Below are 55,684 nucleotides of genomic sequence, written 5' to 3'. Positions count from 1 at the left end.
AGGAAGCCGACGATGAAGACCGCTGGAAGATGGGCGCCGACCTCACGCACGGTCGGGCCGAGGGCGCCGGTCAGGGTGTAGACCGGGGCAATGGTGGAGATGCCCAGCACCACGCTGGCCAGCAGGCCCAGGCGACCTTTGGCCAGGCCTTTGCTGGCGCGCTGGGTGTTGCTGCCCGCGTCGGCCGCCACATCGGGAGGGCGGCCGGCTTCTGTGTATTCGCTCATGAGTTATTTGCCGTTGCTATTGGTATTGTTTTCACAGGCCTTGCGAACAAGGCCCGCTTTCACTCATTGAAAGCTTGCTGCAGGGGATGGGTCATCCGAGACCTTCGGGTAACGTCAGAATGCCTTCTGGCGCGAGCCCTCCCGAGCAGCATGGGCAATGCAGGCCTCACGAAACGCCTGAAACAGACGTAGGGAGACCGGGTTTTCGGCGAAACGCCACTCCGGGTGCCATTGCACGCCAAGCACGAAGCCCGACGCATCACTCATCGACACCGCTTCAATCAGGCCATCCGGGGCCCGTGCCTCGACACGCAGGCCCGGGGCCAGACGGTCGATGCCCTGGCTGTGCAGCGAGTTGACCTCGAACTGCTCCGCCAGGCCCAAGCGCTCGAACAGCCCGCCCGGCGCAATGCCGACCGTGTGTCGAGGCCCGTATTGCACCTCCAGGGGTGCGTCCTCAGGTTCGCGGTGGTCCAGGTAGCCGGGCAGTTCCTGCACCCGCTGGTGCAGCGTTCCGCCCAAGGCCACGTTGAGTTCCTGGAATCCACGGCAGATGCACAACACCGGCACGCCGGCGGCTATGGCGGCCTGCAGCAACGGCAGGGTCAGGCGGTCACGCGCAACGTCGTGCCGGGTACCGTCCACGCTGGGGGCGCCATTGTAATGATGCGGCTCGACATTTGAAGGCGAGCCGGTAAAAAGAATGCCATTCAGACGCGCCAGCAGCGCTTGCGGGTCGCTGGCCGTGTCGCGCGCCGGCAGGATCACAGGCAGCCCGGCAAAACCTGCCGCCTCGACATACTTGTCGCCCACCGTGTGCGACGAGTTCTTCCCAACCTGCTGGCGGCAGGCGCTGACACCGATCAAGGGAACCGCGATTGCGCTCATGGGCTTACACCGTGTGCAGGTACCAGTTGTATTCGAGGTCGGAGATCGACACTTCGAACTCCGCCAGCTCGCTTTCCTTGCAGGCCACGAAGATGTCGATGTATTCCGGGCTGATGTATTGGTTGAGGACCTCGCTGTCATCCAGCGCTCGCAAGGCATCACGCAGGTTGTTCGGCAGGCTCTGCTCAAGCTGCTCGTACGAATTGCCCTCGATCGGCGCGCCGGGTTCGACCTTGTTGGTCAGGCCGTGGTGGATACCAGCGAGAATCGCGGCAAGCATCAGGTAAGGGTTGGCATCGGCACCTGCGACGCGGTGCTCGATACGCAAGTTATCGCTGCTGTCGGTGGGCACGCGCAGGGCGACGGTGCGGTTGTCCAGGCCCCAACTCGGGGCGTTCGGCACATAGAACTGAGCACCAAAGCGGCGGTAAGAGTTGATGTTCGGACACAGGAAGGCCATCGACGCCGGCATGGTTTCCAGCACACCGCCAATGGCGTGACGCAGGGTTTCGCTCTGCAGCGCATCGTCGTTGGCGAAGATGTTCTTGCCGGTTTTCTTGTCCAGCAGCGAGATGTGCACGTGCAGGCCGTTGCCCGCCTGGCCCGGGTAGGGCTTGGCCATGAAGGTCGAGTCCATCTCGTGGTCGTAGGCGATGTTCTTGATCAGGCGCTTGAGCAGGATCGCGTAGTCGCAAGCCTTGAGCGGATCGGCGACGTGATGCAGGTTGACCTCGAACTGCGCCGGGGCACTTTCCTTGACGATCGCATCCGCCGGCAGACCCTGCTCCTTGGCGGCCTCGAGCATGTCCTGCAGGCAGTCGGCGTACTCGTCCAGGTCGTCGATCAGGTAGACCTGGGTGGACTGCGGGCGCTTGCCCGAGATCGGCGAGCGTGGCGGCTGCGGCCGACCGTTCAGATTGTCCTGGTCGATCAGGTAGAACTCCAGCTCGAACGCTGCGCAAATATCCAGGCCAAGCGCATCGAACTTGCTCACCACCTGGCGCAGCACTTCACGCGGGTCGGCGAAGAACGGCTCGCCTTCGATTTCGTGCATGGTCATCAGCAACTGCGCCGTCGGCCGCTTCTGCCAGGGCTCGTTGGAGAGCGAGCCTGGGATCGGATAGCAGATGCGGTCGGCATCGCCGATATCCAGGCCGAGGCCCGTGCTTTCGACGGTCGAGCCGTTGATATCCAGGGCGAACAGTGAAGCCGGCAGGTTGATGCCCTTCTCGTACACCTTGTGCAGGCTGGCCCGCTCGATGCGCTTGCCACGCACCACGCCGTTCATGTCGGAGATCAACAGGTCGACGTACTGTGTGTCCGGGTGGGCTTCCAGGAATTCATTCATCTCGCGGGAAGAACGGGCGCACGGGGAGACCGACGTCATGGCTGTACATCCTTTGATTCGGAGCGGCGATGTGGGGATATGGCTGGCGCCTCGAGGGCGACGATGGTTGCTGCTGTTGTTCTTTTCACTGCCCCATCGTGGGGAAATTCTGTGGCTCGCCCGGTGCATTGATTCCCGGGGGCCGTTCCACTATAAAGTGGGCTCCAGTGCAACAGACATTGGCAAATCGGCAAGCAGAGCGTGCACAAATGCAATATCAGATCAATCACGCGGACCTCGCCTTGGTCCTGGCGCTGGAACGTGGTCGCTCACTGGCCAAGGCCGCCGAGCTGCTCAAGGTCGATGTTTCGACGGTGTTTCGCTCGATCCGGCGACTGGAGTCGGCGCTGGGCACCGCCCTGTTCGTCAAGAGCCGCAAGGGCTACCTGCCAACCGACACCGCACAGGCCCTGGCCGAACAGGCTGAACGGGCCGAGCAGGCGCTGGACGCCGCGCGCATCGCTCTGACCAGCGGCGAGCAGGTGGTCAGCGGTACGGTACGCCTGACCTGCACCGAAGCCGTGCTGCACAGCCTGTTGCTGCCCGCACTGGCCGAATTCATGCCCAACTACCCCGCGCTGTCGCTGGAAATGGGCACCTCCAACACCTTCGCCAACCTGAGCCGACGCGACGCCGACATCGCCCTGCGCCTGACCAACACACCCCCGGAGCATCTGGTCGGACGCTGCCTGGGCTCGACCTCCTACGTAATCTGCGGACGCCCGGAGTTTCGCGAGCGCCTGGCCGAGTCGCCAAACAGCGTGCCGTGGATCGCCCCTGACGACGCCATGCAGGACCACCCCACGGTAGTCTGGCGCAACCAGCAGCACCCCGACCTGATCCCGCGGTACCAGTGCAGTGGCATGTCGACCATTGCTCAGTTGGTCAGCACCGGCATGGGGGTGGCGGCGCTGGCCGACTACATGGTCGACACCCTGCCCGGCGTCGAGGCCTTGAGCGGCGCGCTGCCAGGTTGTGACACCCAACTGTGGCTGCTGACCCGCCCCGATTGTCGAGCGCTGCGTTCGGTACAGACCTTGTTCGAGGAGCTGACCCCACGCTTGCGCGACGCGATGCGCTGAAGCTGTTGTGTTCGCGGGACGGGAAGCGTTATCGTCAGGTTCAAGCGAGAGGCTGTCTGTTACGGCCCTTTCGCGGGCAAGCCCGCCCCCACGAGCAGGTGACACGGATCACCAGACAAAACAGCCCTTCCCTATTGGCTGGTGATTTTTTAAACTATCGAGTCCGCCTGCCCATTCTGGGCTGCACGCTAATCGCATCTGCTACTGAGGAAGACCATGGCCCGCGTAACTGTTGAAGACTGCCTGGAACACGTGGATAACCGCTTCGAGCTGGTCATGCTCTCGACCAAGCGCGCCCGCCAACTGGCCACCGGCGGCAAGGAGCCACGCGTGGCGTGGGAAAACGACAAGCCAACCGTCGTCGCCCTGCGCGAAATTGCCGAAGGCATCGTGACCAATGAATTCATCGCCGCCGAAGAGATCGTCACCGAGGATCCGGTGTTCGCTGCGTTCGAGGACGAGAACAACGAGGCCGTCTGATTCATGCCCGGTCGACGTCGCGCGGCACACGATCCTCTTCCTCTGCAAGAGGTGAAACCATGCCGGGTATAGAAGCCCTCGCCGAGCGGCTGTCGACCTATCTGGGCCCCGAACAGGTCAATCTTGTTCGCCGGGCCTATTTCTATGCCGAACAGGCACACGACGGGCAACGCCGCCGCAGTGGCGAGCCCTACGTGACCCATCCGCTGGCAGTCGCCAGCATTCTCGCCGACATGCACATGGACCATCAGAGCCTGATGGCCGCCATGCTGCACGACGTGATCGAAGATACCGGCATCGCCAAGGAAGCCCTCAGCCAGCAGTTCGGCGAAACCGTCGCCGAGCTGGTCGACGGGGTCAGTAAGCTGACCCAGATGAATTTCGAGACCAAGGCCGAGGCGCAAGCCGAGAACTTCCAGAAAATGGCCATGGCCATGGCCCGCGATATCCGCGTGATCCTGGTCAAGCTGGCCGATCGCCTGCACAACATGCGCACCCTGGAAGTGCTGTCCGGTGAAAAGCGCCGGCGCATCGCCAAGGAAACCCTCGAGATCTACGCCCCCATCGCCAATCGGCTGGGCATGCACACCGTGCGCGTGGAGTTCGAGGATCTTGGTTTCAAGGCCATGCACCCCATGCGCTCCTCGCTCATTCACCGGGCGGTGAAGAGCGCGCGCGGCAACCGCAAGGAAATCGTCGCCAAGATCGAGACCTCGCTGGCCAACTGCCTGGCGGCGGACGGCATCGAGGGCGAGGTCAGCGGCCGGCAGAAACACCTCTATGGCATCTACAAGAAGATGCGCGGCAAGCGCCGCGCCTTCAACGAGATCATGGACGTGTACGCCTTCCGCATCATCGTCGACAAGGTCGACACCTGCTACCGCGTGCTGGGTGCCGTGCACAACCTGTACAAGCCGCTGCCGGGGCGCTTCAAGGACTACATCGCGATTCCCAAGGCCAACGGCTACCAGTCGCTGCACACCACGCTGTTCGGCATGCACGGTGTGCCCATCGAAATCCAGATCCGCACCCGCGAAATGGAAGAGATGGCCAACAACGGCATCGCCGCGCACTGGCTGTACAAGTCGAACGAGGAAGAACAGCCCAAGGGCAGCCACGCCCGCGCCCGTCAATGGGTCAAGGGCATCCTCGAGCTGCAGCAGCGGGCCGGCAACTCGCTGGAGTTCATCGAGAGTGTGAAGATCGACCTGTTCCCGGACGAGGTCTATGTCTTCACGCCCAAAGGCCGGATCATGGAGCTGCCCAAAGGCTCCACTGCCGTCGACTTCGCCTACGCGGTGCACACCGACGTCGGCAACAGCTGCATCGCCTGCCGCATCAACCGTCGCCTGGCACCGCTCTCCGAGCCGTTGCAAAGTGGCTCGACGGTCGAGATCGTCAGTGCACCGGGCGCACGCCCAAACCCGGCCTGGCTCAATTTCGTGGTTACCGGCAAGGCACGCACGCACATTCGCCATGCGCTCAAACAGCAGCGCCGCTCCGAATCCATCAGCCTCGGCGAACGCCTGCTGAACAAAGTGCTGACGGGCTTCGACAGCAGCCTGGACAAGATCGCCGCCGAGCGCGTCCAGGCCATCCTCACCGAATACCGCCTGGAGCTCGTCGAAGACCTGCTCGAAGACATCGGCCTGGGCAACCGCATGGCCTACGTGGTCGCCCGCCGCCTGCTGTCCGCCGAAGGCGAGCAGTTGCCATCGCCAGAGGGCCCGCTGGCGATCCGCGGCACAGAAGGCCTGGTGCTCAGCTACGCCAAGTGCTGTACGCCGATCCCGGGGGACCCCATCGTCGGCCACCTGTCGGCGGGCAAGGGCATGGTCGTGCACCTGGAAGACTGCCGCAACATCAGTGAAATCCGACACAACCCGGAGAAGTGCCTGCAGCTCTCCTGGGCCAAGGACGTCACCGGCGAGTTCAATGTCGAACTGCGCGTCGAACTGGAACACCAGCGCGGCCTGATCGCCCTGCTGGCCAGCAGCGTCAACGCCGCCGACGGCAACATCGAGAAGATCAGCATGGATGAGCGCGACGGTCGCGTCAGCGTGGTCCAACTGGTGGTCAGCGTGCGCGACCGCGTGCACCTGGCTCGCGTGATCAAGAAGCTGCGCACCCTGACCGGCGTGGTCCGCATCACCCGAACGCGTGCGTAGTCCGTCAACCGCAAGGAGTCAACATGACCAAGACCGTCATCAACAGCGACAAGGCCCCTGCCGCCATCGGCACCTACTCCCAGGCGATCAAGGCTGGCAACACCGTCTACATGTCGGGCCAGATTCCTCTGGATCCCAAGACCATGGAGCTGGTTGAAGGCTTCGAGGCACAGACCGTGCAGGTCTTCGAAAACCTCAAGGCTGTTGCCGAGGCCGCTGGCGGTTCGTTCAAGGATATCGTCAAGCTGAACATCTTCCTCACCGACCTGAGCCACTTCGCCAAGGTCAACGAGGTCATGGGTCGCTACTTCGAGCAGCCCTACCCAGCCCGTGCCGCGATTGGCGTGGCTGCCCTGCCAAAGGGCTCGCAAGTCGAGATGGACGCCATCCTCGTCATCGAGTGATGCCCCAGGCGGCGGGCGCCCGGCCTGCCGCCTTTCCTTCCTGAAGGTTCCCACCATGCGTCATGCCCTGCCTCTCGCGCTGGCAGCCCTGCTTCTGGGCGGCTGCGCCAGCCACAAACCTGAAGATTTCAACGGTACCTGGATCAACCAGGATGCCATCGACGCCGCCGTCAAGGGCGACAGCTTGCGCAAGGCGCTGTCCAGCCATGGTCCGGTGTTCGAATGGAAGATTGACGTCGCCAGCCAGCAAGCCCGGTACAGCAATGGCTTCGAAGCCGCTGAGGGCAGCCTCGTTGCGGCGGACAAGCAATGGCAAGCCAATTTCGAAGGCGGCCAGAGCGAGCAATTGAGCCTTGATGGCGACGAATTGCAAACGACCGACACCTCCGGCGCTAAGCAGACTTTCGTGCGCAGCAAGCCCCCGGCACCCGCCGACGCACCGCTGGGTGGCAGCTTCGAGAAGGCGCTGTACAAGGCGTACCTGGGTGGCGAATGGAAAATCGTCGAAGGCCCAGGCCAGGGCGCCAAGGTCCGCTTCGCCGACGACGGCGGCGTGACCGGCTTGCCCGATCTGGACCGTTACGCCCTTTGCCTGGCCGGCGATTGCGCGACCATGGGCGGCGACAACGACAGCCTCTGGCTGGAGCGCGACCAACGCGGCGCCCCCTGGGTGTTCAAGCGTGATGACGACAAGCTGGAGATCTTCCGTGCAGTCAACCGTGCGCAGCCCGACGAAATGCCAGAACTCGCGGCTGGCGCGCGGCAGTGGGTGCTTGAGCGCGACTGATCCACTACTTGCAGGAGCAATTGTCTCGTCCAAAATTTAAAGACCAGCCCAATCCCTGTGGGAGCGGGCTTGTCCCGCGATCACCGGCGAAGCCGGTGCCATGCAGCGCGGTATCCGATTCGCGGGCAAGCCCGCTCCTACGGGTACCCGGCCAGCCTCGACACCGGTGGTCGAGGCTTGGCTTCAGCCTTTCAGGATCGCCGCGTACCCTTCCTTGTAGCTCGCATACTGCGGCACCCAGCCCAGCGCCCGTGCCCGCGCGTTGCTGCAGCGCTTGCTGCCGGTGCGGCGCACGCGCTGCTCGTCCGACCACTCGGTAACGCCCATGTACTGGCGCAGCCAGGCCACCACCTCGGCCAGCGGGGCCGGATCGTCGTCGACACCGATGTAGCAGTCCTCCAGCGCCACCCCGTCCGCGTCTGCCTGCAGCAGGAACGCCAGCAAACCGGCCGCGTCCTCGGCATGAATGCGATTTCCGTACAGCGGCGGCTTCTCGGCCACCCGATATCCCTGGCGCACCTGGCTAAGCAGCCACTCGCGGCCGGGGCCATAGATCCCCGTCAGGCGCACCAGGCTGGCGGGAATCCCGCTCTCGAGCGCCAAGCGCTCGGCCTCCAGCATGATCCGCCCCGAATATCCCTCGGGCTCGGTGGCCGCACCTTCCTCGACCCACTCGCCGCCCTGCTGCGCATAGACGCTGCTGCTGGACACGAACAGCAAGCGGCGCGGGTGCTGCCCCTTGTCCGTCAACCAAGTCAGCACGTGGCGCAAACCCTCCACGTAGGCGGCTCGATAACCGGCTTCATCGTGCTGGCTGGCCGCCACGCAATACACCAGATAATCCGGGGAACGCTCGGGCCAACCTGCAGGAATGCTGGGGTCGGACAGATCGGCCGCCACCGGCAGAACGCCTGCAGGCAGTTGCCCCACCGTGCGACGCAGCCCATGTACCTGCCAGCCGCGGGCGAGCAGTTGCCGGGCCAGGCGGCTGCCTACATCACCACAACCTACGATCATCGCGGACAGATCCGACATCACTTCACTCCAGAACGAAAGGCCCAGGCTAGCCGTATTAGACGATCAGCGGCTATCCAAAGCGTAAAAAAAGTTACTCTATTACTTTTGTTAACAAGAATTACTTGCAATAATGGCGCCCTGATCAGTTCTCGGCCCGCCTCGAGGCCATGGAGAACACCACCTCATTTTTCTTCATCAGGTCCGGCCAGCATGACTCGTACTCAACCTTCCGCTTCGCCAACCACATCGCGCGCCTGGCGCGCCATCGCCGCGCTGCTGTTCAGCCTGGTGCTGGCCCCGGCCGCCATGGCTGAAGAGCCTGCCGCCAACGGCGCCACCCCTCCTGCTGCAGTCGCTCCGGCTGACCCGGCCGCCACTGGCCAAGCCCCCGCGAACGCCGCTGAGCCCGCCGAGGCCCAGGCACCAGCAAACGAGAACGTCGAAGCACTGGTCGAAGACACCTCGCTGGGCATGGCTCACGACCTGTCCCCATGGGGCATGTACAAGAACGCCGATATCGTCGTGAAGGCGGTAATGATCGGCCTGGCCATCGCCTCCATCATCACCTGGACCATCTGGATCGCCAAGGGCTTCGAGCTGATGGGCGCCAAGCGCCGCCTGCGCGGTGAAATCGCCCTGCTGAAGAAATCTGCCAGCCTGAAAGAAGCCAGCAGCGTCGCCGACAAGGAGGGCACCCTGGCTCATACCCTGATCCACGACGCCCTCGAGGAAATGCGCCTGTCGGCCAACACCCGCGAGAAGGAAGGCATCAAGGAACGCGTCAGCTTCCGCCTGGAGCGCCTGGTCGCCGCCAGCGGTCGCAACATGAGCAGCGGCACCGGCGTGCTGGCCACCATCGGCTCCACCGCGCCATTCGTCGGCCTGTTCGGCACCGTGTGGGGCATCATGAACAGCTTCATCGGCATCGCCAAGACCCAGACCACCAACCTCGCCGTCGTTGCCCCAGGCATCGCCGAAGCCCTGCTGGCCACCGCCCTGGGCCTGGTCGCCGCGATTCCGGCCGTGGTCATCTATAACGTCTTCGCCCGTTCCATCGCCGGCTACAAGGCGCAGGTCTCCGACGCCTCGGCGCAGGTCCTGCTGCTGGTCAGCCGTGACCTGGACCATCAGGCTGGCGAGCGCGCCGCCCCGCACATGGTGAAAGTGGGGTAAGCCATGGGCCTGCATCTCAACGAAGGTGGCGACGACCTCGCCGAAAACCACGAAATCAACGTCACGCCGTTCATCGACGTGATGCTGGTACTGCTGATCATCTTCATGGTTGCCGCACCACTGGCGACGGTCGACATCAAGGTCGACCTGCCAGCCTCGACCGCAAAACCTGCACCGAGGCCCGAGAAACCGGTGTTCGTCAGCGTCAAGGCCGACAAGAAGCTGTACGTCGGCGATGACGCGGTGGCCCTGCCCGAACAGCTTGGCGCGATGCTCGACGCCAAGACCAAGGGCGACAAGGAAACCACCATCTTCTTCCAGGCCGACAAGGGTGTTGACTACGGCGACCTGATGGAAGTGATGAACACCATGCGCGCGGCCGGCTACCTTAAGGTCGGTCTGGTCGGACTCGAGACGGCAGCCAAGAAATGACGAACAAGCGCTCCAACCTGGTGCGCTACGGTGCCAGCCTGGCAGCCGTGCTCGGTGTGCACGTGATCGCCGTGGTGCTGACGCTCAACTGGTCGGTGCCCCAGGCCATCGAGCTGCCGCCGGCAGCGATGATGGTCGAGCTGGCACCGGTCCCCGAGCCTGCGCCACCGCCGCCACCGAAAGCTGCTCCACAGCCGCCTGCGCCGGTCGAAGAGCCACCGCTGCCCAAGCTGGTGGAGGCTCCGAAACCGAAGATCGCGATCCCGAAGCCGCCCAAGCCGAAGGCCAAGCCCCAGCCGCCCAAGCCCGAGAAAAAGCCTGAGCCGCCGAAGGACGAACCACCGGCCAAGGAACAAGTGGCCGATACCGCGCCAAGCAACGCTCCGCCGCAGAAGTCGGCAGCGCCGCAGCCGAGTATCGCCTCCAACAGCAACGCCCTGCCGACATGGCAAAGCGACCTGCTGCGTCACCTGGCGAAGTACAAGAAGTACCCGGAAGACGCACGTCGCCGTGGCCTGCAAGGGATCAACCGGCTGCGCTTCGTGGTCGATGCCGAGGGCAAGGTGCTGTCGTATTCACTGGCAGGAGGCTCAGGCAGTGCTGCACTGGACCGCGCGACGATGGACATGATCCGCCGCGCCGGCACGGTACCCAAACCGCCTGCGGAGTTGTTGAACAATGGCACGATCGAGGTAGTGGCGCCCTTCGTCTACTCGTTGGACAAGCGCTGATACATTGCATCTGTCACAAAACCGCAAGTCTGATAACGTGCGTCTATCGATTGCACCCGCTATGCTGGGGCCGCAACTTCATGGACGCACGTTATGACCCTCACTGAACTCCGCTACATCGTCACACTCGCTCAGGAGCAGCACTTCGGCCATGCCGCCGAGCGTTGCCACGTCAGCCAGCCGACCCTGTCGGTCGGGGTGAAGAAGCTTGAGGACGAGCTGGGCGTGCTGATCTTCGAACGCAGCAAGAGCGCCGTACGCCTGACACCGGTCGGCGAAAGCATCGTCGCCCAGGCGCAGAAGGTGCTCGAGCAGGCCCAAGGCATCCGCGAACTGGCCCAGGCCGGCAAGAACCAGCTCACTGCTCCACTGAAAGTCGGCGCCATCTATACCGTCGGCCCCTACCTGTTCCCGCACCTGATTCCACAGCTGCACCGGGTTGCCCCGCAGATGCCGCTGTACATCGAAGAGAACTTCACCCACGTGCTGCGCGAGAAACTGCGCAACGGCGAACTGGACGCGGTGATCATCGCGCTGCCGTTCAACGAGGCCGACGTGCTGACGCTACCGCTGTACGATGAGCCATTCTGCGCGCTGATGCCGGCCGACCACCCCTGGACCGCCAAGAAGACCATCGACACCGCCCTGCTCAACGACAAGAGCCTGCTGCTGCTCGGCGAAGGTCACTGCTTCCGCGACCAGGTACTCGAAGCCTGCCCGACCCTGAACAAGGGTAACGATGCCTCGAAGCACACCACGGTCGAATCCAGCTCGCTGGAGACCATCCGTCATATGGTCGCCTCGGGCCTGGGTGTTTCGATCCTGCCGTTGTCGGCGGTGCACAGTCATCACTACGCCCCTGGCGTCATCGAAGTGCGTCCACTGACAGCGCCTGCGCCGTTCCGAACCGTTGCCATCGCCTGGCGCGCCAGCTTCCCGCGGCCAAAGGCAATCGAGATCCTCGCCGATTCGATCCGCCTCTGTTCGGTCGCCAAGGCGCCTGCGCCACAGCCGGCCTGATGCCATGACGGAGTTGTCGAAGGTCCCGGTCACCGAGCTCAAGGGCGTCGGCGAGGCCATGGCGGAAAAACTCGCCAAGGTCGGCCTGGAAAGCCTGCAGGACTTGCTGTTCCACCTGCCACTGCGCTATCAGGACCGCACCCGCGTCGTACCGATCGGCGCCCTGCGTCCGGGTCAGGACGCCGTGATCGAGGGCGTGGTCAGCGGTGCTGACGTGACCATGGGCAAACGCCGCAGCCTGGTGGTACGCCTGGGTGACGGCACGGGCGTACTGAGCCTGCGCTTCTATCACTTCAGCAATGCGCAGAAAGAAGGCCTCAAGCGTGGCACCCACCTGCGCTGCTACGGTGAGGCACGCCCCGGAGCCTCTGGCCTTGAGATCTATCATCCGGAATACCGCGCGCTCAACGGCGACGAACCGCCACCCCCCGTCGAGCAGACCCTGACCCCGATCTACCCGACCACCGAAGGCCTCACCCAGCAGCGTCTGCGCCTGCTCTGCCAGCTCAGCCTGAGCAAGCTCGGCCCGCGCAGCCTGCCCGACTGGCTGCCGGATGAGCTGGCCCGCGACTATCACCTGGCGCCACTGGACGACGCTATCCGCTACTTGCACAACCCACCCGCCGACGCCGACCTCGACGAGCTTGCCGAAGGCCAGCACTGGGCCCAGCACCGCCTCGCATTCGAGGAACTGCTCACGCACCAGCTCTCCCAGCAGCGTCTGCGTGAGAGCCTGCGGGCCCTGCGAGCCCCGGTGCTGCCCAAGGCCAGTCGCCTGCCCGGACAGTACCTGGCCAACCTCGGATTCACTCCCACCGGTGCCCAGCAGCGGGTAGGCAACGAGATCGCCTATGACCTCAGCCAGCCAGAGCCGATGATGCGCCTGGTGCAAGGTGACGTGGGTGCCGGCAAGACCGTGGTTGCTGCGCTGGCAGCGCTGCAGGCGCTGGAGGCCGGTTACCAGGTCGCGCTGATGGCGCCCACCGAGATCCTCGCCGAACAGCACTACATCACCTTCAAGCGCTGGCTCGAACCCTTGGGGATAGAAGTCGCCTGGCTGGCTGGCAAGCTCAAAGGCAAGGCCCGCGCCAGTGCGCTGGAGCAAATCGCCGGCGGCGCCCCCATGGTGGTCGGCACCCATGCGCTGTTCCAGGAAGAAGTGAAGTTTCGCCACCTGGCCCTGGCGATCATCGACGAGCAGCACCGTTTCGGCGTGCAGCAACGGCTGGCCCTGCGCAAGAAGGGCGTGAACGGCACGCTGTGTCCGCACCAGTTGATCATGACCGCCACCCCCATCCCGCGTACGCTCGCCATGAGCGCCTACGCCGACCTCGACACCTCCATTCTTGATGAGCTGCCGCCCGGCCGAACGCCAGTCAATACCGTGCTGGTGGCCGACAGTCGCCGCTTCGAGGTGGTAGAGCGGGTCCGCGCTGCCTGCGCCGAAGGGCGCCAGGCCTACTGGGTGTGCACCCTGATCGAGGAATCCGAGGAGCTGACCTGCCAGGCCGCCGAAAGTACGTTCGAAGAGCTGGGCAGCGCGCTCGGCGAGCTGCGTGTGGGCCTGATCCACGGGCGCATGAAGCCTGCGGAAAAAGCCGCGGTGATGGCCGAATTCAAGGCCGGCCACCTGCAATTGCTGGTGGCCACCACGGTGATCGAGGTGGGGGTGGACGTGCCCAACGCCAGCCTGATGATCATCGAAAACCCTGAACGCCTGGGCCTGGCCCAGCTTCACCAGCTGCGTGGCCGGGTCGGTCGGGGTAGCGCCGTCAGCCATTGCGTGCTGCTCTATCACCCGCCACTGTCACAGATCGGCCGCGAACGCTTAGGGATCATGCGCGAGACCAACGATGGCTTCGTCATCGCCGAGAAGGATCTTGAGCTGCGCGGCCCCGGCGAAATGCTCGGCACCCGACAGACCGGCCTGCTGCAATTCAAGGTCGCCGACCTGATGCGTGACGCCGACCTGCTGCCCGCAGTACGCGACGCCGCACAGGCATTGCTGGCACGCTGGCCCGATCATGTCAGCCCGCTACTGGATCGGTGGCTGCGTCACGGCCAACAATACGGCCAAGTGTGACACCGGTCCCATTCGTGCCCCAGCTCGGGGCTCAGGATGGTTATACTTCGCGTTTAAAAAGACACCTTTGGAAACAGCCCATGACTGAAGTGGCCTTGGACACCGCAACCCCGCACGCTCCGTCGGTCATCCGACTGCTGCTGGAAAAGCTCGGCGTAGCCTATCGCGAGGTGTCCGAACACCCGCGGCTGCCCGCGAAATCGCGCGTCCAGGCCGTTCTGCTGGACGATGAGGTCGGCGCGCTCATGGTGCTGTTCCCACAAAGCCATCTGCTGGACCTGCAGCGCCTGGAAGAGCTGACCGGTCGCAAACTCAAGGCCGTGCCGCTGGAGCGTCTGAAGAAGATGCTCGACAAGCACCAGCTCAAGGCCTTGCCGGCAATCCCGGCCCTGACCAGCTCACCGTGCCTGTACGACGAGCGGCTGCTCAACGCCGATAGCCTGTTGATCCAGTCCGGTGAGGCTGGGCTGCTATTGGAAGTGGCCCGCGACAACTTCAAGCGCATGCTGAGCAAGGCCAGCGCCGGCAGCTTTGGTCTTGAAGTCGAAAGCATCCAGCGCAACCTCGACCGCCCCCACGACGACACCAAGGAAATCTCCAACGCGGTCCAGGCCTTCACTGCCCGCCGCATCCAGCAGCGCCTGGAGCAGACCATCGAGATCCCGCCACTGGCCGACACAGCGCAGAAGATCATCAAACTGCGCGTCGACCCCAACGCCAGCGTTGACGACATCACCGGCGTGGTCGAAACCGACCCGGCACTGGCCGCACAGGTGGTGAGCTGGGCCGCATCGCCCTACTACGCGTCACCCGGCAAGATCCGCTCGGTGGAAGATGCCATCGTTCGCGTGCTGGGCTTCGACCTGGTGATCAATCTTGCGCTGGGCCTGGCCCTGGGCAAGACCCTGAGCCTGCCGAAAGACCATCCGCAGCAGGCCACGCCTTACTGGCAGCAGTCGATCTACACGGCCGCAGTGATCGAAGGCCTGACCCGCGCCATGCCGCGCGCCGAACGCCCCGAAGCCGGTCTCACCTACCTGGCGGGGCTGCTGCACAACTTCGGCTATCTGCTGCTGGCCCACGTGTTCCCGCCGCATTTCTCGTTGATCTGTCGTCATCTTGAGGTCAACCCGCACCTGTACCACAGCTATGTCGAGCAGCACCTGCTGGGCATCAGCCGCGAGCAGATCGGCGCCTGGCTGATGAAGCTGTGGGACATGCCGGATGAGCTGTCCGCGGCGCTGCGCTTCCAGCACGACCCAAGCTATGAAGGCGAGTATTCGGCCTACCCGAACCTCGTGTGTCTGGCCACGTCGCTGTTGCGTTCCCGGGGCATTGGCTCAGGGCCGCAGGAAGAAATTCCGGAGGCGCTGCTCGAACGCCTTGGACTGACCCGCGACAAGGCGGAGGACGTAGTGAGCAAGGTGCTGGAAGCCGAAGCGCTGCTGCGCGAGCTGGCCTCGCAGTTCCAGGCCCCACACTGACTGGCAAGAGCGGGTTTGCCCGCTCCTACACAGGCGGATTCAGGCCTTTTTCTTGCGCGGCTTGAGGTATTTCATCAGCCCCTGAAACCAGATCACCAATGCCGGGTTGCCCTTGATCTGGATGTTCTTGTCCTGAATCCCCTGCATGAACGCCAACTGCTTGTTGCCAGCCTGCAAGGTGGCAAAGCCGAACGCGGCATCCTTGAAGGCGATGGCAAAGGCCGGTTGAGGGTGCAGGCCACCCTTGCTGCTGATGCGCTCACCACTCACCGTGAAATGCCGGGCCACTTTGCCATCCAAGGTCTGCATCTGGAACACCAGGTCCTTGTCGCGCAGTTGCTGCTGGAACGCCGGGTTGTTACGGCTGGCCCTGGCCATCAGCAGCCCCATGGCCCAGAGAAGAAAGCGAAACTTCATCAGCGCGCCTCGATTGAAATATGACTGAAGCGCGCAGTTTATCCCTTTCTTAAACTTTTTACGCCAGCTCGCCTCATTGTTTCTGCATGCCAGAAAGCACAACGGGCGCCCTGGGGCGCCCGTTCGGATGACACTGGAGTGTCAGGAATCGATCACTTGCCTTTCTTGGCTGGCTTGGCGGGAACGTTGACGCTGTCACGCAGGTTCTTGCCAGGTTTGAAGGCAACAGTGTTGCTGGCCTTGATCTTCACCGGTTGACCAGTCTGTGGGTTCTTGCCGGTGCGCGCGCCGCGGTGACGCTTCTCGAAGGTGCCGAAACCGACCAGGGTGACGGTATCCTTGTCGAGCGCGCCAGTGATGCTGTCGAGAATCGCGTTCAGCACCTGATTGGCCTTTTCCTTGGTCAGATCGGCCTTTTCGGCGATGACGGCGGCGAGTTCTGGTTTACGCATAGTGAAGCCTCTTTGACGGGATTTTTGTTGTTATGCCGTGCTACCTGCGAAAGCAGCGCCCAAGGCGCCGCAGGCTCTAATCTGCGGCAGACGGAAGTGAGAATGGCACGCTCACCGTGGCCGCGCCAGTGTCTGAGCGGCCATTGTCGCGCCAAGAACAGGCCAAATACGACAGTTCGAACGGCATTCAGGCCATTAGAGGCGGAAGCTGCCGATTCAGCGCCAGCTTTTCCAACACCGCCGACCCCGTGAGGGCATAGCCCAGCAACTGGCCATCGGCGCTGTAGCACAGCGCTTTCAGGTCGCTGCCCTGCCCTTCGACCTGCCAGGTTCCCTCTCGGCCCATCGGTGCTGGCGAAACAACCAGCGGGCACGCGGGCGTCTTTACCGTGACAGGCATCGGGCCATAGTTCACACCCGTGGGGTTGCCGGCGAGCGTCTGCGCCAGCGCGCGGGCGCAAGCCATCAGCGGCATGACGTAGAGCAGGTTGATGCCATCGACTTCGGCGCAATCGCCCAGGGCGAAGATGTTCGCGTGGGAGGTCCGCAGTTGGCGATCCACCACCACCCCCCGGTTCACCTGCAGCCCGGCAGCGGCGGCAAGGTCCGTACGCGGTCGCAGGCCGATGGCCGAGACCACCAGATCACAGGCAATCACGCTGCCGTCGGACAAGTGAGCCTCGAGACCGCCGCCGGTGCGCTGCAGGCGGGTCAGCACCGGGCCCAGATGGAAGCGCACGCCCAGCCCTTCCAGGCCAGCCTGCACCGCACTGGCGGCAGCAGGATGCAACAAGGTCGGCATCACCTGCTCACAGGGCGCCACCACGTCGCACTGGTAGCCGCCGAGGGTCAGATCGTTGGCGAACTCGCAGCCGATCAGCCCGGCACCCAGCAGCAACACGCGCCGCTTGCCCGCGGCGGCGGCACGAAAGCGCGCGTAGTCTTCCAAGTCGTTGATCGGAAAGACCAGCTCGGTGCCGTCGCCCTCGATCGGCACCTGTACCGTCTGCGCACCCAAGGCCAACACCAGGTCGCGGTATTGCACCGCCTCCTCGCCGATCCACAAACGCTTGTGACCAGGGTCGATGCCGCTGATACGGGTATGGGTACGAATCTCGGCCTTGAGCTGCTCGGCCATGGCGCCCGGCTCGGCCATGCACAGGCCGTCGGCGTCCTTGTGCTTGGCAAAGCCGGTGGAGAGCATCGGTTTGGAATAGGAGCGACCGTCGTCGGCGGTGATCAGCAACAGCGGCGTGTCAGCGTCGAGCTTGCGAAATTCCCGGGCCAGGTTATAGCCCGCAAGGCCAGTGCCGATGATCACCACAGGGGACGTCATGTCGTGCTTCCTCTTGCAGGGGGTCGTCGATCAGCCGATGGCGATCATTTCGAAGTCGCTCTTGCCTACACCACAATCGGGGCACAGCCAATCTTCCGGCACGTCTTCCCAGCGGGTGCCTGGAGCGATCCCGTCGTCCGGCCAGCCCTCGGCCTCGTCGTAGATCAGGCCACAGACAATGCATTGCCACTTCTTCATCAGGGTTCCTCGGTCAGGCGTTGTGTTGCCGCTGATGGCCCTCTCACGGTTGAACCCGCCCCTGCTTAGGAGCGGGCTGCCCCGCGAAGCACTCACCGCGCAATTCATGACGGGCTTTGTACTGGCCCGGCCGGCAGTATGCAAGCAAACCCGGCAATCATGCTAAGCTCGCCGCCTCTCTGGATGTAACAAGCATACCGACGTGTCGTACGAATCCCCGCAAGCAGCCGCTGTCGCGTGGCTGGCGTATTCACAGCTGGCGAGCGACCTCGACCAGCGCACCCTCGACTGGCTGTTCGACGAAGGCTCCCTGACCCGTCGCCTGACCCGCCTCTCCCACGACCAATTCTGCGTGACGCCGCTGTTCGAAGGCTGGCAACCACTACGTGACGACGAATGCCTCGCCCTGAATCTTGCGCCAGGCGCGCAGGGCTGGGTGCGTGAAGTCTATCTGCGCGGCCATGACCAGCCTTGGGTATTCGCCCGCAGCGTCGCCAGCCGCGAAGCCTTGGAGCGCGGCGGTCTTGATCTGGAGACCCTGGGCAGCCGCTCGCTCGGCGAACTGCTGTTCTGCGACCAGGCGTTCATTCGCCACCCCATCGAGGTGTGCACGTACCCACAGCCGTGGTTGCCGACGGAGGTTGCCAGCGCCAACCTCTGGGGCCGCCGTTCGCGCTTCGAACGCGATGGCCTGGACCTGCTGGTCGCCGAGGTATTCCTGCCAGCGATGTGGCAGGCGGACAAGGAGGTATCGCCCTGATGTACCTGCAGCTGCTCAAGTCGCTCAACCGCCTGCACCCCAGAGCCTGGCACTTCGTCCAGCTCAGCCGCCTGGACCGTCCCATCGGCATCTACCTGTTGCTGTGGCCTACGCTCGCGGCCGTGTGGATCGCCGCCAAGGGTGCACCAACCCTGGCCAACGTGCTGATCTTCGGCCTCGGAGTTGCGCTGATGCGCGCGGCGGGCTGCGCGATCAATGACTTCGCCGACCGCAAGGTCGACGGCCACGTCAAGCGCACCGCCGATCGCCCCCTGGCCAGCGGCCGGATAAAGCCGCGCGAAGCGGTGATGCTGTTCGTGGTGCTGACAGGGATCAGTTTCCTGCTGGTGCTGTGCACCAACGCCAGCACCGTGTGGCTGTCGTTTGGCGGCGTTGCCCTGGCATTCTGCTACCCGTTCATGAAGCGCTACACCTACTACCCGCAGGTGGTGCTGGGCGCCGCTTATTCGTGGGGCATCCCGATGGCCTTCACCGCTGCCGGGGGTGAATTGCCAGCGGCGGCCTGGCTGCTGTACATCGCCAACCTGCTGTGGACGGTAGCCTTCGATACCTACTATGCGATGGTCGATCGCGACGACGACCTGAAGATCGGCGTGAAATCCACGGCGATCCTCTTCGGCGAGGCCGATCGGGTGATCATCCTGACCTTGCAGGTGCTGTCGCTCGGCTGCCTGTTGCTGGCCGGCAACCACTTCGAACTGGGTGGCTGGTTCCACCTGGGCCTGTTGGGCGCATTGGCATGCTTCGCCTGGGAGTTCTGGTCGACCCGCACGCTGGATCGCGATGCCTGCTTCAAGGCGTTCCTGCACAATCACTGGGCCGGCCTGCTGATCTTCATCGGCGTGGTGCTGGACTACGCGCTGCGCTGAAGGGAGCGCAGCGGTTCGCCGCTGCGACTTGCCGCGCGATTACACTGGTGAATTCACTGACGCAATCGCGGGGCAAGCCCGCTCCCACAAAGACCGAACACGCGTCAGGGTTTGGCGATATGCCAGACGTCCTTCACACCATCACCGGTCTTGTCCCCGGCTTTCTTGTCCTTGATGAAGGTGTACAGCGGCTTGCCATCATAGGCCCACTGCTTCTTGCCATCATCGCGCTCGATCACCGTCCACTTGTCCTTGGCCGCTTCATCCTCGGCCTTGACCAGCAGCGGCGGCCAGTTGGTTGCGCAATCACCGTTGCACATCGACTTGCCTCCGGCATCCTTGTCGAAGGTGTACAGGGTCATGCCGGCATGGTCGACCCACATGCCGTCCTTCTCCATCGCGTGGTGCGCCGACGCCACCCCCGGCAATGCCAGCGCAGCGAAAAGGGCCATCCAGCTCAGCGTATGTCGTGTCATTGGAATCACCATCGTGTCGGGGGGAAGAAGGAGAAACACCGCCGCAGCGGCCCTGTGAAGCCTAGCGCAGTCATGCAATGTCGCCAGAACGGCCAACGCCCTGTCACACAGCTGCAATAATTCCGTTATCTAATGCGGGCCAAGACATCATAGATGGGAGAGTTTTGAGCATGGTTGGCAGGAACATTCTGATCGTCGACGACGAAGCGCCTATTCGCGAGATGATCGCCGTTGCATTGGAAATGGCCGGCTACGACTGCCTCGAGGCAGAGAACTCCCAGCAGGCCCACGCCATCATCGTCGACCGCAAGCCGGACCTGATCCTGCTGGACTGGATGCTGCCCGGCACCTCCGGCATCGAACTGGCACGCCGTCTCAAGCGCGACGAGCTGACCGGGGACATCCCGATCATCATGCTCACCGCCAAGGGCGAAGAGGACAACAAGATCCAGGGCCTGGAAGTCGGTGCCGACGACTACATCACCAAGCCGTTCTCGCCCCGCGAGCTGGTGGCCCGCCTCAAGGCCGTGCTGCGCCGCACCGGCCCGAGCGACAGCGAGGCACCGATCGAAGTCGGCGGCCTGCTGCTCGACCCGATCAGCCACCGCGTTACCATCGACGGCAAACCCGCCGAGATGGGCCCGACCGAATACCGCCTGCTGCAGTTCTTCATGACCCACCAGGAGCGCGCCTACACCCGTGGCCAGCTGCTCGACCAGGTCTGGGGCGGCAACGTCTATGTCGAGGAGCGCACCGTCGACGTGCACATCCGTCGCCTGCGCAAGGCACTGGGTGAAGCCTACGAAAATCTGGTACAAACCGTCCGCGGCACCGGCTACCGTTTCTCGACCAAGAGCTGACGCGCCCGCACGCTTCACTGCAAGCCGCTGTACAAGGACTGTGAATTGAACCCGAACTGGCACGCGACCCTGATTCGCCACCTGCTCCTGCTGATCAGCGTCTGCCTGCTCGGCGGGCTGATCAGCGGGCAATACGGCTGGAGCCTGGCGGTTGGCCTGGCGCTCTACCTGGGCTGGACCCTGAAGCAGTTGCTGCGCCTGCACGAATGGCTGCGCAACCACCAGCCCGACGAGGCGCCGCCGGACGGCTACGGGCTGTGGGGCGAAGTATTCGACAGCATCTACCACCTGCAGCGCCGCGACCAGCGTGTCCGCGGGCGCCTGCAAGCGGTGATCGACCGAGTCCAGGAGTCCACCGCGGCCCTGCGCGATGCGGTGATCATGCTCGACAGCGATGGCAACCTGGAGTGGTGGAACCGCGCCGCCGAGACCCTGCTGGGCTTCAAGACGCCCCAGGATGGCGGACAACCGGTCACCAACCTGGTCCGTCATCCGCGCTTCAAGGAATACTTCGAAGCGGAAAACTACGTCGAACCGCTGGAAATCCCCTCACCGATCAACGACCGCCTGCGCGTGCAACTGCACATCACCCGCTACGGCAACAACGAGCACCTGATGCTGGTGCGCGATGTAACCCGCATCCACCAGCTCGAACAGATGCGCAAGGACTTCGTCGCCAACGTCTCCCACGAACTGCGCACGCCGCTGACGGTGATCGCCGGCTATCTCGAGACGCTGCTGGACAACGTCGAGGACGTGAACCCGCGCTGGGCTCGCGCGCTGCAGCAGATGAGCCAGCAAGGCTCGCGCATGCAGACCCTGCTCAACGACCTGCTGCTGCTGGCCAAGCTGGAAGCGACCGACTATCCCTCGGACAACCAGCCGGTGGCGGTGGATACTTTGCTGCAGTCGATCAAGGGTGACGCCCAGGCGCTGTCCGGGCCCAAGCGCCAGAACATCTCCCTGGAGGCCGCGCCGGGCCTGCGCCTGAAAGGCAGCGAATCGGAACTGCGCAGCGCCTTCTCCAACCTGGTGTTCAATGCAGTGAAGTACACCCAGGAGGAAGGCACCATTCGCATCCGCTGGTGGGCCGACGAGCAGGGGGCACACCTGAGCGTGCAGGACTCCGGGGTGGGCATCGACGCCAAGCACCTGCCGCGCCTGACCGAACGCTTCTACCGCGTCGACTCCAGCCGTGCCTCAAACACAGGCGGCACCGGGCTGGGCCTGGCGATCGTCAAGCATGTGCTGATGCGCCATCGCGGCAAGCTGGAAATCAGTAGCGTGCCGGGTCATGGCAGCACGTTCACCTGTCATTTTGCGCCGGCACAATTGGCGGCAAATCGCAGCTGAGAATCGGCGAGCAAAAACCATCCCCTTTGCTTTTGCAGCTTCAGCCGCTACATTGGATCCCCTGTGCCAGCGAGAGCTGGCACTTTTTTTCTCTCTCTTTCAAAGACGGACCCCGTAAAAACTCCATCATGGACCCTTCCCCTGGTATCAGCCTCGCTTCTCTATTCGCCGATTTCGGCATGATTCTCTTTGCCCTGTTCCTGGTAGTGCTCAATGGCTTCTTCGTTGCCGCCGAGTTCGCCATGGTCAAGCTGCGCTCAACCCGCGTCGAATCCATCGCCGAGCTGCACGGCTGGCGCGGCAGCATCCTGCGCAAGGTACACAACCAGCTCGACGCCTACCTGTCGGCCTGCCAATTGGGCATCACCCTGGCCTCGCTGGGCCTGGGCTGGGTCGGAGAGCCGGCCTTCGCCCACCTGCTCGAACCGCTGCTGGCCTATCTGGGCGTCGACAGCCCGGAACTGATCAAGGCCGTGTCGTTCTTCGTCGCCTTCTTCGTGATCTCGTACCTGCACATCGTGGTCGGCGAACTGGCGCCCAAATCCTGGGCGATCCGCAAGCCCGAGCTGCTGTCGCTGTGGACGGCAGTGCCGCTGTACCTGTTCTACTGGCTGATGTACCCGGCGATCTACCTGCTCAACGCCAGCGCCAACACCATCCTGCGCATCGCCGGCCAGGGCGAGCCCGGGCCGCACCATGAGCACCACTACAGCCGTGAAGAGCTCAAGCTGATCCTGCACTCCAGCCGCGGCCAGGACCCGAGCGACCAGGGCATGCGCGTGCTGGCCTCGGCGGTAGAAATGGGTGAGCTGGAGGTGGTCGACTGGGCCAACTCCCGTGAAGACATGGTGGTGCTCGATGCCAAGGCGCCGCTGAAGAACATCCTGGCGATGTTCCGTCGCCACAAGTTCAGCCGCTACCCGGTGTACGACGCCGAGCGCGAAGAGTTCACCGGCCTGCTGCACATCAAGGACCTGCTGTTGGAGCTGGCCGAGCTGGACCACCTTCCTGAAAGCATCGACCTGGAAGACCTGGCGCGGCCGTTGGAACGCGTATCGCGACACATGCCGCTGTCGCAGCTGCTCGAGCAGTTCCGCAAGGGCGGTGCGCATTTCGTGCTGGTCGAGGAAGCCGATGGCAAGGTGATCGGCTACCTGACCATGGAAGACGTGCTGGAAGTGCTGGTCGGCGATATCCAGGACGAACACCGCAAAGCCGAACGCGGCATCCTTGCCTACCAGCCGGGCAAGCTGCTGGTGCGGGGCGACACGCCGCTGTTCAAGGTCGAACGCCTGCTGGGCGTCGACCTTGACCACATCGAGGCCGAGACCCTCGCAGGCCTGGTCTACGAGTCGCTCAAGCGCGTGCCCGAGGAAGAAGAAGTGCTGGAAGTCGAAGGCCTGCGCATCATCATCAAGAAGATGAAAGGGCCGAAGATCGTCCTGGCCAAGGTGCTGAAGCTCGACTGATGACGCTGTTCATGGATTCCCTGCCGTGAAGTCCGGTAGTCCGCCAATCGGACGGTCGAAACGGTAGGGAATCGACTCCAGCGCCAGCCCCACGTTGCGCTGCACCACGAAATGCAGGTGTGGCCCGCTGCTGTTGCCGGTGTTGCCAGACTTGCCCAGCATCTCACCCTGCCCCACCCGCTGACCCTCGCTCACCACCACGGAACCCCGCATCAAGTGCAGGTACACCCCCATGGTGCCGTCTGCGTGCAGGATCCGCACGAAGTTGCCCGAAGGGTTGTTGCCACGTCCGCTCTGGCGGTTCTCCACCTTGATCACCACGCCGCCCCGAGCGGCAATGATCGGCGTGCCCTCTGGCATGGCGATGTCCATGGCATAGCGGCCCTTCGCGCCAAAATGGCTGAAGCGGCCGTTGGGCCCTTGGCTCAGCCGGAACGGACCGCCGCGCCACGGAAAGGGATAGCGGTAGGCTTGCGGGCGCTGCGCGGGGTCGCCGAGGGCGTGACGCAGCTTGGCGCGGTATTTCAGTTGGCCGCCGGAACGCGCCAGCAACACGCTCAGCACCTGTGTGGAGCGCGGCGCCAGCACCCGTCGCACGATACGCGGCGCGTTACCGTCGCGGGCGTTGCCAAGGCCTTCCAGACGCAGTTCGACTTCCACTGGGGCGAACAGATCATTGCGCGCCAGGAAACGCACGCCCCCGGCAAAGGTTTCGGGCTGCAGACGGACCTGATCGTCGAGACGCTCGACCATCGGCTCGCGCAAGGCCATTGCCCGTGCACCGGGGCTGGGCTGGTAGGAATAGGACGCCACGCCGAAGGTGTCGGTGGTGCTGTAGAGGGTCATGGCCATGCCCGGTGCCGAAGCCAAGAGCAGGGACAGCAACAGGCAGGCGCGCATGATAGTGGCTTTTTGACAGTTGTTATGTCTTGAGCCTAGCAGCGAGTTATCCCGGGGGTATGACAGTTGGTCGGGTGACTGCTTCGAATCTGACGCGGTAAGAGCGGCCTTTTGCCGCTCTCACCGGAGGGTGGAACAGCGGATCAACCGCCCGGCGTGAAGTGCTTCTGCGCAGTACCGCGGGCGATCAATCGCGACAGGTAATCGAGCTTCTGTGCATCCTGATCGACGAACTTGAACGTCAGTTGCAGCCAGTCGCTCTCAGGCTTGGGCTCGAGCGCGGCGATGGCATGCAGGTAACCGTTCAACCGTGCGACCTCGGCGTTCTCACCCTGCTCCAGATCGAGCACCGCACCTTCGAGCACCTGCGGCAGAGCAGCACTGCGGCGCACCACCAACAGCGCTTCCTTGAGGCTGAGGGCCTTGATCACGCAGGGCTGAGTACCGCTGGAAAGGCGCAGCTGCCCCTGACCTCGCCCGGACTGGGCTGCGGCGGCAGCGCTCTGCGGTGGCGGTGCGCTGATCAGCGGTTTGCTAGCGGCAGCCGCCGCAGGCGTTGGCGCGACCCTCACGGCTTCGGGCTTACCGCCGGTCAGGGCACTCAGCGAATCGTTGGCAAAGGCCGAATTGACTCGCGCCGGCGCTCCCGCCACCAGGGCCTCGAGCTTGCCGATCTTGGCCAGGGATTTCTTCACCTTGGTCAGCAACTGTTCGTTGGTGAACGGCTTGCCAACGAAGTCGGAGACGCCAGCCTGAATGGCCTGAATCACGTTTTCCTTGTCACCACGGCTGGTCACCATGATGAACTGCAGGGCTTTCATTTCTTCCTGCTGGCGACACCAGGTCAGCAGTTCGAGGCCGGACATCTCCGGCATCTCCCAGTCGCACAGGACCAGGTCGAAACGTTCCTTGCTCAGCATGGCCATGGCCTTGCGGCCATTGACCGCGTCTTCGATGACCATGCCCGGGAAGGCATTTCGCAGGCACTTCCTCACCAGGTCGCGGATGAACGGCGCATCGTCCACGACCAGCACATTGACTTTACTCATCGATACTCCTCTTGAATCCCGACTAGCATACCGCCGACTGATGGCAATTTGCCAAACCACTGGTCACGCCGGGACGTTTCAAGACTGTTCGCGGGTGCCTGCTGTATCTGCCACAAACGAAAACGCCCGGACGAGGCCGGGCGTTGATGCTCGGGAGCAATATTACTTATCGTCCGATTCGCCCGGAACATTAGCCTTTTCGGCAGCGCCGGAACTGTCGCCCTCGACCTCGGCCTTCATGCGCTTGAGGCCCATGTGGCGTACATCGGTGCCACGCACCAGGTAGATCACCAGCTCCGAGATATTGCGGGCGTGGTCGCCGATACGCTCCAGCGAGCGCAGGGCCCAGATGACGCTCAATACCCGCGAGATCGAACGGGGGTCTTCCATCATGTAGGTGACCAGCTCGCGCAGCGCGGTCTTGTATTCGCGGTCGATGGTCTTGTCGTACTGGGCCACCGACAGTGCCAGCTCGGCGTCGAAACGGGCGAAGGCGTCCAGTGCATCGCGGACCATGTTGCGCACCTGGTCGCCGATGTGACGCACTTCGACGTAGCCACGGGGCGACTCGCCTTCCTCGCACAGTTGGATGGCGCGACGGGCGATCTTGGTCGACTCGTCACCGATGCGCTCCAGGTCGATTACCGACTTGGAGATGCTGATGATCAGACGCAGGTCGGACGCCGCAGGCTGGCGACGGGCGAGGATGCGTACGCATTCCTCGTCGATGTTGCGCTCCATCTGGTTGATCTGTTCATCGACCTCACGCACCTGCTGGGCCAGGCCCGAATCGGCTTCGATCAGCGCAGTCACGGCATCGTTGACCTGCTTCTCGACCAGGCCCCCCATCGCCAGCAGGTGGCTGCGCACTTCCTCGAGCTCGGCGTTGAACTGCTGGGAGATGTGATGGGTAAGGCTTTCTTTGTTGATCATCGTTCTCTAGTCCCTGAATCCTGTAGGAGCGGGCTTGTCGGGGCGCCGAATCGCCGCGCTGCTAGCCGTAACGCCCGGTAATGTAGTCTTCGGTCTGCTTCTTCGCCGGATTGGTGAAGAGCGTGTCGGTATCACCGAATTCGATCAGCTTGCCCATGTACATGAAGGCGGTGTAGTCGGAGACGCGCGCCGCCTGCTGCATGTTGTGGGTCACGATGACGATGGTGTACTTGGACTTCAGCTCGTAGATCAGCTCTTCGACCTTCAGCGTGGAAATCGGGTCCAGTGCCGAGCAAGGCTCGTCGAGCAACAGGACCTCAGGCTCCACGGCGATGGTACGGGCGATCACCAGACGCTGCTGCTGACCACCGGACAGTCCCAGCGCCGAGTCGTGCAGGCGGTCCTTGACCTCATCCCACAGCGCTGCGCCCTTGAGCGCCCACTCGACCGCTTCGTCGAGCACGCGCTTCTTGTTGATACCCTGGATACGCAGGCCGTAGACCACGTTCTCGTAGATGGTCTTGGGGAACGGGTTGGGCTTCTGGAACACCATGCCCACCCGGCGACGCAACTCGGCCACATCTTCGCCCTTGCGGTAGATGTTGTTGCCGTACAGGTTGATGGCGCCTTCCACGCGGCAACCATCGACCAGGTCGTTCATGCGGTTGAAGGTGCGCAGCAGCGTGGACTTGCCGCAGCCGGACGGGCCAATGAAGGCGGTCACGCGCTGTTTGGGGATGTTCATCTGTACATCGAACAGCGCCTGCTTGTCGCCGTAGAACAGCGACAGGCCCGGGACTTCGATGGCCACGGTCTCTTCGGCCAGGCGCAGGCTCTGCTTGTCGCGGCCCAGGGCCGACATGTCGATGCCGTGGGAGTGGGATTCTTGCTGCATGGTCAACTCCATACGCTATCAATTCGTTTCAAAGGGCCGCCCATACCGTGGGCGGCTCACTTGCAATCAGGATCAGCTGTCGAGCGCCTTGTACTTCTCGCGCAGGTGGTTACGGATCCACACCGCCGAGAGGTTGAGGGTCGCGATCACCAGTACCAGCAGCAGCGCCGTGGCGTAGACCAGCGGACGCGCGGCCTCGACGTTGGGGCTCTGGAAGCCGACGTCGTAGATGTGGAAGCCCAGGTGCATGATCTTCTGGTCGAGGTGCAGGTAAGGGTAGTTGCCGTCCACCGGCAGCGATGGCGCCAGTTTCACTACACCCACCAGCATCAGCGGCGCCACCTCGCCTGCGGCGCGCGCCACGGCGAGAATCATGCCGGTCATCATCGCCGGGCTGGCCATCGGCAGTACGATTTTCCACAGCGTCTCGGCCTTGGTCGCACCCAGGGCCAACGAGCCCTCGCGCACGGTACGCGGAATCCGCGCCAGGCCTTCTTCAGTGGCGACGATCACCACAGGAACCGCCAGCAGCGCCAGGGTCAGCGAGGCCCACAACAAGCCTGGCGTGCCCAGCGTAGGTGCCGGTAGCGATTCGGGGAAGAACAGCCGGTCGATCGAGCCACCCAGCACGTACACGAAGAAGCCCAGGCCGAATACGCCATAGACGATCGCCGGCACGCCGGCCAGGTTGTTCACCGCGATGCGGATCAGCCGCGTAACCGGGCCTTGCCTGGCGTATTCGCGCAGGTAGACCGCCGCCAGCACGCCAAAGGGGGTGACGATCACGGCCATGATCAGGGTCATCATCACCGTGCCGAAGATGGCCGGGAAGATGCCGCCTTCGGTGTTGGCTTCACGCGGGTCGTCGCTGAGGAACTCCCAGACCTTGCTGAAGTAGGCGCCCATCTTGGTCATCGCCGACATGCCGTTCGGCTGGATGGCATGCACCACCTTGCTCAGGTTGATCTCCACCTGGCGGCCGTTGGCGTCGCGGGCCACCAGGCTGTCGCGGGCGAAGGCCTGGTGCAGGCCGGTCAGACGCTCCTCGATGGTCTTGTAGCGGCTGTTCAGCTCTGCGCGTTCAGACTCGATATCGGCCTGGGCGGCCGCATCCAGCTTGCCCTGCAGTTCCAGCTTGCGGCTGTGCAGGCGCAGGCGTTCGAGGCCGTGGTTGATGGAGCCGATGTCTTTCTTCTCGAGCGACACCAGTTGGTCGTTCAGGTCGCTGGCGCGCTTGAGGCGGCTCTGCAGTTCGTTCCAGGCGCTCGGGCCTTCGGCGACCACACGACCTTCTTCCTTGACGCTGACCAGGTAACCATAGAAGTTGCCCCACTCGCGGCGCTCCAGGGCAATCAGGTCGGCAGGCTTGCTCTGGTCCACCAGCCATTCGCCGACCAGCCAGGTGAAATCGCTGCCGTTGAGGTCGCGGTTTCCAACCTTGACCAGCTCGCGGGTCATGAACTCCGGCCCCTGGTCAGGTACCGGCAGGCCAGCGCTCTTGAGGCGCTCGCGCGGGACTTCTTCCTTCTGCACCACTTCGCCGACGATCACATGATCGGCCTGGCCGGGCACCTTGTAGGTGGCCTGGACCAGGTCGGCCGGCCAGAAGTGGCCCAGGCCGCGCACAGCGATCACGGCGAGCAGGCCGACGGTCATGATCACCGCCATGGCGACCGCGCCACCGCTGATCCACACGCCCGGCGCACCGCTCTTGAACCAGCCTTTGAGGGAATCCTTTTTCACGGATCTCTACCTTTCTATCAAAGCGACGAGTATTTCTTGCGCAGACGCTGGCGAATCAGCTCGGCCAAGGTGTTCATGATGAAGGTGAACATCAGCAGCACGAGGGCGGCGAGGAACAGCACACGATAGTGGCTGCCGCCGACTTCCGACTCGGGCATTTCCACGGCCACGTTGGCGGCCAGGGTGCGCATGCCCTCGAACAGGTTCAGTTCCATCACCGGGGTGTTGCCGGTGGCCATGAGCACGATCATGGTCTCGCCCACCGCCCGGCCCATGCCGATCATCAGCGCCGAGAAGATGCCCGGGCTTGCGGTGAGGATGACCACGCGGGTCAGGGTCTGCCAAGGCGTCGCGCCCAGCGCCAGCGAGCCGAGGGTGAGGCTGCGCGGCACACTGAACACGGCGTCTTCGGCGATCGAGTAGATATTCGGAATCACTGCGAAGCCCATGGCGATACCGACCACCAGGGCGTTGCGCTGGTCGTAGGTAATGCCCATGTCGTGGCTGATCCACAGGCGCATGTCGCCGCCGAAGAACCAGCTCTCCAGGAACGGGCTCATGGACAGCGCGAACCAGCCGATCGCCAGGATCACCGGGATCAGGATCGCCGCCTCCCAGCCATCCGGGACGCGCTGGCGGATCGACTCTGGCAAGCGGCTCCAGGAGAAGCCCGCCACCAGGATGCCGATCGGCAAGATCAGCAACAGGCTGAACACGCCCGGCAGGTGGCCTTCGAGATACGGCGCCAGGAACAGGCCGGCGAAGAAGCCGAGGATCACCGTCGGCATCGCTTCCATCAGCTCGATCACCGGCTTGACCTTGCGGCGCATGCCCGGAGCCATGAAGTAGGCGGTGTAGATGGCCGCGGCAATGGCCAGGGGTGCCGCCAGGATCATCGCGTAGAACGCGGCCTTGAGCGTACCGAAGGTCAGCGGCGACAGGCTCAGCTTGGGTTCGAAATCGGTGTTGGAGGCGGTCGACTGCCAGACGTACTTCGGCTCGTCGTAGTTCTCGTACCAGACCTTGCCCCACAGCGCGCTGAAGGACACTTCAGGGTGCGGGTTGCGCAGACTCAGTGGCAGCAGCTTGCCGCCTTCTTCGATCATGATGCGGTTGGCGCGTGGCGACAGCGCCAGCACACCGGCGCCATCGGCGACCGGCTCGACCAGCAGGGTACGGTGCGCGGTGCTGTGGAACACACCGAGCTTGCCGTCGTTGTCCAGGGCGATGAAGCCCTTGCGACGCTCCTCGGCGTCGATCTGGGCGATCGGTGCCTTGCCCAACTGGAAGCTGCGGATCAGCTTGAAGCGCGACTCGCCATCCGGGTCGCGGGCCATGAACCACTGGCTCAGGCCACCCTTGGAGTCGCCGAAGATCAGCGAGATACCACCGACCAACTGGCCACTGGCGGTGATTTCGGCGTTGCCATCTTCGAGCAGCTTGTAGCGACCGTTGAGGCTCTTGTCCCGCAGGCTGAAGACATCGGCGGTGGCGCGACCGTTGACCACGTACAACCACTGCTGGCGCGGGTCGATGAAGATGTTCTTCACCGTCTGGGTCATCTGCGGCAGCGCGATGCGGTTCTGTTCGGTGGTGGTCTCGCCGGTCATCATGTTTTCGGTGCGCGACAGCTCGATCACCTGCAGTTGCGCGCCGGTGGAGCCGGCCAGCAGCAGGGTGTCGCCATTGAGGTTGACGCTCACGTGCTCCAGCGCACGACCCTGTTCGTCGAGGGCGAAAGGATCCTGACCATAGGGGTAGTCGATACCCGCATTGATGGTCTTCTTGTTGTCCGGATAGGTGATCTTGTAGGTGTGGTGGAACACCAGCGCCTGGCCATTGGACAACCCCAGTACCACCAGCGGACTGCCCGGCTGGTCGGTACCGATCGAACTGACCGTGGTGCCCGCCGGCAGAGGCAGGTCGACGCGCTTGATCTCGGCACCGGTCTTGGTATCGAAGAACAGCGCCTGGCCCTTGTCGGAAACACGCATGCCCACGAGGTTCTGCTCCTCGAGGGCGATCATCAGCGGCTTGCCGGCATCCTGCTGCAACCAGGTCGGTTCAAGGGCTTTCTTGCTGGTCAGCTCCGCGCCCTGGAACAGCGGCAGCACCACGTAGGCCAGATAGAAGAAGATCAAGGTAATGGCTGCCAATACGGCAAGCCCGCCCACCAGGACATACCAGCGGGTCAGGCGGTCCTTCAACGCGCGCATGCGGCGCTTGCGTTGCAGCTCGGGCGTATTGAAATCAATGCGCACGGGAGGGGAATTTGGGGTCATTGTGGAATTGGCCAGATCATTCATGCGCACACCCTAGCGGTCCCGTATGACAGAAACATGACAGTGTAGTGACGCAAAAAAGCCCGCCGCTCAGGAGACCTGGCTTCGGACTGGGGAAAGTCATGGAAGGGGCCGACCCACTGGCCCACCCCTTCCGGGCAACGCGTCTTACTTGTGGGACAGACCCAGGTCACCCAGGGTCTTCTCGACCACTTTGGCCGGCAGCGGGATGTAGCCATCCTTCACCACGACCTGCTGGCCTGCCTGCGACAGGACCAGCTTCACGAACTCGGCTTCCAGCGGTGCCAGAGGCTTGTTCGGTGCCTTGTTGACGTACACGTACAGGAAGCGCGACAGCGGGTAGGTACCGTTCAGGGCGTTGGCTTCGTTATCTTCGATGAACTCGCCGCCTTCCTTCTTGGCCAGGGCTACGGTCTTGACGCTGGCGGTCTTGTAACCGATACCCGAGTAGCCGATGCCGTTCAGCGAGGAGCTGATCGACTGCACGACCGAAGCCGAGCCAGGTTGTTCGTTGACGTTAGGCTTGAAGTCGCCTTTGCACAGGGCTTCTTCCTTGAAGTAGCCGTAGGTGCCCGATACCGAGTTGCGGCCGAACAGCTGGATTGGCTTGTTGGCCAGGTCGCCGGTCACACCGACGTCACCCCAGGTCTTGATCTCGGCCTTGCCACCGCACAGGCGGGTGGAGGAGAAGATCGCGTCGACCTGAGCCATGGTCAGGCCCTTGATCGGGTTGTCCTTGTGCACGAACACGGCCAGGGCGTCGACAGCGACCGGGATGGCGGTCGGCTTGTAGCCGTACTTCTGCTCGAAGGCCTGCAGCTCGACGTCCTTCATCTTGCGGCTCATCGGGCCCAGGTTGGCGGTGCCTTCGGTCAGCGCGGGTGGCGCGGTGGACGAGCCGGCAGCCTGGATCTGGATGTTTACGTTCGGATATTCCTTCTTGTAGGCCTCGGCCCACAGAGTCATCAGGTTCGCGAGGGTGTCGGAACCGACGCTGGAGAGGTTGCCCGATACGCCAGTGGTCTTGGTGTAGGTCGGGATAGCAGGGTCGACAGCGGCGACCGCGTTGGCGGCAGCGACGCCAGCGGCGGCAAAGGTCAGGGCCGCCATCAAACGCTTCAGTTTCATGCCTTGCTCCTAGCAGGAATATTGGGTGTGTTGGATGGAACGGGGCCCAGTATCGGCAGGCCGCATGAACACGATATGACCTAATTGTGACAAATGGATGAAAGGCCATCATCGCTGCCGAGGATGGCCTTTCGGGTGCCGCAGGAAACCGACTCAGCGCTTGTTGATCAGCAGGTACACCCCGACCAGCAGCCCTACAGCGCACAGGCCAGCCACATAGTAGGCCGGTGCCATCGGGCTGAATTTGAGCAGGGCGGTCACCACCATCGGGGTCAGGCCGCCGAAAATGGCGTAGGCGACGTTGTAGGAGAACGACAGCCCGCTGAAGCGCACCACCGCCGGGAAGGCCTTGACCATCACATAAGGCACCGCGCCAACCAGACCGACGAACAGTCCGGTAAGGGCATACAGCGGGAACAGCAGGTCAGGCCGGGTCGGCAGGCTGTGGTAGAACGCCCACGACGAAGCCAGCAGCGCCAGGCTGCCGATCACGAACACCCGCCCTGCGCCGAAGCGGTCGGCCAGGCTGCCGGCACCGATGCACCCCAGGCTGAGCAGCACGATGGCCAGGCTGTTGGCCTTGAGCGAATCGGTGGGGCTGACGTGATAGAGGCTCTGCAGCAGCGCCGGGGTCATCAGGATCACCACCACGATGCCCGCCGACAGCAACCAGGTCAGCAGCATCGACAGGATGATCGCGCCACGGTGGTCGCGCAGTACCGCACGCAGCGGCAGCTCTTCGGCCAGCGCCTTGCGCTGCTGCATCTCGGCGAACACCGGGGTCTCGTGCAGCCAACGACGCAGATACACGGCGAACAGGCCGAACACACCGCCGAGCAGGAAGGGGATCCGCCAGGCGTAGTCGGCCACCTCTTCAGGGCTGTAGACGGTGTTGATCAGGGTTGCCACCAGCGACCCCAGCAGGATGCCGGCAGTCAGGCCGGCAGTCAGGGTGCCGCAGGCATAGCCGGTATTGCGCTCCGGTACGTGCTCGGAGACGAACACCCAGGCGCCCGGCACCTCGCCACCGATGGCGGCGCCCTGCACCACCCGCATCAACAGCAGCAGGATCGGCGCCCACAGGCCGACCTGTGCATAAGTCGGCAGCAGGCCCATGATCAGGGTGGGCAAGGCCATCATGAAGATGCTCAGGGTGAACATCTTCTTGCGCCCGAGCAGGTCACCAAAGTGCGCCATGATGATGCCACCCAGCGGGCGCGCCAGATAACCTGCGGCGAAGATGCCGAAGGTCTGCATCAGGCGCAGCCATTCGGGCATGTCGGCGGGGAAGAACAGCTTGCCCACCACGGTGGCGAAGAACACGAAGATGATGAAGTCGTAGAACTCCAGAGCTCCGCCCAAGGCGGACAGTGAGAGGGTCTTGTAGTCACTGCGGGTCAGCGGCCGCGAGGGCTGCTCGATACTGCTCGGCACGGAGGTCATGGATGTTCTCTTATAAGGCAGGCCGCTTGTGCTGCGGCTTGTGGCGCGGGAGTGGGCAAGATAACAAATTGCCGCGCATGGCTCATAGAGGTACAAAAACTCTACAGATATTCACCAATGTGCGGTCGTCGCTGGCCGATACCGTCTATATACTGCGCTCTTCGTAGGAAAAGGTTGTTTACGATGTGGGATGTTGTGCGAAAACGCCGGTCATTATGTGCAGGCGGTTTCGCAGAGTTTCCCTTTGGCCGCCAACCGGAGCGAAATCAGCGTAGTATGTTTCTGGCTGAATCGTTTTTCAGGGCGTCCGTCACCGCGCCAACCAACGAAGCGTCACGGGTCAGAGGCCCCACGGCATGATTGAGCTCGAACAAGAAGATCCTATCCCACAGGGCGACCTGGCCCTTCAGATCACCGCGCTACCGCGCGAAACCAATGGCTTCGGCGATATCTTCGGCGGCTGGCTGGTCGCCCAGATGGACCTGGCCGGTACTGCCATGGCCAGCCGCGTGGCTGGCGGCCGTGTGGCCACCGTGGCGATCGATCGCATGGCATTCCTGGTGCCGGTGGCCGTGGGCGCGCAACTGTCCTTCTATACGCAGACCCTGGAGATCGGCCGCAGCTCGATCCAGATGATGGTCGAGGTCTGGAGCGACGACCCGCTGTCCAGCGAATGGCGCAAAGTCACCGAGGCGGTGTTCGTTTTCGTGGCCATCGACGGCAGTGGCCGCACCCGCTCCGTACCTCGTCGCTGAGCCCGGCGCGCGGTAAACTCGTTGCAGGCTTCGAGGTCCAACGGCCTCACCTGCAATCAACGAGACGAGCGCATGGCAACCTTCAAGGTCGACACCGAGCAACACGGCGAACTCAACTGCTGGCGCATCACCAGCCGGCATGCCGAACTCCTCATCGCCCAGCAGGGCGCGCAGATTCTCAGCTACCAGCCCATTGGTGACGAACCCCTGCTGTGGCTCAGTGACCAGGCGATCTTCCGCCAGGGCAAGTCGGTACGCGCCGGTGTGCCGGTATGCTGGCCATGGTTCAGCAACTTTCAGCGCAATCCCGATTCGGTCAAGGCCATGTACCACGGCAGCGAGGCACCGGCCCACGGCCTGGCGCGCGGACGCGACTGGCAGTTGCTTGGCGTCGAGGAAGTCGGTGAAAACCTGCGTATCGAGTTCGACCTGCCCGAGGCTCAAGGCCAACTGCCAGACTGGCCACACAAAGTCGAGCTGCGCCTGCTGATCGAGCTCGGCGAACAACTGCACGTTTCGCTTTGCAGCCGCAACCTGGGCGATGCCAGCGTCACGCTCAGCCAGGCACTGCACAGCTACTTTGCCGTCAGCGATGTACGCCGGGTGCACGTGGAAGGCGTCGAGGGGCTGCCTTATATCGAGACTCTGGAGGGCTGGGAGCAGCGCACCCAGCAAGGCAAGCTGGGCTTTGCCAGCGAGACCGACCGCATCTACCTGAACGCTCCCGAGCGCCTGGCGATCGTCGACCCGCAATGGAAGCGGCGCATCACCTTGCACGCCACCGGCTCACGCAGTGCAGTGATCTGGAACCCCTGGACCGACCGCGCCCGCGAGCTGCCCGACATGGCCGACGACGGCTGGCAGCGGATGCTGTGCGTAGAGACGGCGAATGTGTGGGATGACGTGGTGGAACTCAAGCCTGGAGCCAGCCATGTGCTGGGGGTGGTGATTGGCCGCGAAGCACTCTGATTCGACAGGACACCGCGCTGTCCGTAGGAGCGGGTCGGGCTCAAAGATCGGCGTCTTCGACCACCCTCACCTTCCCCGCGTCCAGCGCATAGGCCGCATCAGCCAGGTCATTGCTGACCTTCTCGATCTTCAGCGTACCGGTCACCCACAGCGGCGTGTAGATATCGGCGATCTTCAGCCCTTTCGGGTAGCGCACCAGCACCAGCTGGTTCGGCGGAGGCGGCGGCACGTGGATGCAGGCCCCCGGATAAGGCACGAGGAAGAACAAGGTGCTGTTGCCCTTGGCATCGCTCTCCAGCGGCACAGGATAGCCACCCAGGCGGATCTGCTTGCCGTTCATGGCCGCCACGGTCTTGGTCGAATACATCACCGCCGGCAGGCCCTGGCTTTGCTTCAGGCCGCCCTTGGCGGTGAAGGTGCCCATGGCTTCGGGGGAGTTGTGATCGATCTCGGGCATCTGTTCGAGAGCCTTCTGGTCCGACTTGGGCATCAACTCCAGCCAGTCGGTTTCGGGCAGCTCGGCATGGGCCAGGGTGCTGGCCAGCAACAAGGGAAGAAGGAATAACGCACGCATGGCAATGCTCGGCAACTCAAGTGAATTGCCGCGCATTCTAGCCTGTGTTCAGCGCTTCTTGATGAATCCGTAGATCACCAGCAGCACGATGGCGCCAACCAGGGCACCGAAGAAGCCCGCCGCCTGTCCGGCCTGGTAGATACCCAGGGCCTGCCCGCCATAGGTGGCCACCAGGGAGCCGGCGATGCCGAGCAGAATGGTCATGATCCAGCCCATGCTGTCGTCCCCGGGTTTCAGGAAACGCGCCAGCAAGCCGACGATCAGGCCGATGAAGATGGTTCCGATGATGCCCATGGCAATCCCTCTACAGTGAAGATGGAACACGCCAAAGCCTAGACAGCGCTTTGGCGTGTTGCCATCTCAGAGGGCCTGCTGCAGGCAGAAGTTCGATCAGCCGACGATCAACGCCTCTACTTCGGCGATCTTGGCCTTGAGCGTGACCATGTCCTTGCAGCGCAGGGTGGCGTGACCGACCTTGCGCCCCGCCTTGAACGCCTTGCCATAGTGATGCAGGTGGCAGTCGTCGATGGCCACGACCTTGTCGACCGCAGGCACTTCGCCGATGAAGTTGAGCATGGCGCTCTCGCCGACCTTGGCCGTCGAGCCCAGCGGCAGGCCGGCGACGGCCCGCAGGTGGTTCTCGAACTGGCTGCACTCGGCGCCTTCGATGGTCCAGTGCCCGGAGTTGTGCACGCGCGGGGCGATCTCGTTGGCCTTGAGGCCACCGTCGACCTCGAAGAACTCGAACGCCATCACGCCAACATAGTCGAGCTTAAGCAGCACACGGCCGACGTAATCCTCAGCCAGCGCCTGCAGTGGATGCGCATCGCTTGCCACCGACAGGCGCAGGATGCCGCTGTCATGAGTGTTGTGCACCAGCGGATAGAAGCGCGTCTCGCCATCGCGGGCTCGCACGGCAACCAGCGAGACTTCGCCGGTGAACGGCACGAAGCCTTCCAGCAGGCAAGGGACGCTGCCCAGCTCGGCGAAGGTACCGACCACGTCCTCTGGCTTGCGCAGGACCTTCTGGCCCTTGCCGTCATAACCCAGGGTGCGGGTCTTGAGCACGGCCGGCAGGCCGATGCTGGCCACTGCCGCGTCGAGGTCATCCTGCGAAAGGATGTCGGCGAAGGCCGGGGTCGGAATGCCCAGGTCGCGGAACATGCTCTTCTCGAACAGGCGATCGCGCGCGATGCGCAGGGCTTCGGCGCTTGGGTAGACCGGCACGAACTGCGACAGGAAGGCCACGGTTTCCGCGGGGACGCTCTCGAACTCGAAGGTCACCAGGTCGACTTCGTCGGCCAGTTGGCGCAGGTGGTCCTGGTCGCCGTAGTCGGCACGCAGGTGCTCGCCCAGGGGGACGGCGCAGGCGTCCGGTGCCGGATCGAGGAAGGCGAAGTTCATGCCCAGCGGAGTGCCCGCCAGGGCCAGCATGCGACCCAGTTGGCCGCCACCGATTACACCGATCTTCATGTCGTCAGCCTCAAGCCTGGCGGGGGTCCGGGTTGTCCAGGACGGTTTCGGTCTGCTCCGCGCGGAACTGCTTGAGCGCCGCGTGGTACTGCGGGTGCTTGGCACCCAGGATGCTTGCCGACAGCAGCGCGGCGTTGATCGCGCCAGCCTTGCCGATGGCCAGGGTGGCAACCGGGATGCCGGCTGGCATCTGCACGATCGACAGCAGTGAATCGACACCCGACAGCATCGAGGACTGCACAGGTACGCCCAGCACCGGCAGGTGCGTCTTGGCGGCGCACATGCCCGGCAGGTGCGCAGCGCCACCGGCGCCGGCGATGATCACCTCGATGCCGCGGCCTTCGGCCTCTTCGGCGTACTGGAACAGCAGGTCCGGGGTCCGGTGGGCGGACACCACCTTCACCTCGTAGGGAATGCCGAGTTTTTCCAGCATATCGGCGGTGTGGCTAAGGGTGGACCAATCGGACTTGGAGCCCATGATCACGCCAACCAGTGCACTCATCGTCGAGCCTCTTCGCTTGTGCGCCCTTGGGCGCCGTCAAAAAACAACAAGCCACGCGGGACGACCGGCGTGGCTTGTTTGCTGATCATGACCGGATCGATCCAGTCGAGGGGCCGCGCAGTATACCGTAACGTTAGGCATTCGAGGCACCCCTGGCGACCAACTGTCGGCCTTATTTTTCGGGGCTTTGACTGACTTTCGAGTCAACTGCGCCCGCCAGCGCTCCACCTTCGAGCTTGCGCCACAGCAGGCGCACGTTCGCCTTGCGCACCAGGGCGCAGCGGTAGAGGCGAATCTCCAGCGGCACGTGCCACTGGCTGGAGCCGCAGATGGCCAGCTCGCCACGCTCCAGCTCGCCGCGCATCGACAGGCGCGGCACCCAGGCGATACCCATGCCTTCGAGCGCCATGCTCTTGAGACTGTCGGCCATCGCCGTTTCGTACACCGTGGTGTAGCGCAGGTTGCGCTGGCGCAGCAGCAGGCTGACGGATCGTCCGAGGAATGCCCCGGCGCTGTAGGCCAGGAGCGGCACGCTGCCCTCGCCTTCCAGGTCGAACAGCGGCTTGCCATCGGCCCCGACGGCACAGACTGGCAGCATTTCGGTGGTGCCCATGTGCAACGACGGGAAGATCTCGGCATCCATCTGCAAGGCGGCGTCAGGGTCGTAAAAGGCCAGCATCAGGTCACAGCCACCTTCCCTCAAGGCATGCACTGCATCGCCCACGTTGGTGGCCACCAGACGGGTGGCGATGTTCATGCCGTCGTTGCGCAACTGGGCCACCCAGCGCGGGAAGAAGCCGGACGCCAGCGAGTGCGCCGCCGCGACCTGGACCACCTCGCCCTGACCACCTTCCAGATGATGTAAATGGCGGAGAACTTCGCTCAACTGGTCGACAACGGTACGCGCGGTAACGAGAAACAGCTGACCCGCCTCAGTCAGCTCTATCGGCGTGCGGGAACGATTCACCAAGGTCAGCCCCAATGCCGCTTCCAGGCTGCGGATGCGTCGACTGAAGGCCGGCTGCGTCACGAAGCGGCGCTCCGCCGCCTGGGAAAAACTGCGTGTGGAGGCCAGAGCACTGAAGTCTTCCAGCCACTTGCTTTCAAGGTTCATCGAGAAGCTCCGCAGGCGTGCACCAAAATGGAACACGCTCGATTGTCAATCGGCGTCACATCAAACCGTATGCCGTTTGTGCATAGGTTAGCGTCTAACAGCATTGGCCGCAAAATCTGCCGAGGCCTAGGATTGGCGGCATTCCGGCAGGTGCCGGGTTTAAATCGAGATGATATCCGTCATGTCCTCCGCTGCATCGTTCCGCGTCGAAAAAGACCTGCTTGGTACCCTTGAAGTCCCTGCCGATGCCTACTACGGCATCCAGACTCTGCGCGCTGCCAACAACTTCCACCTCTCCGGCGTTCCGCTGTCGCACTACCCGAAACTGGTAGTCGGCCTGGCGATGGTCAAGCAGGCCGCTGCTGACGCCAACCGTGAGCTGGGGCACCTGAGCGATGCCAAGCACGCCGCCATCAGCGAGGCCTGTGCCCGCCTGATCCGTGGCGACTTCCACGAGCAGTTCGTGGTGGACATGATCCAGGGCGGTGCTGGTACTTCTACCAACATGAACGCCAACGAGGTCATCGCCAACATCGCACTGGAGGCCATGGGTCACCAGAAGGGTGAGTACCAGTACCTGCACCCGAACAACGATGTGAACATGGCGCAGTCGACCAACGACGCCTACCCGACCGCCATCCGCCTCGGCCTGCTGCTGGGCCACGACGCCCTGCTGGCCAGCCTCGACAGCCTGATCCAGGCTTTCGCTGCCAAAGGTGAAGAGTTCAGCCACGTACTGAAGATGGGCCGTACCCAGCTTCAGGACGCCGTGCCGATGACCCTGGGCCAGGAATTCCGTGCCTTCGCCACCACCATGACCGAAGACCTCAACCGTCTGCGTTCGCTGGCGCCGGAACTGCTCACCGAAATCAACCTGGGCGGCACCGCCATCGGCACCGGCATCAACGCCGACCCGGGCTATCAGGCCCTGGCGGTACAACGCCTGGCAGCCATCAGCGGCCAGCCGCTGGTTCCGGCGGCCGACCTGATCGAAGCCACCTCCGACATGGGCGCCTTCGTGCTGTTCTCCGGCATGCTCAAGCGCACCGCGGTCAAGCTGTCGAAGATCTGCAACGACCTGCGCCTGCTGTCCAGCGGCCCGCGCACCGGCATCAACGAGATCAACCTGCCGGCGCGCCAGCCAGGCAGCTCGATCATGCCAGGCAAGGTCAACCCGGTTATCCCGGAAGCGGTCAACCAAGTCGCCTTCGCCATCATGGGCAACGACCTGGCCCTGACCGTCGCCGCCGAAGGTGGCCAGCTGCAGCTGAACGTGATGGAACCGCTGATCGCCTACAAGATCTTCGACTCGATCCGCCTGCTGCAACGCGCCATGGACATGCTGCGCGAACACTGCATCGTCGGTATCACTGCCAACGAACAGCGCTGCCGTGAACTGGTCGAGCACTCGATCGGCCTGGTCACCGCCTTGAACCCGTACATCGGCTACGAAAACGCCACCCGTATCGCCCGCGTCGCCCTGGAAACCGGCCGCGGCGTGCTGGAACTGGTGCGCGAAGAGAAGCTGCTGGACGAAGCGATGCTCAACGACATCCTGCGTCCGGAAAACATGATCGCTCCACGTCTGGTTCCGCTGAAGGCGTAACCCGAACGCTGCAACCTGTCTCACCAGGTCGAGGGACTAGACACCTCTCAACCTTTCAAGGGCCCGAGCGCACGCTCCGGGCCCTTTTTTTACACCCAGCACCGGCAAACGGTTCCCGGCACACTCCTTGCTCGATAATGCCCCTCACCCCCACGGGATGCCGAGCATGCTGCACAGCCACCTCACCACCCTCAACGCAGTTTCGTTGATTCTCAACGTCTTCCAGGAAGAGGGCTGTACCGCCTCGCAACTGCTCGCCGGCAGCGGCATAGGCCCGGCCGACCTGGGCCATCCCGATGCGCGCATCACTACCCAGCAGGAGCTGCAGGTGTGTGCCAATGCGGTCGCCCGACGCGAGGAGATCGGCCTGGAGCTGGGGCGGCGGATGCATGTGTCGTGCTACGGCATGCTCGGTTACGCCTTGCTCTCGAGTGCCACTTTGGGTGACGCCCTGCGTCTGGCGCTGCGTTATCCGGCACTGCTGGGAACAATCTTCCAGTTGCGCCTGGTCGACGATGGCCAGCGTGTCTGGCTGAGCGCCAGCGATTATCGCGAGGGGCCAGCACTGGCAGCGTTCAATGCCGAATTCTGCCTGGTCTCGCTGAAAGTCATCTGCGATGACCTGCTCGGCCGGCCGCTACCCTTGCTGGCGGCACGCTTCGAACACGCACGCCCTGCCTACCATCTGCTCTACGCCGGTGCATTCCCCTGCCCGACGGGCTTCGAATCGCGAGACAACGCCTTTGCCTTCGAACGGCGCTGGCTCGATATGCCACTGCCCCTGGCCGACCCCATCACCCACAAAGCCATGGCCGAACGCTGCAGGCGCCTGAACCTGGAGTTCACTGGCCGCCAAGCCTGGCTGGGGCGCATTCGCCAGCTGCTGATGCAGCAGCTCGATGCGGCACCTGGGCTCGAGGACCTGGCGCGGCAGATGAACTGCTCGTCGCGCACCTTGCGGCGACACTTGCAGGCGTTGGGCAGCAGTTATCAACAGCTGCTCGATGAGCTGCGCTTCGAACGGGCCAAACAGTTGCTCGCCGAAGACCAGATGCCGATCTACCGGATCGCCGAAACCCTGGGATTCAGCGAGACGGCAAGCTTCCGGCACGCGTTCCAGCGCTGGAGTGGCGTGGCGCCCAGCCATTTTCGGGGGTAGTCGGCACCCGTCCAGCCGCGGGGCAATAGGCCGGAAATATCCCCAAACCACCCGATCCGGCCATCGCCAGTGGCCATATCGATCCCCTTTTGGCCGTTTGCAACGTTCTCTCCACCTGGCCCGCCCACCACAATGGACCCACGCCAGTCACCTTCGGAGAACAACAAATGCTGACGATCTATTCCGATGACCATCGCCTGCACCACGGCCGCTGCGAGCTGATCGACGGCAAGCTGATGCCGTGTTTCGAGATGCCCTCGCGCGCTGACCATGTGCTCGCCCGCGTCCAGCACCGCGACATTGGCCCGATCCAGGGCCCGACCGACTTCGGCCGCGCGCCGCTGCTGCGCATCCACAGCGCCGCCTACCTGGACTTCTTCGAAGGCGCCTGGGCGCGCTGGGCGGCCATGAACCAGGAGGGCGACCTGCTGCCCTTCACCTGGCCAGCACGCACCCTGCGCCAGATCAAACCCACCGGCCTGCACGGCGAACTGGGCTACTACAGCTTCGACGGCGGCGCGCCGATCACCGCCGGCACCTGGCAGGCCGCCTACAGCGCAGCGCAAGTCGCACTGACCGGGCAGGCCGCGATCCAGAACGGCGCCCATGCCGCCTTTGCCCTTTGCCGTCCGCCAGGGCACCACGCTGCCGCCGAAGTGATGGGCGGCTACTGCTACCTGAACAACGCCGCCATCGCTGCCCAGGCCTTCCTCGACCAGGGCCGGCGCAAGGTCGCGATCCTCGATGTCGACTACCACCACGGCAACGGCACCCAGGACATCTTCTACGACCGTAACGACGTGTTCTTCGCCTCGATCCACGGCGACCCGACCGACGAGTTCCCGTTCTTCCTCGGCTATGCCGACGAAACCGGCGAGGGCGCGGGCGAGGGCTGCAACGTCAACTATCCTCTGCCGGCAGGTAGCGACTGGGCCACCTGGAGTGCCGCCCTCGAAGATGCCTGCCAACGCATTGCCGCCTTCGACGCCGATGTGCTGGTGATCTCGCTCGGTGTAGACACCTTCAAGGACGATCCGATCTCCCAGTTCAAGCTCGACAGCCCGGACTACCTGGAGATGGGCAAGCGCATCGCCGAACTCGGCAAGCCGACCCTGTTCGTGATGGAAGGTGGTTATGCCGTCGAGGAAATCGGCATCAATGCGGTCAATGTGCTGGAAGGGTTCCAGCGCGCTCAGCCAGGAGCCTGATCATGCGTCCATTCAAGCGTCTGTTAGCCCCACTCGTTGCTGCCGGCCTGCTGGCTGGTGGCCTTCAGGTCCATGCCGAACAACGCACCCTGCGGGTGTACAACTGGTTCGACTACATCACTCCACAGACCTTGGTCGACTTCCAGAAGGATGCCCAGGTCAAACTGATCTACGACATCTTCGACACCAACGAAGCACTGGAAGCCAAGCTGCTGACCGGCAACTCCGGCTATGACGTGGTAGTGCCCTCCAACGTGTTCCTCGCCAAGCAGATCGAGGCTGGGGTCTTCCAACCCCTGGACCGCAGCAAGCTGCCGAACTGGCAGCACCTGGACCCAACGCTGATGAAGCTGATCGAGGCCAACGACCCAGGCAACAAGTTCGCCGTGCCCTACATGTACGGCACCATCCTGATCGGCTTCAACCCGGCCAAGGTGAAGGCCGTGCTGGGTGACAACGCCCCAGTGGACAGCTGGGACCTGATCTTCAAGGAAGAGAACATCGCCAAACTCAAGCAGTGCGGCGTGGCGCTGCTTGATTCGCCGTCGGAAATCCTGCCGCTGGCCCTGCAGTACCTGGGCCTGTCACCCAACAGCGACAAGCCCGAGGACTACAAGAAGGCCGAGGCGCTGCTGATGAAGATCCGCCCGCACGTCACCTACTTCCATTCCTCGAAATACATGGCCGATATCGCCAACGGCGACATCTGCGTGGCAGTGGGCTACTCGGGCAGCTTCTCGCAGGCCGCCAACCGTGCGCGCGAAGCCAAGAATGGTGTAGTGGTGGACATGCGCCTGCCCAAGGAAGGCGCGCCGATCTGGTTCGACATGCTGGCCATTCCGAAAAATGCAGCGAACCCGGACGACGCCCACACCTTCATCAACTACCTGCTGCGCCCCGAGGTGATCGCGCCGATCAGCGACTTCGTCGGCTACCCCAACCCGAACAAGGACGCGACCGAAAAGGTCAGCCCACAGATTCGCAACAACCCGAACCTGTACCCGACGGCTGAGGCGATGACCACGCTGTATACCCTCAAGCCGCTGAGCAAAGAAGCCGAACGGGCAAGGACCCGGGCCTGGACGCGGATCAAGTCCGGCACCTGAGCCGCCTGCTTCGCGGGCAAGCCCGCTCCTACAGATTCTTTGTAGGAGCGGGCTTGCCCGCGAAGCAGACAGCGCGGTCTAACGCCTTACCGCCAGACCCTGCGCAATCGCATCAACGCCCCGGCAATCTCCTCCTCGGGCACCGCAGCGAAACCCAGCACCAGCCCTGCCCGCTTATCCACAGGTACCTCGCTGTCTTCCAGCCAGTAAGCACTCAGCGGGTGCACTTCCACTCCCACCGCCTCTGCCCTGGCCACCAGCGCTTGCTCCCGCGCGAAGTTATCCACATCCACTTTCACATGCAGTCCCGCCGCCACTTCCGGCATTGCGCCCAGCCCCGGCACATCCAGCGGCCAGCCGGCCTTGAGCACATTGCGCCGCGCCAGCGCCGCCCGACGCATGCGGCGTATATGCCGCTGAAAGTGCCCCTGAGCCATGAATTGCGCCATCACGCACTGCGTCCCGACTTCGGAATGCCGCACCGCCAGTGCACGCGCCTGGCTGAAGGCCTGCACCAGTCGCGTCGGCAGCACCAGGTAACCCAGGCGCAACGCGGGGAAGGCGATCTTGCCGAAGGTGCCGACGTAGATCACCCGCTGCTGGCGGTCCAGCGCTGCAAGGGGCGCCAGCGGTGCGCCGCTGTAGCGGTATTCGCCGTCGTAGTCGTCCTCGATGATCCAGCCATCCTGGCGTTCGGCCCAGGCCAGCAACGACAAGCGTCGCGCCAGGCTCATGGTGACGCCGGTCGGGTATTGGTGCGCAGGCGTCACGTAGGCCAGGCGACAGTCGCGCAACCGGGCGAGCTGCTCGCACACCAGCCCTTCCTCGTCTATCGCCACACCGCGCACCTTCGCTCCGGCCAGGGCAAAGGCATGCCCCGCGGCGCGATAGCCCGGGTTTTCCACAGCCACCTCCTCGCCCGTTTGCAGCAGCAGCTGTGCACAAAGGCTGATGGCCTGCTGTGCACCACTGGTGATCACAATTTGTTCAGCGGTGCACGAAAGCCCTCGCGAGCGACGCATGTAGGCCGCAATCAGTTCGCGCAGCACAGGCTCCCCGGCCGGGTCGCCGTAACCGAGCAGCGCAGGATCGGGATCACGCCAGAAACCCGCTTGCAGCTTGGCCCAGACGTCGAACGGGAACAGATCGAACGCCGGAATACCGACCCGAAAAGCCCTCGGAGCCCCGGCTCTGGGCGGTGAAAGATGGTGTGATTTCAAGCGCTCCAAGGGTGCGCTGGAGCGCGTTGAACTGGATAAATCCTCAGTGTAACCGGGTAGAAATGTGGATAACTCTGTTGATAACCCCTGGGATAACCTTGTTGATAACTGTGTGGACAGTTTTGGCAGCCGACTCACATAGGTGCCATCCCCGACTCGGCTTTCGATGAAGCCTTCGGCGTACAACTGGTCATAGGCACGCACCACGCTGTTGCGCGACAGCGCCAGCACCGAAGCCAGGTCACGAGTGGCCGGCAGCCGCGTGCCACTGCTCAGCCGGCCGTCCAGCACCCGCGCGCGCAATGCCTGGTAGAGCTGCTGGCTGAGGCCACGGCGGCGGTCCAGCACGATGCCGGCGGGGTCGAAAGGCAAAACGAGAGGACGCTCACTCATGACATTGGACCTGTCAAAACAGCGGTAAATGGCTCTTACACAGAACCAATAGCCTGCCTAGGATGAAGTCATCAAACAAGGACTTCGCCATGTACAACGCCAAGCCTCATCAGGAACACGATCTCCAACGTCTGCACCAGCAGATGTTGCAGACACGCCTGGCCACGCTGATCAGCCACGCAGAGCAAGGCCTGCTGGCGACCCACCTGCCAGTGCTGGTGGACACCCGCGAAGGCGAGTTCGGTACGGTGTACGGCCACCTGGCACGCGCCAACCGCCAGTGGCAGGACCTGGAGCGAGGCGGTGAAGCCCTGCTGGTTTTCCAGGGCGCCGATGCCTACGTGAGCCCCGGCTACTACCCGAGCAAGCTGGAGAATCCAAAGGTGGTGCCCACGTGGAACTATGTGGCGGTGCATGCCCGCGGGCCGGTCGAGGTCATCCATGACCCGGCGCCCCTGCTGGAGATCGTCAGCCGCCTGACCGACCTGCATGAACAAGGCCGCGCCACCCCCTGGAAGGTCGCCGACGCCCCCGCCGACTACATCGACGGCATGCTCCGCGCCATCGTCGGCATCCGCCTGCCCATCACCCGCATCCAGGGCGCCCGCAAGCTCAGCCAGAACCGCAGCGCCGAAGATGTCCAAGGCGTGCGCGAAGGCCTGGCCAACAGCCCCGATCCACTCGACAACCAACTCGCGACGCAGATGCGTTCGCTTTGAAGGAAACCACCATGTCCAACGTCACCTTGCGCCCGGTCACTCTCGAAGACCACGCCGCCTGGCTGCCCCTGTGGCAGGCCTACTTGCGCTTCTACCAGACCACCCTCGCCGACGAGGTCACGGCCAATACCTGGCAGCGCCTGCTCGACCCCAGCGAACCCACCCACTCGGCCCTTGCCTGGGTCGATGGCAAGGCGGTGGGGATGGTCAACTACATCTATCATCGTTCCAACTGGAGCATCGAGAACTCCTGCTACCTGCAAGACCTCTACGTCGACGGCGAGCAGCGCGGCCTGGGTATCGGCCGCCAGCTGATCGAACACGTCTACGCCACCGCCAAGACCGCTGGCTGCATCAAGGTGCACTGGCTGACCCACGAGACCAACGCCACGGCCATCAGTCTGTACGAGCAGGTCGCCGAGCGCCCGGGCTTCATTCAATTTCGCAAAGCACTGTAGGCCGACCATGACCCTGAACTGGAAACCCGCTGCGACACCGGACGCCTCCCCCCTCGATGGCCGCTTCATCCGCCTGGAGAAACTCGACCCGGCGCGCCATAGCGACGACCTGTGGGAAGTCCTGCAAGGCCCGGGATCGGACCCGGTGCTGTGGAACTACCTGCCCTACGGCCCGTTCGCCGAACGCGCCGACTTCGACCGCTGGCTGCAAGGCAACGCAGCGGGCCGCGATCCGCTGTTCTATAGCGTCATCGACAAACACAACGGGCAGGTGCAGGGCATCCTCAGCTACATGTCGATCGTCCCCGAGCAGGGGCGCTTCGAGATCGGCCACATCGCCTTTGGCGCGGCCATGCAGCGCACGCCCAAGGGTACCGAGGCGGTCTACCTGTTGAGCAAGCTCGGCTTCGAGCTGGGCAATCGGCGCCTGGAATGGAAATGCAACGATGCCAACGCCCGCTCCAAGCGCGCGGCGCTGCGCTTCGGTTTTGTCTTCGAAGGCGTGTTCCGCCAGCACATGGTGGTGAAGGACCAGAACCGCGACACCGCCTGGTATTCGATCACCGACGGGGAGTGGCCAGCGGTGGCGGCGGGGTTCGAGCGCTGGTTGAGCGTGGAGAACCAGCGGCCTGAAGGTCAGGTGAAAACCCTGGAAGCGTGTCGCCTGGCCTGACGCAATCGCGGGGCAAGCCCGCTCCCACCGGTACCCCGCCAGTTTCAGAACCAGCGGGGTGCCCCGCGATCGGGCCTTGAACCCAACATAAAAAAAGGGGAGCAACCGCTCCCCATGAGGTAAACCGCTTGTATTCGAAGGCTGTCGATCAGCCTTCGATCTCGATCAGGATCTCGCCCGGGGTCACCCGGTCGCCCTTGGCTACGTGGATGGCAACGACCTTGCCGGCGATGGCCGCCTGCACCTCGGTCTCCATCTTCATGGCTTCGGTAATCAGCACTGCCTGCCCGGCCTTGACCACATCGCCCTCCTTGACCAGCACATCGACGATGTTGCCCGGCATGGTGGTGCTGACGTGGCCCGGCGCGCTGGCCTGCTTGCGCTTGCTGCTGCCGCCGCCGACGAAATCGTTGAGCGGCTCGAACACCACTTCTTCCGGCATGCCGTCGATGGACAGGTAGAAGTGACGCTTGCCTTCGGCCTTGACGCCCACGCCGGTGATGTCGACGCGGTAGGTCTCGCCGTGCACGTCGATGACGAACTCGGTCGGTACACCCTCACCGCCCACGGAGGCTGCAGCACCGGCTTCCGGGATTGGCAGCAGGGCTTCGGGCTTGAGGGTTCCGGCTTCACGCTCTTCGAGGAACTTGCGCCCGATGTCCGGGAACATGGCGAAGGTCAGCACGTCTTCCTCGCTGTGCGCCAGGCTGCCGATTTCGGCGCGCAGCTTGGCCATTTCCGGCTTGAGCAGATCGGCCGGGCGCACATCGATGACGTCTTCGCTGCCGATCGCCTGGCGGCGCAGCTTCTCGTCAACCACACCTGGCGCCTTGCCGTAGCCGCCTTGCAGGTACAGCTTCACTTCGTTGGTAATGGTCTTGTAGCGCTCACCGGCCAGCACGTTGAAGAACGCCTGGGTGCCGACGATCTGCGAGGTCGGGGTGACCAGCGGCGGGAAGCCGAGGTCTTCGCGCACGCGCGGGATCTCCGCCAGCACTTCGTTCATACGGTTGAGGGCGCCCTGCTCCTTGAGCTGGTTGGCCAGGTTGGAAATCATCCCGCCGGGTACCTGGTTGACCTGCACGCGGGTATCCACGGCGGTGAACTCGCTCTCGAACTGGTGGTACTTCTTGCGCACGGCGTAGAAGTACAGGCCGATTTCCTGCAGCAGCTCCAGGTCCAGCCCGGTGTCGAACTCGCTGCCCTTGAGCGCGGCGACCATCGACTCGGTGCCCGGGTGGCTGGTGCCCCAGGCGAAGCTGGAGATGGCGGTGTCGATATGGTCGGCGCCGTTCTCCACAGCCTTGAGCTGACACATGGCGGCCAGGCCGGCGGTGTCATGGGAGTGGATGAACACCGGCAGCGACTGCTCGGCTTTCAGCGCCTTGACCAGCTCGCCGGTGGCGTACGGCGTCAACAGGCCGGCCATGTCCTTGATCGCGACCGAGTCGCAACCCATGGATTCCATCTGCTTGGCCTGGTTCACGAAGGCCTCGATGGTGTGCACGGGGCTGGTGGTGTAGGCGATGGTGCCCTGGGCATGCTTGCCGGCGGCCTTCACCGCTTCGATGGCCACGCGCAGGTTACGCACATCGTTCATGGCGTCGAAAATACGGAATACGTCGATACCATTGACTGCAGCCTTGGCCACGAACGCCTTGACCACATCATCGCTGTAATGGCGGTAGCCCAGCAGGTTCTGACCGCGCAGCAGCATTTGCAGGCGCGTGTTGGGCAGCGCGGCGCGCAGTTGGCGCAGGCGCTCCCACGGATCTTCCTTGAGGAAGCGCACACAGGCGTCGAAGGTCGCGCCGCCCCAGACTTCGAGCGACCAGTAGCCGACCTTGTCGAGCTTTTCGCAGATCGGCAGCATGTCTTCGGTGCGCATGCGGGTGGCCAGCAAGGACTGGTGGGCGTCGCGCAGGATTGTGTCGGTTACATGGATTTTCTTGGACATTGTTGAATTCCTCACAGGCCTGCGTGGGCGGCGATGGCGGCGGCGATGGCCAGGGCCAGCTCTTCGGGTTTGCGCTTGATCGAGTAGTTGGTCAGTTCCGGATGGCTTTCCACGAAGCTGGTATTGAACTGGCCGCTACGGAATTCCGGATTGCGCAGGATTTCCTGGTAATACGCGGCGGTGGTCTTGACCCCCTGCAGGCGCATGTCATCCAGGGCTCGCAGACCACGGTCCATGGCTTCTTCCCAGGTCAGCGCCCAGACCACCAGTTTCAGGCACATGGAGTCGTAGAACGGTGGAATGGTGTAGCCGGTATAGATCGCCGTGTCGGTACGTACGCCCGGACCGCCGGGGGCGTAGTAACGGGTGATCTTGCCGAAGCTGGGCAGGAAATTGTTCTTCGGGTCTTCGGCGTTGATCCGGAACTGCAACGCGTAGCCACGATGCTGGATGTCTTCCTGTTTGACCGACAGTGGCAGGCCCGAGGCGATGCGGATCTGCTCACGCACGATATCGATGCCGGTGATTTCCTCGGTGATGGTGTGTTCCACCTGCACTCGGGTGTTCATCTCCATGAAGTACACCTCGCCATCGGCGAGCAGGAACTCCACGGTACCGGCGTTCTCGTAGTTGACCGCCTTGGCGGCGCGTACGGCCAGATCGCCGATGTAGGCGCGCTGTTCCGGCGTCAACTGCGGGCTCGGGGCGATTTCGATGAGCTTCTGGTTGCGGCGCTGGATCGAGCAGTCGCGCTCGAACAGATGCACCACGTTGCCGAAGCTGTCACCGAGAATCTGCGCCTCGATGTGTTTGGGATTGACGATGCATTTCTCGAGAAACACCTCGGCGGAACCGAACGCCTTGGTGGCTTCGGAAATCACCCGCGGGAAGTTCTGTTCCAGCTCTTCGCGGCTGTTGCAGCGGCGAATACCACGCCCGCCGCCACCGGAGGTGGCCTTGAGCATCACCGGATAACCGATGCGCTCGCCTTCGCTCAGGGCTTCGTGAATGTCGGCCACGTTGCCTTCGGTACCTGGGGTCACCGGGACACCGGCCTGGATCATCGTGCGGCGCGCTTCGGTCTTGTCGCCCATGCGGCGGATGACCTCGGCAGCAGGACCGATGAACTTGATGCCACGCTCGGCGCAGATTTCCGCAAGTTCGGCGTTTTCCGATAGAAAACCGTAGCCCGGATGCAGGGCGTCACAGCCGGTTTCCACAGCAAGGTTCACCAGCTTGCGCGGGTTCAGGTAACCGGCCAGCGGCTCGGCACCGATGCTGTAGGCCTCGTCGGCGCGCTTGACGTGCAACGCGTGACGGTCGGCGTCGGAAAAGATCGCGACAGAGCGAATGCCCATCTCGGCGCAGGCACGCACGATCCGAACTGCGATTTCACCCCGGTTGGCGATCAGGATTTTTTTTATCACTGGAGTCTTCCCAAAGCCGTAGGAACAGACGATCCGGTTACACCGGTCGGCGCGTGACCAGACGTCGCTGGCCAGTCGCACCTTCAAACTAGCGCCACCGGTGAATAAACAAAAATCAATATTTGTTAGGGGCTGTATTAGCAAAAGCTTATAGTGGGGTAACAAGGTTTTGCCGGAGCCTGGGGATAAATGCGTAAGTCCTTGATGCGTATGACTTTGCGTCAACTGCAGATCTTTAACGAAGTGTGTGATTTGCGCTCGTACAGCCGCGCGGCAGAAGAGATGGCGCTTACGCAACCCGCCGTAAGTCTACAGATCCGCCAGCTCGAGGAGCTGGTCGGCCAGCCGCTGTTCGAGTACGTCGGCAAAAAGCTCTACCTCACCGAAGCCGCCGAGGCACTGCAACGTGCCAGCCGCGACATCTTCGGGCGCCTGGAAAACCTCGACATGCAGCTGTCGGACATGCAGGGCTCACTGCAGGGGCAATTGAAACTGGCGATCGAATCCAGTGCGAAGTACTTCGTGCCACACCTGTTCGCCGCCTTCAAGCAACGACACCCGGAGGTCAACCTCACCCTCACGGTGGTCAATCGCGCCCAGGCCATCCGACGCCTGTCCGACAACCGCGACGACCTGATCATCATGTCGATGGTGCCGCAGGACATGGGTCTGGAGTTCCTGCCGTTTCTCAACAACCCGATCATCGCGGTGGCGCCACCGGAACACCCGTTGTGCAAGCTCGACCGCTTGCGCCTGCAGGACCTGGAGCCTCATACCCTGCTCATCCGCGAACAAGGCTCGGGCACGCGCAAAGCCTGCGAGGAGTACTTCAAGGACAAGCGCGTGCACTTCACCCAGACCCTGGAAGTGGCCTCGGCCGACGCCCAGCGCGAATGCGTGATCGCCGGTTTGGGCATCGCCCTGCTGACTCGCCATGCAGTGAACATGGAGCTGGCCACCGGGATGCTCAGGGAGTTGCCTGTGGAGGAACTGCCGCTGTACCGCAGCTGGTGCGTGGTGCAGTCCAAGGCCAAGCGGCAATCGCCGGTGGCCTTGGCATTTCTTGCGTTCATTCGTAGCGAACGCGCGAAAATCAGCGGGCTTGTGGAGCGATTTTCTGGGAAGCTGCCGACGCCACCTGCCATACCGTGATGTCTTGCAGCTCAGGGTAGTCGGCGATATCACGCAACAGTTGACGCTGGTCGCAGTAGCTTTCGATCGCACGTCGATATTCCATGCGACGTTGATCCTTCTCAGCCTGCTTGCGAGCCTTGGCGTTGGGTTGGTACGAACCGAAATGATCGTTTGCCATTGCCTGTCTCCCAGATCGGGTGCGGGAGTTTCAGGGTGGCCCCGAGGGTTTACGGTTTGGCTGAGAAATGGTGACAGAATCGTGAATTTTAATTGCCCGTACCGGCCCTTTCGCGGGTAAACCCGCTCCCACAGAGGCCGGAGCGGTGGCAGTGCGATCAGTCGTCGGTAGCCTTGATCGACTTGGGCGACAAGCGCAGGCTGCGCAAGCTGCGCTTGACGCTCTTGAGGTGGTTGACCAGGCTCGGGCCACGGGCCATGGCCACGCCCATCGCCAGCACATCGATCACCACCAGGTGGGCAATGCGCGAAGTCAGCGGGGTGTAGATCTCGGTGTCTTCGTGCACATCAATCGCCAGGTTGACGGTTGACAGCTCCGCCAGCGGCGTCTGGCTCGGGCACAGGGTGATGAGATTGGCGCCGCTTTCACGCACCAGGTTGGCGGTGATCAGCAAGTCCTTCGAACGCCCCGACTGCGAGATGCACACGGCGACATCACCCGGCTTGAGAGTCACCGCCGACATCGCCTGCATGTGCGGGTCGGAATAGGCTGCGGCGCTGAGCAGCAGGCGGAAGAATTTGTGCTGGGCATCGGCGGCGACCGCGCCGGAAGCCCCGAAGCCATAGAACTCCACGCGCTGCGCCTGGGCCATGGCACTTACCGCCTGCTGCAGCGCCTGCGGGTCGAGGTGCTCGCGCACTTCCATCAGCGTGTGCAAGGTGGTGTCGAAAATCTTCAGGCTGTAGTCGGCGACCGAATCGTCTTCATGGATGGCGAACTGGCCGAAGCTGGCGCCCGCGGCCAGGCTTTGCGCCAGCTTGAGCTTGAGGTCCTGGAAGCCCGAACAGCCGATGGCGCGGCAGAAACGCACGATGGTCGGCTCGCTGATACCAACACTGTGGGCAAGATCGGCCATCGAGCTGTGCATGACGGCAGCCGGATCGAGCAGCACGTGGTCGGCCACTTTCAGTTCCGATTTGCGCAGCAGGTGGCGCGATTGAGCGATATGTTGCAACAGATTCACAGGCTGGACTCGGTTATGATCGGCTGGCCGGGATGTAGCTATCTTGTAGTTATACTACATGACCGGCTGACCGCCCAGCTAAACGAACGTGGGAGAGTGGTGGCTTGAGTATCCCTTGCGACATTCTGGTTTTCGGCGGCACGGGCGACCTGGCCCTGCACAAGCTGCTGCCGGCGCTTTATCAGCTCTACCGCGAGGGTCGCCTGCACAACGCCGTGCGGATCATCGCCCTGGCCCGCCGCCCACTGCCGCGCAACGACTACCTCAAGCTCACCGAGCGTCATTGCCGGGCACAGATCGCCCGCAACGACTTCGACGAGGAGGTCTGGCAGCGCTTCTCGGCACGCCTTGACTACTTCGCCATGGACGCCTCCCAAGGCGCCGATTTCGGGCGCCTGGCCCGTTACCTCGGCGAGCCCGGTGGCCTGACCCGGATCTTCTATCTCGCCACCGCCCCCAACCTGTTCGTGCCCATCGCCAACAACCTGCGCCTGGCCGGGCTTGCCGACAGCGAAGCGCGCATCGTGCTGGAAAAGCCCATCGGCCATTCACTGGAGTCGGCCACGGCGATCAACGAAGCCATCGGCGCGGTATTCGACGAATCCCAGGTGTTTCGCATCGATCACTACCTGGGCAAGGAGACGGTGCAGAACCTCATGGCCCTGCGCTTCGCCAATGCCCTGCTGGAGCCTGTGTGGCGCAACAACCAGGTCGATCATGTGCAGATCAGCGTCTGCGAAACCCTCGGGGTCGAGAACCGCGGCGCCTACTATGATCGCGCCGGCGCTACCCGCGACATGCTGCAGAACCATCTGCTGCAACTGCTCTGCCTGGTGGCGATGGAGCCACCGGCACAATTCGAGGCCGAGGCGGTGCGCGACGAGAAGGTGAAGATCCTTCGTGCGCTGCGCCCCATCACCGGCCAGGACGTGCAGGACAAGACCGTACGCGGCCAGTACAGCGCCGGCAAGATTGGCGGTCAGGAGGTCCCGGCCTACTACTTCGAGAAAGATGTCGACAACGACAGCGATACCGAAACCTTCGTCGCCGTGCAGGCCCATATCGAGAACTGGCGCTGGGCCGGGGTGCCGTTCTACCTGCGCACCGGCAAGCGCATGGCTCGGCGCTCGTCGCAGATCGTCATCCAGTTCAAACCGGTGCCCCATGAGCTGTTCGCCGGCGGCCAGGTCAACCAGTTGCTGATCCAGTTGCAACCCGACGAGCACATCAGCCTGCGCATGATGACCAAGAGCCCCGGCCGCGGCATGCGCCTCGCGCCGGTCGAGCTGGACCTGAACCTGGCCCAGGCCTTCGCCCAGACACGCCGCTGGGAGGCTTACGAGCGCCTGCTGCTGGATGTACTGGATGGTGACTCGACGCTGTTCATGCGCCGCGATGAAGTGGAAGCTGCGTGGGCCTGGATCGACCCGATCCTCAAAGGCTGGGAGGACCACTTCCAGGCACCGCGGACCTATCCAGCAGGCAGCAATGGGCCGGAGCAGGCCAATAGCCTCCTGGCGCATCAGGGCCGACACTGGCACCTCTGACCATTTCCCGCCCCGGCACTTGCCGCCGGGGCGCAGGTCATCTTCGCGAGCGCTCCAGCAATGCCTTGAACGCTGCGGCATCGATCGGTCGACTGATCAGGTAACCCTGCGCCTCGTCGCACCCCTGCTCACGCAGGAATGCCAGCTGCTCCTGGGTTTCCACCCCCTCGGCCACCACCTCCAGCCCCAGGCTCTTGGCCATGGCAATGATCGCCCGGATGATCGCGGCATCCTGGCTGCCCTCCTGCAGGCCCCGAATGAACGCCTGGTCGATCTTCACGTAGTCCACCGGAAAGCGCTTGAGGTAACTCAGCGATGAATAGCCGGTACCAAAATCGTCGATCGCCAGCTTCACGCCCAATGCGTGCAGTTGCTGGAAGGTGGCGATGATGTGCTCGACATTGTCCAGCAACTGGCTTTCGGTCAGCTCCAGCTCCAGCAGGTGCGGCGCCAGTCCGGTCTCCTGCAGTACCTGACGCACCAGGCTGACCACCTTGCCCTGGCGCAACTGGTAGACCGA

The 55,684-nt window shown here is 63.4% G+C and carries 55 protein-coding genes (2 of these 55 cut by a window edge); 27 read left to right on the top strand and 28 right to left on the bottom strand.

Translation table 11 applies throughout. The features are described from left to right. From ACNFHO_RS10815 to ACNFHO_RS10805, 3 genes are all read right to left on the bottom strand, one after another. Positions 1-227, bottom strand: the beginning of a protein-coding gene (locus ACNFHO_RS10815; protein WP_416766226.1) for an APC family permease. It extends 1,321 nt beyond the left edge of the window; 227 of the gene's 1,548 nt are visible here — the first part of the coding sequence; the start codon lies at positions 225-227; its stop codon lies off the left edge, out of view. A gap of 114 nt (positions 228-341) precedes the next feature. Further along, complete coding sequence (locus tag ACNFHO_RS10810; protein WP_054894869.1) at positions 342-1,115, bottom strand: gamma-glutamyl-gamma-aminobutyrate hydrolase family protein; 774 nt, start codon at positions 1,113-1,115, stop codon at positions 342-344. 4 nt (positions 1,116-1,119) lie between these two features. Continuing rightward, positions 1,120-2,502, bottom strand: a complete 1,383-nt coding sequence (locus ACNFHO_RS10805; RefSeq protein WP_054894870.1) for a glutamine synthetase family protein — start codon at positions 2,500-2,502, stop codon at positions 1,120-1,122. Between the two features lie 209 nt (positions 2,503-2,711). Here ACNFHO_RS10805 and ACNFHO_RS10800 point away from each other — a divergent pair, with 209 nt between their 5' ends. The 5 genes from ACNFHO_RS10800 (at position 2,712) to ACNFHO_RS10780 (ending at position 7,423) form a co-directional block, all read left to right on the top strand. After that, positions 2,712-3,584: a LysR family transcriptional regulator gene (locus tag ACNFHO_RS10800; protein ID WP_054894871.1), complete on the top strand. Its 873-nt coding sequence runs from the start codon at positions 2,712-2,714 to the stop codon at positions 3,582-3,584. A gap of 216 nt (positions 3,585-3,800) precedes the next feature. Continuing rightward, complete coding sequence (gene rpoZ / locus ACNFHO_RS10795; protein WP_003253383.1) at positions 3,801-4,064, top strand: DNA-directed RNA polymerase subunit omega; 264 nt, start codon at positions 3,801-3,803, stop codon at positions 4,062-4,064. A gap of 59 nt (positions 4,065-4,123) precedes the next feature. Then, positions 4,124-6,232 carry a bifunctional GTP diphosphokinase/guanosine-3',5'-bis pyrophosphate 3'-pyrophosphohydrolase gene (spoT, locus tag ACNFHO_RS10790; RefSeq protein WP_054894872.1) on the top strand — a complete coding sequence of 703 codons (2,109 nt, stop codon included), beginning with the start codon at positions 4,124-4,126 and terminating at the stop codon, positions 6,230-6,232. Positions 6,233-6,255: 23 nt separating this feature from the next. Continuing rightward, on the top strand, positions 6,256-6,636 hold the full coding sequence (locus ACNFHO_RS10785) for a RidA family protein (RefSeq protein WP_029612280.1): 381 nt from the start codon (positions 6,256-6,258) through the stop codon (positions 6,634-6,636). Positions 6,637-6,691: 55 nt separating this feature from the next. Then, a complete protein-coding gene (locus ACNFHO_RS10780; protein WP_414154515.1) occupies positions 6,692-7,423 on the top strand; it encodes a hypothetical protein in 732 nt (243 codons plus the stop codon). A 183-nt stretch (positions 7,424-7,606) separates the two neighbouring features. On the opposite strand, the gene ACNFHO_RS10775 is transcribed toward ACNFHO_RS10780, so the two are convergent. Next, positions 7,607-8,458, bottom strand: coding sequence for an SDR family oxidoreductase (locus tag ACNFHO_RS10775; RefSeq protein WP_112899485.1), 852 nt, complete (start codon positions 8,456-8,458; stop codon positions 7,607-7,609). Positions 8,459-8,650: 192 nt separating this feature from the next. Between ACNFHO_RS10775 and exbB the strand changes: the two genes are divergently transcribed. From exbB to ACNFHO_RS10745, 6 genes are all read left to right on the top strand, one after another. Further along, the gene (gene exbB / locus ACNFHO_RS10770; RefSeq protein WP_054894875.1) at positions 8,651-9,613 is read left to right on the top strand and encodes a tonB-system energizer ExbB; all 963 of its coding nucleotides are present in this window, start codon (positions 8,651-8,653) and stop codon (positions 9,611-9,613) included. A gap of 3 nt (positions 9,614-9,616) precedes the next feature. After that, on the top strand, positions 9,617-10,045 hold the full coding sequence (gene exbD, locus ACNFHO_RS10765) for a TonB system transport protein ExbD (protein ID WP_054894876.1): 429 nt from the start codon (positions 9,617-9,619) through the stop codon (positions 10,043-10,045). Beyond that, the gene (locus ACNFHO_RS10760) at positions 10,042-10,776 is read left to right on the top strand and encodes an energy transducer TonB (protein WP_063541816.1); all 735 of its coding nucleotides are present in this window, start codon (positions 10,042-10,044) and stop codon (positions 10,774-10,776) included. The genes exbD and ACNFHO_RS10760 overlap by 4 nt, the downstream gene beginning before the upstream one ends. Before the next feature lie 93 nt (positions 10,777-10,869). Then, entirely contained in the window at positions 10,870-11,796 is a 927-nt protein-coding gene (locus tag ACNFHO_RS10755; RefSeq protein ID WP_054894878.1) for a hydrogen peroxide-inducible genes activator, read from the top strand. A 4-nt stretch (positions 11,797-11,800) separates the two neighbouring features. Next, on the top strand, positions 11,801-13,879 hold the full coding sequence (gene recG / locus ACNFHO_RS10750) for an ATP-dependent DNA helicase RecG (protein ID WP_063541818.1): 2,079 nt from the start codon (positions 11,801-11,803) through the stop codon (positions 13,877-13,879). 80 nt (positions 13,880-13,959) lie between these two features. Next, positions 13,960-15,363, top strand: a complete 1,404-nt coding sequence (locus ACNFHO_RS10745) for an aminoacyl-tRNA deacylase and HDOD domain-containing protein (RefSeq protein ID WP_054894880.1) — start codon at positions 13,960-13,962, stop codon at positions 15,361-15,363. Positions 15,364-15,402: 39 nt separating this feature from the next. Here the strand turns inward: ACNFHO_RS10745 and ACNFHO_RS10740 are convergent, their stop codons facing one another. The 4 genes from ACNFHO_RS10740 to ACNFHO_RS10725 form a co-directional block, all read right to left on the bottom strand. After that, the gene (locus tag ACNFHO_RS10740) at positions 15,403-15,780 is read right to left on the bottom strand and encodes a hypothetical protein (RefSeq protein ID WP_054894881.1); all 378 of its coding nucleotides are present in this window, start codon (positions 15,778-15,780) and stop codon (positions 15,403-15,405) included. A 152-nt stretch (positions 15,781-15,932) separates the two neighbouring features. Beyond that, a complete protein-coding gene (locus ACNFHO_RS10735; RefSeq protein WP_054894882.1) occupies positions 15,933-16,232 on the bottom strand; it encodes an HU family DNA-binding protein in 300 nt (99 codons plus the stop codon). Positions 16,233-16,419: 187 nt separating this feature from the next. Then, positions 16,420-17,568 (bottom strand): NAD(P)/FAD-dependent oxidoreductase, encoded by a 1,149-nt coding sequence (locus ACNFHO_RS10730; protein WP_416766217.1) that lies wholly within the window; start codon positions 17,566-17,568, stop codon positions 16,420-16,422. A gap of 30 nt (positions 17,569-17,598) precedes the next feature. Continuing rightward, positions 17,599-17,766 (bottom strand): rubredoxin, encoded by a 168-nt coding sequence (locus ACNFHO_RS10725; RefSeq protein ID WP_011536423.1) that lies wholly within the window; start codon positions 17,764-17,766, stop codon positions 17,599-17,601. A 202-nt stretch (positions 17,767-17,968) separates the two neighbouring features. Between ACNFHO_RS10725 and ACNFHO_RS10720 the strand changes: the two genes are divergently transcribed. Together ACNFHO_RS10720 and ubiA are read left to right on the top strand one after the other, a co-directional pair. Further along, positions 17,969-18,526 carry a chorismate--pyruvate lyase family protein gene (locus ACNFHO_RS10720; RefSeq protein WP_416766215.1) on the top strand — a complete coding sequence of 186 codons (558 nt, stop codon included), beginning with the start codon at positions 17,969-17,971 and terminating at the stop codon, positions 18,524-18,526. Then, positions 18,526-19,416, top strand: a complete 891-nt coding sequence (ubiA, locus tag ACNFHO_RS10715) for a 4-hydroxybenzoate octaprenyltransferase (RefSeq protein ID WP_416766214.1) — start codon at positions 18,526-18,528, stop codon at positions 19,414-19,416. The genes ACNFHO_RS10720 and ubiA overlap by 1 nt, the downstream gene beginning before the upstream one ends. Positions 19,417-19,520: 104 nt before the next feature. Here ubiA and ACNFHO_RS10710 read toward each other — a convergent pair whose 3' ends face one another. Continuing rightward, the gene (locus tag ACNFHO_RS10710; protein ID WP_063541824.1) at positions 19,521-19,892 is read right to left on the bottom strand and encodes a hypothetical protein; all 372 of its coding nucleotides are present in this window, start codon (positions 19,890-19,892) and stop codon (positions 19,521-19,523) included. Positions 19,893-20,062: 170 nt separating this feature from the next. Here ACNFHO_RS10710 and phoB point away from each other — a divergent pair, with 170 nt between their 5' ends. The 3 genes from phoB (at position 20,063) to ACNFHO_RS10695 (ending at position 23,574) form a co-directional block, all read left to right on the top strand. Then, entirely contained in the window at positions 20,063-20,752 is a 690-nt protein-coding gene (gene phoB, locus ACNFHO_RS10705; RefSeq protein WP_003253341.1) for a phosphate regulon transcriptional regulator PhoB, read from the top strand. 45 nt (positions 20,753-20,797) lie between these two features. Beyond that, on the top strand, positions 20,798-22,105 hold the full coding sequence (gene phoR, locus ACNFHO_RS10700) for a phosphate regulon sensor histidine kinase PhoR (RefSeq protein WP_054894887.1): 1,308 nt from the start codon (positions 20,798-20,800) through the stop codon (positions 22,103-22,105). A 128-nt stretch (positions 22,106-22,233) separates the two neighbouring features. Then, a complete protein-coding gene (locus ACNFHO_RS10695; RefSeq protein ID WP_054894888.1) occupies positions 22,234-23,574 on the top strand; it encodes a hemolysin family protein in 1,341 nt (446 codons plus the stop codon). Between the two features lie 9 nt (positions 23,575-23,583). On the opposite strand, the gene ACNFHO_RS10690 is transcribed toward ACNFHO_RS10695, so the two are convergent. The 8 genes from ACNFHO_RS10690 to ACNFHO_RS10655 form a co-directional block, all read right to left on the bottom strand. Continuing rightward, a complete protein-coding gene (locus tag ACNFHO_RS10690; RefSeq protein ID WP_063541826.1) occupies positions 23,584-24,474 on the bottom strand; it encodes a M23 family metallopeptidase in 891 nt (296 codons plus the stop codon). 143 nt (positions 24,475-24,617) lie between these two features. After that, positions 24,618-25,523 (bottom strand): response regulator, encoded by a 906-nt coding sequence (locus ACNFHO_RS10685; RefSeq protein ID WP_416766212.1) that lies wholly within the window; start codon positions 25,521-25,523, stop codon positions 24,618-24,620. 162 nt (positions 25,524-25,685) lie between these two features. Further along, positions 25,686-26,456 carry a phosphate signaling complex protein PhoU gene (gene phoU / locus ACNFHO_RS10680; RefSeq protein ID WP_151925841.1) on the bottom strand — a complete coding sequence of 257 codons (771 nt, stop codon included), beginning with the start codon at positions 26,454-26,456 and terminating at the stop codon, positions 25,686-25,688. Between the two features lie 61 nt (positions 26,457-26,517). Then, positions 26,518-27,351, bottom strand: a complete 834-nt coding sequence (gene pstB, locus ACNFHO_RS10675; RefSeq protein ID WP_054892955.1) for a phosphate ABC transporter ATP-binding protein PstB — start codon at positions 27,349-27,351, stop codon at positions 26,518-26,520. Between the two features lie 72 nt (positions 27,352-27,423). Then, positions 27,424-29,094, bottom strand: a complete 1,671-nt coding sequence (pstA, locus tag ACNFHO_RS10670) for a phosphate ABC transporter permease PstA (protein WP_054892956.1) — start codon at positions 29,092-29,094, stop codon at positions 27,424-27,426. A gap of 17 nt (positions 29,095-29,111) precedes the next feature. After that, on the bottom strand, positions 29,112-31,400 hold the full coding sequence (locus ACNFHO_RS10665; RefSeq protein ID WP_414154519.1) for an ABC transporter permease subunit: 2,289 nt from the start codon (positions 31,398-31,400) through the stop codon (positions 29,112-29,114). A gap of 144 nt (positions 31,401-31,544) precedes the next feature. Continuing rightward, positions 31,545-32,525, bottom strand: a complete 981-nt coding sequence (locus ACNFHO_RS10660; RefSeq protein WP_054892958.1) for a phosphate ABC transporter substrate-binding protein PstS — start codon at positions 32,523-32,525, stop codon at positions 31,545-31,547. 153 nt (positions 32,526-32,678) lie between these two features. Then, positions 32,679-33,968 carry an MFS transporter gene (locus ACNFHO_RS10655; RefSeq protein ID WP_054892959.1) on the bottom strand — a complete coding sequence of 430 codons (1,290 nt, stop codon included), beginning with the start codon at positions 33,966-33,968 and terminating at the stop codon, positions 32,679-32,681. A gap of 356 nt (positions 33,969-34,324) precedes the next feature. Between ACNFHO_RS10655 and ACNFHO_RS10650 the strand changes: the two genes are divergently transcribed. Together ACNFHO_RS10650 and ACNFHO_RS10645 are read left to right on the top strand one after the other, a co-directional pair. After that, the gene (locus ACNFHO_RS10650) at positions 34,325-34,723 is read left to right on the top strand and encodes an acyl-CoA thioesterase (protein ID WP_003253317.1); all 399 of its coding nucleotides are present in this window, start codon (positions 34,325-34,327) and stop codon (positions 34,721-34,723) included. A 72-nt stretch (positions 34,724-34,795) separates the two neighbouring features. Next, positions 34,796-35,692: a D-hexose-6-phosphate mutarotase gene (locus ACNFHO_RS10645; RefSeq protein WP_112899492.1), complete on the top strand. Its 897-nt coding sequence runs from the start codon at positions 34,796-34,798 to the stop codon at positions 35,690-35,692. A 40-nt stretch (positions 35,693-35,732) separates the two neighbouring features. Here ACNFHO_RS10645 and ACNFHO_RS10640 read toward each other — a convergent pair whose 3' ends face one another. The 5 genes from ACNFHO_RS10640 to ACNFHO_RS10620 form a co-directional block, all read right to left on the bottom strand. Continuing rightward, positions 35,733-36,266, bottom strand: coding sequence for a DUF3299 domain-containing protein (locus ACNFHO_RS10640; RefSeq protein ID WP_162714440.1), 534 nt, complete (start codon positions 36,264-36,266; stop codon positions 35,733-35,735). Positions 36,267-36,314: 48 nt separating this feature from the next. Continuing rightward, on the bottom strand, positions 36,315-36,560 hold the full coding sequence (locus ACNFHO_RS10635; RefSeq protein ID WP_054892962.1) for a GlsB/YeaQ/YmgE family stress response membrane protein: 246 nt from the start codon (positions 36,558-36,560) through the stop codon (positions 36,315-36,317). 96 nt (positions 36,561-36,656) lie between these two features. After that, positions 36,657-37,739: a 5-(carboxyamino)imidazole ribonucleotide synthase gene (locus ACNFHO_RS10630; protein ID WP_416766208.1), complete on the bottom strand. Its 1,083-nt coding sequence runs from the start codon at positions 37,737-37,739 to the stop codon at positions 36,657-36,659. Between the two features lie 10 nt (positions 37,740-37,749). Beyond that, complete coding sequence (gene purE, locus ACNFHO_RS10625) at positions 37,750-38,241, bottom strand: 5-(carboxyamino)imidazole ribonucleotide mutase (RefSeq protein ID WP_054892964.1); 492 nt, start codon at positions 38,239-38,241, stop codon at positions 37,750-37,752. A gap of 172 nt (positions 38,242-38,413) precedes the next feature. Further along, on the bottom strand, positions 38,414-39,355 hold the full coding sequence (locus ACNFHO_RS10620; RefSeq protein WP_054892965.1) for a LysR substrate-binding domain-containing protein: 942 nt from the start codon (positions 39,353-39,355) through the stop codon (positions 38,414-38,416). A gap of 181 nt (positions 39,356-39,536) precedes the next feature. On the opposite strand from ACNFHO_RS10620, the gene aspA reads away from it, so the two are divergent. The 4 genes from aspA to ACNFHO_RS10600 all read left to right on the top strand — a co-directional run bounded on the left by aspA (position 39,537) and on the right by ACNFHO_RS10600 (position 44,434). Further along, positions 39,537-40,961: an aspartate ammonia-lyase gene (aspA, locus tag ACNFHO_RS10615; RefSeq protein ID WP_054892966.1), complete on the top strand. Its 1,425-nt coding sequence runs from the start codon at positions 39,537-39,539 to the stop codon at positions 40,959-40,961. A 166-nt stretch (positions 40,962-41,127) separates the two neighbouring features. Then, positions 41,128-42,120 carry an AraC family transcriptional regulator gene (locus ACNFHO_RS10610; RefSeq protein ID WP_416766206.1) on the top strand — a complete coding sequence of 331 codons (993 nt, stop codon included), beginning with the start codon at positions 41,128-41,130 and terminating at the stop codon, positions 42,118-42,120. 167 nt (positions 42,121-42,287) lie between these two features. Next, positions 42,288-43,328, top strand: coding sequence for a histone deacetylase family protein (locus tag ACNFHO_RS10605; RefSeq protein WP_151925848.1), 1,041 nt, complete (start codon positions 42,288-42,290; stop codon positions 43,326-43,328). Between the two features lie 2 nt (positions 43,329-43,330). Continuing rightward, the gene (locus ACNFHO_RS10600; RefSeq protein ID WP_197891706.1) at positions 43,331-44,434 is read left to right on the top strand and encodes a polyamine ABC transporter substrate-binding protein; all 1,104 of its coding nucleotides are present in this window, start codon (positions 43,331-43,333) and stop codon (positions 44,432-44,434) included. 86 nt (positions 44,435-44,520) lie between these two features. Here ACNFHO_RS10600 and ACNFHO_RS10595 read toward each other — a convergent pair whose 3' ends face one another. Continuing rightward, positions 44,521-46,047 (bottom strand): PLP-dependent aminotransferase family protein, encoded by a 1,527-nt coding sequence (locus tag ACNFHO_RS10595; protein ID WP_416766203.1) that lies wholly within the window; start codon positions 46,045-46,047, stop codon positions 44,521-44,523. 89 nt (positions 46,048-46,136) lie between these two features. Here ACNFHO_RS10595 and ACNFHO_RS10590 point away from each other — a divergent pair, with 89 nt between their 5' ends. From ACNFHO_RS10590 to ACNFHO_RS10580, 3 genes are read left to right on the top strand one after another with little or no spacing between them, the layout of a single operon-like run. After that, positions 46,137-46,766: an FMN-binding negative transcriptional regulator gene (locus tag ACNFHO_RS10590; RefSeq protein ID WP_416766201.1), complete on the top strand. Its 630-nt coding sequence runs from the start codon at positions 46,137-46,139 to the stop codon at positions 46,764-46,766. An 11-nt stretch (positions 46,767-46,777) separates the two neighbouring features. Further along, positions 46,778-47,224: a GNAT family N-acetyltransferase gene (locus ACNFHO_RS10585; RefSeq protein WP_063541846.1), complete on the top strand. Its 447-nt coding sequence runs from the start codon at positions 46,778-46,780 to the stop codon at positions 47,222-47,224. A 7-nt stretch (positions 47,225-47,231) separates the two neighbouring features. Next, positions 47,232-47,897 (top strand): GNAT family N-acetyltransferase, encoded by a 666-nt coding sequence (locus ACNFHO_RS10580; RefSeq protein WP_416766199.1) that lies wholly within the window; start codon positions 47,232-47,234, stop codon positions 47,895-47,897. Positions 47,898-48,045: 148 nt separating this feature from the next. Here ACNFHO_RS10580 and oadA read toward each other — a convergent pair whose 3' ends face one another. Together oadA and ACNFHO_RS10570 are read right to left on the bottom strand one after the other, a co-directional pair. Next, positions 48,046-49,854 carry a sodium-extruding oxaloacetate decarboxylase subunit alpha gene (gene oadA / locus ACNFHO_RS10575; RefSeq protein WP_323453445.1) on the bottom strand — a complete coding sequence of 603 codons (1,809 nt, stop codon included), beginning with the start codon at positions 49,852-49,854 and terminating at the stop codon, positions 48,046-48,048. 11 nt (positions 49,855-49,865) lie between these two features. Beyond that, a complete protein-coding gene (locus tag ACNFHO_RS10570; RefSeq protein WP_054892975.1) occupies positions 49,866-51,281 on the bottom strand; it encodes an acetyl-CoA carboxylase biotin carboxylase subunit in 1,416 nt (471 codons plus the stop codon). 189 nt (positions 51,282-51,470) lie between these two features. Between ACNFHO_RS10570 and ACNFHO_RS10565 the strand changes: the two genes are divergently transcribed. Next, a complete protein-coding gene (locus tag ACNFHO_RS10565; protein WP_054892976.1) occupies positions 51,471-52,433 on the top strand; it encodes a LysR family transcriptional regulator in 963 nt (320 codons plus the stop codon). Here the strand turns inward: ACNFHO_RS10565 and ACNFHO_RS10560 are convergent. Both ACNFHO_RS10560 and hexR read right to left on the bottom strand, forming a co-directional pair. Continuing rightward, complete coding sequence (locus ACNFHO_RS10560) at positions 52,375-52,593, bottom strand: PA3496 family putative envelope integrity protein (protein ID WP_081311761.1); 219 nt, start codon at positions 52,591-52,593, stop codon at positions 52,375-52,377. The two genes, ACNFHO_RS10565 and ACNFHO_RS10560, sit on opposite strands and share 59 nt — an antisense overlap. 157 nt (positions 52,594-52,750) lie before the next feature. After that, positions 52,751-53,617, bottom strand: a complete 867-nt coding sequence (hexR, locus tag ACNFHO_RS10555; RefSeq protein WP_003253273.1) for a transcriptional regulator HexR — start codon at positions 53,615-53,617, stop codon at positions 52,751-52,753. 104 nt (positions 53,618-53,721) lie between these two features. Between hexR and zwf the strand changes: the two genes are divergently transcribed. Next, entirely contained in the window at positions 53,722-55,164 is a 1,443-nt protein-coding gene (zwf, locus tag ACNFHO_RS10550; RefSeq protein WP_416766196.1) for a glucose-6-phosphate dehydrogenase, read from the top strand. A 37-nt stretch (positions 55,165-55,201) separates the two neighbouring features. On the opposite strand, the gene ACNFHO_RS10545 is transcribed toward zwf, so the two are convergent. Then, positions 55,202-55,684, bottom strand: partial view of an EAL domain-containing protein gene (locus ACNFHO_RS10545; protein ID WP_063541858.1) — the final stretch only. It continues 2,382 nt past the right edge of the window; the window shows 483 of its 2,865 coding nt (coding positions 2,383-2,865); the start codon falls outside the window, past its right edge; the stop codon is at positions 55,202-55,204.

This window comes from Pseudomonas sp. NY15374 (assembly GCF_048068255.1).
Taxonomy (GTDB): Bacteria; Pseudomonadota; Gammaproteobacteria; order Pseudomonadales; family Pseudomonadaceae; genus Aquipseudomonas; species Aquipseudomonas machongensis.
Note: the sequence above shows the minus strand (reverse complement) of the source record. Positions and strands in the feature narration are given on the sequence as shown.

Bases quoted from the DNA above. Each gene is read 5' to 3' on its own strand.
- ACNFHO_RS10600 (WP_197891706.1), top strand. From the start codon at position 43,331: ATGCGTCCATTCAAGCGTCTGTTAGCCCCACTCGTTGCTGCCGGCCTG.
- ACNFHO_RS10775 (WP_112899485.1), bottom strand. From the start codon at position 8,458: ATGTCGGATCTGTCCGCGATGATCGTAGGTTGTGGTGATGTAGGCAGC.
- oadA (WP_323453445.1), bottom strand. From the start codon at position 49,854: ATGTCCAAGAAAATCCATGTAACCGACACAATCCTGCGCGACGCCCAC.
- ACNFHO_RS10710 (WP_063541824.1), bottom strand. From the start codon at position 19,892: ATGACACGACATACGCTGAGCTGGATGGCCCTTTTCGCTGCGCTGGCA.
- ACNFHO_RS10610 (WP_416766206.1), top strand. From the start codon at position 41,128: ATGCTGCACAGCCACCTCACCACCCTCAACGCAGTTTCGTTGATTCTC.
- ACNFHO_RS10580 (WP_416766199.1), top strand. From the start codon at position 47,232: ATGACCCTGAACTGGAAACCCGCTGCGACACCGGACGCCTCCCCCCTC.
- phoB (WP_003253341.1), top strand. From the start codon at position 20,063: ATGGTTGGCAGGAACATTCTGATCGTCGACGACGAAGCGCCTATTCGC.
- ACNFHO_RS10655 (WP_054892959.1), bottom strand. From the start codon at position 33,968: ATGACCTCCGTGCCGAGCAGTATCGAGCAGCCCTCGCGGCCGCTGACC.
- ACNFHO_RS10695 (WP_054894888.1), top strand. From the start codon at position 22,234: ATGGACCCTTCCCCTGGTATCAGCCTCGCTTCTCTATTCGCCGATTTC.
- exbD (WP_054894876.1), top strand. From the start codon at position 9,617: ATGGGCCTGCATCTCAACGAAGGTGGCGACGACCTCGCCGAAAACCAC.
- pstB (WP_054892955.1), bottom strand. From the start codon at position 27,351: ATGCAGCAAGAATCCCACTCCCACGGCATCGACATGTCGGCCCTGGGC.
- ACNFHO_RS10590 (WP_416766201.1), top strand. From the start codon at position 46,137: ATGTACAACGCCAAGCCTCATCAGGAACACGATCTCCAACGTCTGCAC.
- ACNFHO_RS10735 (WP_054894882.1), bottom strand. From the start codon at position 16,232: ATGCGTAAACCAGAACTCGCCGCCGTCATCGCCGAAAAGGCCGATCTG.
- ACNFHO_RS10755 (WP_054894878.1), top strand. From the start codon at position 10,870: ATGACCCTCACTGAACTCCGCTACATCGTCACACTCGCTCAGGAGCAG.
- ACNFHO_RS10740 (WP_054894881.1), bottom strand. From the start codon at position 15,780: ATGAAGTTTCGCTTTCTTCTCTGGGCCATGGGGCTGCTGATGGCCAGG.
- ACNFHO_RS10650 (WP_003253317.1), top strand. From the start codon at position 34,325: ATGATTGAGCTCGAACAAGAAGATCCTATCCCACAGGGCGACCTGGCC.
- ACNFHO_RS10605 (WP_151925848.1), top strand. From the start codon at position 42,288: ATGCTGACGATCTATTCCGATGACCATCGCCTGCACCACGGCCGCTGC.
- ACNFHO_RS10585 (WP_063541846.1), top strand. From the start codon at position 46,778: ATGTCCAACGTCACCTTGCGCCCGGTCACTCTCGAAGACCACGCCGCC.
- ACNFHO_RS10785 (WP_029612280.1), top strand. From the start codon at position 6,256: ATGACCAAGACCGTCATCAACAGCGACAAGGCCCCTGCCGCCATCGGC.
- purE (WP_054892964.1), bottom strand. From the start codon at position 38,241: ATGAGTGCACTGGTTGGCGTGATCATGGGCTCCAAGTCCGATTGGTCC.
- ACNFHO_RS10630 (WP_416766208.1), bottom strand. From the start codon at position 37,739: ATGAAGATCGGTGTAATCGGTGGCGGCCAACTGGGTCGCATGCTGGCC.
- ACNFHO_RS10645 (WP_112899492.1), top strand. From the start codon at position 34,796: ATGGCAACCTTCAAGGTCGACACCGAGCAACACGGCGAACTCAACTGC.
- ACNFHO_RS10690 (WP_063541826.1), bottom strand. From the start codon at position 24,474: ATGCGCGCCTGCCTGTTGCTGTCCCTGCTCTTGGCTTCGGCACCGGGC.
- ACNFHO_RS10780 (WP_414154515.1), top strand. From the start codon at position 6,692: ATGCGTCATGCCCTGCCTCTCGCGCTGGCAGCCCTGCTTCTGGGCGGC.
- recG (WP_063541818.1), top strand. From the start codon at position 11,801: ATGACGGAGTTGTCGAAGGTCCCGGTCACCGAGCTCAAGGGCGTCGGC.
- ACNFHO_RS10560 (WP_081311761.1), bottom strand. From the start codon at position 52,593: ATGGCAAACGATCATTTCGGTTCGTACCAACCCAACGCCAAGGCTCGC.
- ACNFHO_RS10665 (WP_414154519.1), bottom strand. From the start codon at position 31,400: ATGAATGATCTGGCCAATTCCACAATGACCCCAAATTCCCCTCCCGTG.
- ACNFHO_RS10800 (WP_054894871.1), top strand. From the start codon at position 2,712: ATGCAATATCAGATCAATCACGCGGACCTCGCCTTGGTCCTGGCGCTG.
- ACNFHO_RS10685 (WP_416766212.1), bottom strand. From the start codon at position 25,523: ATGAGTAAAGTCAATGTGCTGGTCGTGGACGATGCGCCGTTCATCCGC.
- ACNFHO_RS10635 (WP_054892962.1), bottom strand. From the start codon at position 36,560: ATGGGCATCATCGGAACCATCTTCATCGGCCTGATCGTCGGCTTGCTG.
- exbB (WP_054894875.1), top strand. From the start codon at position 8,651: ATGACTCGTACTCAACCTTCCGCTTCGCCAACCACATCGCGCGCCTGG.
- ACNFHO_RS10805 (WP_054894870.1), bottom strand. From the start codon at position 2,502: ATGACGTCGGTCTCCCCGTGCGCCCGTTCTTCCCGCGAGATGAATGAA.
- phoU (WP_151925841.1), bottom strand. From the start codon at position 26,456: ATGATCAACAAAGAAAGCCTTACCCATCACATCTCCCAGCAGTTCAAC.
- ACNFHO_RS10595 (WP_416766203.1), bottom strand. From the start codon at position 46,047: ATGAGTGAGCGTCCTCTCGTTTTGCCTTTCGACCCCGCCGGCATCGTG.
- ACNFHO_RS10730 (WP_416766217.1), bottom strand. From the start codon at position 17,568: ATGACGTCCCCTGTGGTGATCATCGGCACTGGCCTTGCGGGCTATAAC.
- ACNFHO_RS10640 (WP_162714440.1), bottom strand. From the start codon at position 36,266: ATGCGTGCGTTATTCCTTCTTCCCTTGTTGCTGGCCAGCACCCTGGCC.
- ACNFHO_RS10565 (WP_054892976.1), top strand. From the start codon at position 51,471: ATGCGTAAGTCCTTGATGCGTATGACTTTGCGTCAACTGCAGATCTTT.
- ubiA (WP_416766214.1), top strand. From the start codon at position 18,526: ATGTACCTGCAGCTGCTCAAGTCGCTCAACCGCCTGCACCCCAGAGCC.
- ACNFHO_RS10760 (WP_063541816.1), top strand. From the start codon at position 10,042: ATGACGAACAAGCGCTCCAACCTGGTGCGCTACGGTGCCAGCCTGGCA.
- ACNFHO_RS10745 (WP_054894880.1), top strand. From the start codon at position 13,960: ATGACTGAAGTGGCCTTGGACACCGCAACCCCGCACGCTCCGTCGGTC.
- ACNFHO_RS10620 (WP_054892965.1), bottom strand. From the start codon at position 39,355: ATGAACCTTGAAAGCAAGTGGCTGGAAGACTTCAGTGCTCTGGCCTCC.
- ACNFHO_RS10810 (WP_054894869.1), bottom strand. From the start codon at position 1,115: ATGAGCGCAATCGCGGTTCCCTTGATCGGTGTCAGCGCCTGCCGCCAG.
- ACNFHO_RS10660 (WP_054892958.1), bottom strand. From the start codon at position 32,525: ATGAAACTGAAGCGTTTGATGGCGGCCCTGACCTTTGCCGCCGCTGGC.
- aspA (WP_054892966.1), top strand. From the start codon at position 39,537: ATGTCCTCCGCTGCATCGTTCCGCGTCGAAAAAGACCTGCTTGGTACC.
- spoT (WP_054894872.1), top strand. From the start codon at position 4,124: ATGCCGGGTATAGAAGCCCTCGCCGAGCGGCTGTCGACCTATCTGGGC.
- ACNFHO_RS10725 (WP_011536423.1), bottom strand. From the start codon at position 17,766: ATGAAGAAGTGGCAATGCATTGTCTGTGGCCTGATCTACGACGAGGCC.
- rpoZ (WP_003253383.1), top strand. From the start codon at position 3,801: ATGGCCCGCGTAACTGTTGAAGACTGCCTGGAACACGTGGATAACCGC.